General features: G+C 71.5%; 50 protein-coding genes, 3 tRNA genes and 4 pseudogenes (2 of these 57 only partly in view). 29 read left to right on the top strand and 28 right to left on the bottom strand.

The features are described 5' to 3' along the window. Positions 1-164, bottom strand: the 5' end (the start) of a protein-coding gene (locus ACGF5C_RS23620; protein WP_350682518.1) for an NUDIX domain-containing protein. 286 nt of this gene lie to the left of the window's left edge; the window shows 164 of its 450 coding nt (coding positions 1-164); its start codon is at positions 162-164; its stop codon lies beyond the left edge, outside the window. A 115-nt stretch (positions 165-279) separates the two neighbouring features. Here ACGF5C_RS23620 and ACGF5C_RS23615 point away from each other — a divergent pair, with 115 nt between their 5' ends. From ACGF5C_RS23615 to corA, 3 genes are all read left to right on the top strand, one after another. After that, entirely contained in the window at positions 280-672 is a 393-nt protein-coding gene (locus ACGF5C_RS23615; protein WP_393304839.1) for a cyclic nucleotide-binding/CBS domain-containing protein, read from the top strand. 263 nt (positions 673-935) lie between these two features. Then, the gene (locus ACGF5C_RS23610) at positions 936-2,030 is read left to right on the top strand and encodes a PLP-dependent aminotransferase family protein (protein ID WP_393304837.1); all 1,095 of its coding nucleotides are present in this window, start codon (positions 936-938) and stop codon (positions 2,028-2,030) included. Positions 2,031-2,378: 348 nt separating this feature from the next. Next, positions 2,379-3,527 (top strand): magnesium/cobalt transporter CorA, encoded by a 1,149-nt coding sequence (gene corA / locus ACGF5C_RS23605; protein ID WP_393304835.1) that lies wholly within the window; start codon positions 2,379-2,381, stop codon positions 3,525-3,527. Positions 3,528-3,599: 72 nt separating this feature from the next. Here the strand turns inward: corA and ACGF5C_RS23600 are convergent, their stop codons facing one another. Next, positions 3,600-4,412, bottom strand: a complete 813-nt coding sequence (locus ACGF5C_RS23600) for a hypothetical protein (protein WP_393304834.1) — start codon at positions 4,410-4,412, stop codon at positions 3,600-3,602. 84 nt (positions 4,413-4,496) lie between these two features. Between ACGF5C_RS23600 and ACGF5C_RS23595 the strand changes: the two genes are divergently transcribed. Further along, on the top strand, positions 4,497-5,027 hold the full coding sequence (locus ACGF5C_RS23595) for a peptidylprolyl isomerase (protein ID WP_393304832.1): 531 nt from the start codon (positions 4,497-4,499) through the stop codon (positions 5,025-5,027). A 94-nt stretch (positions 5,028-5,121) separates the two neighbouring features. Then, positions 5,122-6,036, top strand: coding sequence for a rhomboid family intramembrane serine protease (locus ACGF5C_RS23590; RefSeq protein ID WP_357450545.1), 915 nt, complete (start codon positions 5,122-5,124; stop codon positions 6,034-6,036). A gap of 96 nt (positions 6,037-6,132) precedes the next feature. Here the strand turns inward: ACGF5C_RS23590 and ACGF5C_RS23585 are convergent, their stop codons facing one another. Continuing rightward, on the bottom strand, positions 6,133-6,564 hold the full coding sequence (locus ACGF5C_RS23585; RefSeq protein ID WP_393304830.1) for a PH domain-containing protein: 432 nt from the start codon (positions 6,562-6,564) through the stop codon (positions 6,133-6,135). Positions 6,565-6,653: 89 nt separating this feature from the next. Here ACGF5C_RS23585 and ACGF5C_RS23580 point away from each other — a divergent pair, with 89 nt between their 5' ends. After that, the gene (locus ACGF5C_RS23580; protein ID WP_393304828.1) at positions 6,654-7,826 is read left to right on the top strand and encodes a thiolase family protein; all 1,173 of its coding nucleotides are present in this window, start codon (positions 6,654-6,656) and stop codon (positions 7,824-7,826) included. A gap of 25 nt (positions 7,827-7,851) precedes the next feature. Here the strand turns inward: ACGF5C_RS23580 and ACGF5C_RS23575 are convergent, their stop codons facing one another. Beyond that, positions 7,852-8,505 (bottom strand): class I SAM-dependent methyltransferase, encoded by a 654-nt coding sequence (locus ACGF5C_RS23575; protein ID WP_393304826.1) that lies wholly within the window; start codon positions 8,503-8,505, stop codon positions 7,852-7,854. A 143-nt stretch (positions 8,506-8,648) separates the two neighbouring features. Here ACGF5C_RS23575 and ACGF5C_RS23570 point away from each other — a divergent pair, with 143 nt between their 5' ends. The 7 genes from ACGF5C_RS23570 (at position 8,649) to ACGF5C_RS23540 (ending at position 16,555) form a co-directional block, all read left to right on the top strand. Continuing rightward, positions 8,649-9,650, top strand: a complete 1,002-nt coding sequence (locus ACGF5C_RS23570) for a phosphotransferase (protein ID WP_393304824.1) — start codon at positions 8,649-8,651, stop codon at positions 9,648-9,650. A 187-nt stretch (positions 9,651-9,837) separates the two neighbouring features. Beyond that, positions 9,838-11,436: a glycoside hydrolase domain-containing protein gene (locus ACGF5C_RS23565; RefSeq protein ID WP_393304823.1), complete on the top strand. Its 1,599-nt coding sequence runs from the start codon at positions 9,838-9,840 to the stop codon at positions 11,434-11,436. A 20-nt stretch (positions 11,437-11,456) separates the two neighbouring features. Then, positions 11,457-13,067, top strand: coding sequence for a glycoside hydrolase domain-containing protein (locus ACGF5C_RS23560; protein WP_393304821.1), 1,611 nt, complete (start codon positions 11,457-11,459; stop codon positions 13,065-13,067). Between the two features lie 129 nt (positions 13,068-13,196). Further along, entirely contained in the window at positions 13,197-13,709 is a 513-nt protein-coding gene (locus ACGF5C_RS23555; RefSeq protein WP_357698312.1) for a hypothetical protein, read from the top strand. A gap of 68 nt (positions 13,710-13,777) precedes the next feature. After that, positions 13,778-14,470 (top strand): response regulator, encoded by a 693-nt coding sequence (locus ACGF5C_RS23550; protein WP_393304819.1) that lies wholly within the window; start codon positions 13,778-13,780, stop codon positions 14,468-14,470. Next, complete coding sequence (locus ACGF5C_RS23545) at positions 14,463-15,902, top strand: sensor histidine kinase (protein ID WP_393304817.1); 1,440 nt, start codon at positions 14,463-14,465, stop codon at positions 15,900-15,902. The genes ACGF5C_RS23550 and ACGF5C_RS23545 overlap by 8 nt, the downstream gene beginning before the upstream one ends. Before the next feature lie 59 nt (positions 15,903-15,961). Next, positions 15,962-16,555: a hypothetical protein gene (locus ACGF5C_RS23540; RefSeq protein ID WP_393304815.1), complete on the top strand. Its 594-nt coding sequence runs from the start codon at positions 15,962-15,964 to the stop codon at positions 16,553-16,555. A gap of 183 nt (positions 16,556-16,738) precedes the next feature. Here ACGF5C_RS23540 and ACGF5C_RS23535 read toward each other — a convergent pair whose 3' ends face one another. Both ACGF5C_RS23535 and ACGF5C_RS23530 read right to left on the bottom strand, forming a co-directional pair. Then, complete coding sequence (locus ACGF5C_RS23535) at positions 16,739-18,337, bottom strand: ricin-type beta-trefoil lectin domain protein (protein WP_393304814.1); 1,599 nt, start codon at positions 18,335-18,337, stop codon at positions 16,739-16,741. Positions 18,338-18,598: 261 nt separating this feature from the next. After that, entirely contained in the window at positions 18,599-20,842 is a 2,244-nt protein-coding gene (locus ACGF5C_RS23530; RefSeq protein ID WP_393304812.1) for a hypothetical protein, read from the bottom strand. 122 nt (positions 20,843-20,964) lie between these two features. Here ACGF5C_RS23530 and ACGF5C_RS23525 point away from each other — a divergent pair, with 122 nt between their 5' ends. Continuing rightward, positions 20,965-21,672 carry a glycosyltransferase family 2 protein gene (locus tag ACGF5C_RS23525; RefSeq protein WP_393304862.1) on the top strand — a complete coding sequence of 236 codons (708 nt, stop codon included), beginning with the start codon at positions 20,965-20,967 and terminating at the stop codon, positions 21,670-21,672. A gap of 217 nt (positions 21,673-21,889) precedes the next feature. On the opposite strand, the gene ACGF5C_RS23520 is transcribed toward ACGF5C_RS23525, so the two are convergent. Together ACGF5C_RS23520 and ACGF5C_RS23515 are read right to left on the bottom strand one after the other, a co-directional pair. Then, on the bottom strand, positions 21,890-22,210 hold the full coding sequence (locus ACGF5C_RS23520) for a hypothetical protein (protein ID WP_393304811.1): 321 nt from the start codon (positions 22,208-22,210) through the stop codon (positions 21,890-21,892). Between the two features lie 560 nt (positions 22,211-22,770). Next, on the bottom strand, positions 22,771-25,866 hold the full coding sequence (locus tag ACGF5C_RS23515) for a hypothetical protein (protein ID WP_393304809.1): 3,096 nt from the start codon (positions 25,864-25,866) through the stop codon (positions 22,771-22,773). Between the two features lie 686 nt (positions 25,867-26,552). On the opposite strand from ACGF5C_RS23515, the gene ACGF5C_RS23510 reads away from it, so the two are divergent. Then, entirely contained in the window at positions 26,553-28,856 is a 2,304-nt protein-coding gene (locus ACGF5C_RS23510; RefSeq protein WP_393304807.1) for a LuxR C-terminal-related transcriptional regulator, read from the top strand. A 224-nt stretch (positions 28,857-29,080) separates the two neighbouring features. Here the strand turns inward: ACGF5C_RS23510 and ACGF5C_RS23505 are convergent, their stop codons facing one another. The 4 genes and pseudogenes from ACGF5C_RS23505 to ACGF5C_RS23490 all read right to left on the bottom strand — a co-directional run bounded on the left by ACGF5C_RS23505 (position 29,081) and on the right by ACGF5C_RS23490 (position 31,567). Beyond that, positions 29,081-29,443, bottom strand: coding sequence for a VOC family protein (locus tag ACGF5C_RS23505; protein WP_393304868.1), 363 nt, complete (start codon positions 29,441-29,443; stop codon positions 29,081-29,083). 93 nt (positions 29,444-29,536) lie between these two features. Further along, positions 29,537-29,821 (bottom strand): annotated as a pseudogene (locus tag ACGF5C_RS23500) (helix-turn-helix domain-containing protein); the annotation flags it as partial. 142 nt (positions 29,822-29,963) lie between these two features. Further along, on the bottom strand, positions 29,964-31,040 hold the full coding sequence (locus ACGF5C_RS23495) for an endonuclease/exonuclease/phosphatase family protein (protein ID WP_393304805.1): 1,077 nt from the start codon (positions 31,038-31,040) through the stop codon (positions 29,964-29,966). A gap of 146 nt (positions 31,041-31,186) precedes the next feature. Beyond that, positions 31,187-31,567, bottom strand: coding sequence for a YccF domain-containing protein (locus tag ACGF5C_RS23490; RefSeq protein ID WP_393304803.1), 381 nt, complete (start codon positions 31,565-31,567; stop codon positions 31,187-31,189). Positions 31,568-32,132: 565 nt separating this feature from the next. On the opposite strand from ACGF5C_RS23490, the gene ACGF5C_RS23485 reads away from it, so the two are divergent. Both ACGF5C_RS23485 and ACGF5C_RS23480 read left to right on the top strand, forming a co-directional pair. Then, complete coding sequence (locus ACGF5C_RS23485; protein WP_393304802.1) at positions 32,133-32,657, top strand: hypothetical protein; 525 nt, start codon at positions 32,133-32,135, stop codon at positions 32,655-32,657. Positions 32,658-33,187: 530 nt separating this feature from the next. Further along, entirely contained in the window at positions 33,188-33,949 is a 762-nt protein-coding gene (locus tag ACGF5C_RS23480; protein ID WP_393304800.1) for a tyrosine-type recombinase/integrase, read from the top strand. Between the two features lie 77 nt (positions 33,950-34,026). Here ACGF5C_RS23480 and ACGF5C_RS23475 read toward each other — a convergent pair. Continuing rightward, positions 34,027-34,118: transfer RNA gene (locus ACGF5C_RS23475), tRNA-Arg, on the bottom strand. 308 nt (positions 34,119-34,426) lie between these two features. On the opposite strand from ACGF5C_RS23475, the pseudogene ACGF5C_RS23470 reads away from it, so the two are divergent. Continuing rightward, a pseudogene (locus ACGF5C_RS23470) lies at positions 34,427-34,678 on the top strand (transposase); the annotation flags it as partial. Positions 34,679-34,730: 52 nt separating this feature from the next. Here ACGF5C_RS23470 and ACGF5C_RS23465 read toward each other — a convergent pair. Continuing rightward, positions 34,731-34,991 (bottom strand): annotated as a pseudogene (locus tag ACGF5C_RS23465) (transposase); the annotation flags it as partial. 223 nt (positions 34,992-35,214) lie between these two features. Between ACGF5C_RS23465 and ACGF5C_RS23460 the strand changes: the two are divergent. Continuing rightward, positions 35,215-35,499 (top strand): transposase, encoded by a 285-nt coding sequence (locus ACGF5C_RS23460; protein ID WP_393304799.1) that lies wholly within the window; start codon positions 35,215-35,217, stop codon positions 35,497-35,499. Positions 35,500-35,615: 116 nt separating this feature from the next. On the opposite strand, the gene ACGF5C_RS23455 is transcribed toward ACGF5C_RS23460, so the two are convergent. The 5 genes from ACGF5C_RS23455 to ACGF5C_RS23435 form a co-directional block, all read right to left on the bottom strand. Continuing rightward, entirely contained in the window at positions 35,616-36,233 is a 618-nt protein-coding gene (locus ACGF5C_RS23455) for a hypothetical protein (RefSeq protein ID WP_393304797.1), read from the bottom strand. Between the two features lie 659 nt (positions 36,234-36,892). Further along, positions 36,893-37,303: a cytidine deaminase family protein gene (locus ACGF5C_RS23450; RefSeq protein ID WP_393304796.1), complete on the bottom strand. Its 411-nt coding sequence runs from the start codon at positions 37,301-37,303 to the stop codon at positions 36,893-36,895. 166 nt (positions 37,304-37,469) lie between these two features. After that, positions 37,470-37,724, bottom strand: a complete 255-nt coding sequence (locus ACGF5C_RS23445) for a hypothetical protein (RefSeq protein WP_393304794.1) — start codon at positions 37,722-37,724, stop codon at positions 37,470-37,472. Positions 37,725-37,899: 175 nt separating this feature from the next. After that, complete coding sequence (locus ACGF5C_RS23440) at positions 37,900-38,865, bottom strand: CU044_5270 family protein (RefSeq protein WP_393304792.1); 966 nt, start codon at positions 38,863-38,865, stop codon at positions 37,900-37,902. Between the two features lie 4 nt (positions 38,866-38,869). Continuing rightward, the gene (locus ACGF5C_RS23435) at positions 38,870-39,439 is read right to left on the bottom strand and encodes an RNA polymerase sigma factor (RefSeq protein WP_393304790.1); all 570 of its coding nucleotides are present in this window, start codon (positions 39,437-39,439) and stop codon (positions 38,870-38,872) included. 431 nt (positions 39,440-39,870) lie between these two features. Here ACGF5C_RS23435 and ACGF5C_RS23430 point away from each other — a divergent pair, with 431 nt between their 5' ends. From ACGF5C_RS23430 to ACGF5C_RS23410, 5 genes and pseudogenes are all read left to right on the top strand, one after another. Continuing rightward, positions 39,871-40,113 carry a hypothetical protein gene (locus ACGF5C_RS23430; protein ID WP_393304788.1) on the top strand — a complete coding sequence of 81 codons (243 nt, stop codon included), beginning with the start codon at positions 39,871-39,873 and terminating at the stop codon, positions 40,111-40,113. A gap of 560 nt (positions 40,114-40,673) precedes the next feature. Then, complete coding sequence (gene xerC, locus ACGF5C_RS23425; RefSeq protein ID WP_393304786.1) at positions 40,674-41,816, top strand: tyrosine recombinase XerC; 1,143 nt, start codon at positions 40,674-40,676, stop codon at positions 41,814-41,816. Positions 41,817-42,039: 223 nt separating this feature from the next. Next, a pseudogene (locus ACGF5C_RS23420) lies at positions 42,040-42,135 on the top strand (helix-turn-helix domain-containing protein); the annotation flags it as partial. A 65-nt stretch (positions 42,136-42,200) separates the two neighbouring features. Next, complete coding sequence (locus ACGF5C_RS23415) at positions 42,201-43,004, top strand: IS630 family transposase (RefSeq protein WP_393304866.1); 804 nt, start codon at positions 42,201-42,203, stop codon at positions 43,002-43,004. Between the two features lie 16 nt (positions 43,005-43,020). Next, positions 43,021-43,347: an SDR family oxidoreductase gene (locus ACGF5C_RS23410; RefSeq protein ID WP_393304784.1), complete on the top strand. Its 327-nt coding sequence runs from the start codon at positions 43,021-43,023 to the stop codon at positions 43,345-43,347. A gap of 15 nt (positions 43,348-43,362) precedes the next feature. Here ACGF5C_RS23410 and ACGF5C_RS23405 read toward each other — a convergent pair whose 3' ends face one another. Continuing rightward, positions 43,363-44,007 carry a TetR/AcrR family transcriptional regulator gene (locus ACGF5C_RS23405; RefSeq protein ID WP_393304782.1) on the bottom strand — a complete coding sequence of 215 codons (645 nt, stop codon included), beginning with the start codon at positions 44,005-44,007 and terminating at the stop codon, positions 43,363-43,365. Positions 44,008-44,102: 95 nt separating this feature from the next. Between ACGF5C_RS23405 and ACGF5C_RS23400 the strand changes: the two genes are divergently transcribed. Then, positions 44,103-44,492, top strand: coding sequence for a DoxX family protein (locus ACGF5C_RS23400; RefSeq protein ID WP_393304781.1), 390 nt, complete (start codon positions 44,103-44,105; stop codon positions 44,490-44,492). Here the strand turns inward: ACGF5C_RS23400 and ACGF5C_RS23395 are convergent. From ACGF5C_RS23395 to ACGF5C_RS23375, 5 genes are all read right to left on the bottom strand, one after another. Beyond that, positions 44,462-44,980: a DinB family protein gene (locus ACGF5C_RS23395; RefSeq protein WP_393304779.1), complete on the bottom strand. Its 519-nt coding sequence runs from the start codon at positions 44,978-44,980 to the stop codon at positions 44,462-44,464. The genes ACGF5C_RS23400 and ACGF5C_RS23395 overlap by 31 nt on opposite strands. Before the next feature lie 74 nt (positions 44,981-45,054). Next, a complete protein-coding gene (locus ACGF5C_RS23390) occupies positions 45,055-45,969 on the bottom strand; it encodes a hypothetical protein (RefSeq protein WP_393304777.1) in 915 nt (304 codons plus the stop codon). 77 nt (positions 45,970-46,046) lie between these two features. Beyond that, complete coding sequence (locus tag ACGF5C_RS23385; protein WP_393304775.1) at positions 46,047-46,412, bottom strand: PadR family transcriptional regulator; 366 nt, start codon at positions 46,410-46,412, stop codon at positions 46,047-46,049. Between the two features lie 341 nt (positions 46,413-46,753). Continuing rightward, a tRNA-Arg gene (locus ACGF5C_RS23380) sits at positions 46,754-46,826 on the bottom strand. Positions 46,827-46,862: 36 nt separating this feature from the next. Further along, positions 46,863-46,953 (bottom strand) — tRNA-Ser (locus tag ACGF5C_RS23375). Positions 46,954-47,123: 170 nt separating this feature from the next. Here ACGF5C_RS23375 and ACGF5C_RS23370 point away from each other — a divergent pair. Further along, positions 47,124-48,614: a hypothetical protein gene (locus ACGF5C_RS23370; protein WP_393304773.1), complete on the top strand. Its 1,491-nt coding sequence runs from the start codon at positions 47,124-47,126 to the stop codon at positions 48,612-48,614. Between the two features lie 160 nt (positions 48,615-48,774). On the opposite strand, the gene ACGF5C_RS23365 is transcribed toward ACGF5C_RS23370, so the two are convergent. Further along, positions 48,775-49,545, bottom strand: a complete 771-nt coding sequence (locus ACGF5C_RS23365) for a CPBP family intramembrane glutamic endopeptidase (protein ID WP_393304771.1) — start codon at positions 49,543-49,545, stop codon at positions 48,775-48,777. A 143-nt stretch (positions 49,546-49,688) separates the two neighbouring features. Between ACGF5C_RS23365 and ACGF5C_RS23360 the strand changes: the two genes are divergently transcribed. Then, positions 49,689-50,807: a globin domain-containing protein gene (locus ACGF5C_RS23360; RefSeq protein ID WP_393304769.1), complete on the top strand. Its 1,119-nt coding sequence runs from the start codon at positions 49,689-49,691 to the stop codon at positions 50,805-50,807. Between the two features lie 213 nt (positions 50,808-51,020). On the opposite strand, the gene ACGF5C_RS23355 is transcribed toward ACGF5C_RS23360, so the two are convergent. After that, the gene (locus tag ACGF5C_RS23355; RefSeq protein ID WP_393304768.1) at positions 51,021-52,538 is read right to left on the bottom strand and encodes a peptide deformylase; all 1,518 of its coding nucleotides are present in this window, start codon (positions 52,536-52,538) and stop codon (positions 51,021-51,023) included. Positions 52,539-52,820: 282 nt separating this feature from the next. Between ACGF5C_RS23355 and ACGF5C_RS23350 the strand changes: the two genes are divergently transcribed. Continuing rightward, positions 52,821-53,600 carry an IucA/IucC family C-terminal-domain containing protein gene (locus ACGF5C_RS23350; RefSeq protein WP_393304864.1) on the top strand — a complete coding sequence of 260 codons (780 nt, stop codon included), beginning with the start codon at positions 52,821-52,823 and terminating at the stop codon, positions 53,598-53,600. 22 nt (positions 53,601-53,622) lie between these two features. On the opposite strand, the gene ACGF5C_RS23345 is transcribed toward ACGF5C_RS23350, so the two are convergent. Continuing rightward, positions 53,623-55,443: a hypothetical protein gene (locus tag ACGF5C_RS23345; RefSeq protein WP_393304766.1), complete on the bottom strand. Its 1,821-nt coding sequence runs from the start codon at positions 55,441-55,443 to the stop codon at positions 53,623-53,625. A gap of 211 nt (positions 55,444-55,654) precedes the next feature. Between ACGF5C_RS23345 and ACGF5C_RS23340 the strand changes: the two genes are divergently transcribed. Further along, positions 55,655-55,926, top strand: partial view of a class I SAM-dependent methyltransferase gene (locus ACGF5C_RS23340; protein WP_393304764.1) — the 5' end (the start) only. 439 nt of this gene lie beyond the right edge of the window; the window shows 272 of its 711 coding nt (coding positions 1-272); it begins with the start codon at positions 55,655-55,657; the stop codon falls past the right edge of the window.

The following is a 55,926-nucleotide window of genomic DNA, read 5'->3' as shown; positions in this document are numbered from 1 at the left end:
CGGCGCAGCGCGTCGTCCACGTCCTCGCCCGGTTCCAGGTGGCCGCCGACGATGTCCCAGCAATTGGGAAAGATGCGCCGGTCGGGAGACCGTCGCTGGACGAAGAGGCGGCCCTCGTCGTCGACGATCAGCGCGCCGGCGCAGCGTAGAGGCTCGGTGGACACGCCACGACAGTAGCGAGCGGTCGGGCGTCTCGGCGATGCCCGGTCTTGTCCCGGCAACATCCGGAGCGGACCATGTTCCCTACCGGATGCCACCGTCCCACAGGGGTGATGCGTGATGCAGGTACGGGAAGCGATGTCCAGCGAGGTCCTCGTGGTCGGCCCGGAGCACACGCTCCGTCAGGCGGCCCGGATGATGTCGGCCCGCGGCGTCGGGTCGGCGGTCGTGATCGATCCCGACTCCGAGGGGGTCGGCATCATGACCGAACGTGACGTGCTCAACGCCATCGGCGCCGGCCTGGACTGCGACGTCGAGCGGACGGGTGCCCACCTCACCTGGGACGTGGTCTACGCCGGGCCGGAGTGGACGGTGGAGGAGGCCGCCGCCGCGATGGCCCGGGGCGGCTTCCGGCACCTGGTGGTGCTCGACGGGCGCGAGGTGGCCGGGGTGATCTCCGTACGCGACATCATGCGGGTCTGGGCGGCCAGCCGGATGGTCGACGCGAGCTGAGCGGCCAAGCCGGCGCGGGTCGTCCGGGTGCGGCGCGGGAAGGTCTCGGCCTGGCGGTCCTACTTCGACTGGGGTCAGCTCATCGCGGCGGCTCGGGCTGCACGTGGACGGGCTTTCCCGCGAGGCGCAGCACGACCCGCTCGGCCTTCCGGTCTGATCTGCCGCCGACCGGTTGACGCAGGTCACCCGTCCCGGTGGCTCAGGATGCGGACATCGCCGTGCCGTCGGCGCGCACCCCACCGCCTTCCGTACGCTGAACAGCCATGACCGCCGAGCAGCTGATCTCCTTCGCCCGTGGCGCTCCCTCGCTGGACATCGTCGATGTCGAGGGGCTCAAGGCCGCCGCCGTCCGCGCGTTCGACGCCGACCCCGCCGGGGTGACGGCGTACGGCACCTCCGTCGGCTACCTTCCGCTACGGAAGTGGATCGCCGAGAAGCACGGGGTCTCGGCCGACCAGGTGCTCATCACCAACGGGTCGTTGCAGGCCGACGCGTTCCTCTTCGACCACCTGGTCCGCCCCGGCGACGCGGTGGTGGTGGAGCGCCCGACGTACGACCGGACCCTGCTCAACCTCCAGCGGATGGGCGGCGAGCTGCACGGCGTCTCCATCCAGCCGGACGGCCTCGACACCGCCGAGCTGCGCAAGCTGCTGGAGTCCGGGGTGCGCCCCCGGCTCGCGCACGTCATCCCGAACTACCAGAACCCGGCCGGCGTGACGCTGAGCCTGGAGAAGCGCCGTGAGCTGCTCGACCTCGCCGCCGAGTACGAGTTCACGATCTTCGAGGACGACCCGTACGCCGACATCCGGTTCCGGGGCGAGGCGCTGCCGTCGATGCTCTCGCTCGACACCCGCAACGTCGTGGTGCACGCCTCCAGCTTCACCAAGACGGTCTGCCCGGGGGTGCGGGTCGGCTACCTGGTCGGCCCGGCGGACCTGATCGGCGACATCGCGAAGAAGGCGACCAGCCTCTACATCTCGCCCGGCATGGTCTCCGAGGCGATCGTGCACCAGTTCTGCGTCTCCGGCGACATCGAGCGCTCGATCGAGACGGTGCGCGCCGCGCTCGGCGAGCGGGCCCGGGTGCTGGCCGAGTCGCTGCGCCGACACATCCCCGAGGCCCGGTTCGTGGAGCCGGACGGCGGCTACTTCCTCTGGGCCGAGTTGCCCGAGGACGTCGAGGTCGACAGGCTCGCCCCGGCCGCCGCCGAGCGCGGGGTCGCCGTGGTCAAGGGCAGCGACTTCGTGGTCGACGGCGGGCGGCACGCCCTGCGGCTGGCGTACTCGGCGGTGACCGCCGACCGGATCGACGAGGGCGTCCGGCGGCTGGCGGAGGCCATGGCGGCCGTACGGGGCTGATTTCTGTCGGATTTCTGACAGTGCGGCAATACGGGCCGTCCCGGGGCTCCCGCCGGGGCGGCCGGTGGCCCACAATGCTGCGAGCGTCACTCACGTAACGCAACTCACCGTCCGGCGCCGGCCCATGTCGCGCCCGACGACGAGCCCGACCGGCCCCCGCCGGGCGGCACGCGGAGCGACGCGAGCAGCACAACCCCCGCCCCCAAGGGTGCCGGGTGGGCCGTGTCGTCCCCTCACCCCCCGATGCGGCCCGGCCCGCCCGGTGCCACCACGGTCGATCGTCACCGCCCGTGACCGTCGACGGCGGCGTACCCTGCTAGCCGCGGCAGCGCGTGGGGAGGGGGCGTGATGACGGACCGGGGGCAGCGGGGGCGGACGGCCTCGCCGAACGGCGGGCGGATGCTCAGGCCCCGGGACTGGGCGGCGCCCGTGCGGGCGATGACCCGCCGGCTCAACCCCGACGGCCTCCAGGGCCCCCCGACGCCGGCCGGCCCGCAGCGCAGCGCGGTGGTCGACTGCGCCCTCTACGTCGACGGCCGGCGGCAGCCCGGCGACTGGCGGTACGCCGACGCGCTCGCCGCGGCCCGCCGCGAGGAGAACGGCTTCGTCTGGCTCGGCCTGCACGAACCGGAGCTGGCCGAGATGACCGCCATCGCCGCCACCTACGGCCTGCACGAGCTGGCCGTCGAGGACGCGGTCAAGGCGCAGCAGCGCCCCAAGCTGGAGCAGTTCGGCGAGGTCAGCTTCCTGGTGCTGCGGACCGCGCGCTACTGCGAGCACGCCGAGCTGACCGAGAACTCCGAGGTCGTCGAGACGGGCCAGGTGATGCTCTTCATCGGGCCGAACTTCCTGATCAGCGTCCGGCACGGGGACGCCTGCCGGCTGGCCCCCGTCCGGGCCGACCTGGAGACGAAGCAGGACCTGCTGCTCCACGGCCCCTGGTCGGTGGCGTACGCGGTGACCGACCGGGTGGTGGACATCTACCTGGAGGTCGCCGACCGGCTGGAGGACGACCTCGACACGCTGGAGGTCGAGGTGTTCGACCGCCAGTCGAGCGGCCGGATCCAGCGGATCTACCAGATGAAGCGGGAACTGGTGGAGTTCAAGCGGGCGGTGACGCCGCTGCAACGCCCGCTGATGACGCTCACCGCGCAGCTGAACCGGGACGTGCCCGACGAGATCCGCCGCTACTTCCGCGACGTGCAGGACCACCTCAGCCGCACCGTCGAGCAGGTCAACTCCTACGACGACCTGCTCAACTCCATCCTCCAGGCCCGGCTGGCCCAGGTCACGGTCGACCAGAACAACGACATGCGCAAGATCGCCGCGTGGGCGGCCATCGCCGCCGTCTGGACCGCCATCGCCGGCATCTACGGCATGAACTTCGACGTCATGCCGGAGCTGCGGATGACGTACGGCTATCCGGTCGTGCTGGCCCTCATGCTCGCGATCTCGCTGGCCCTCTACCGCTGGTTCCGCCGCAACGGCTGGCTCTGACCGGGGGACGCGGAAGCGCCGGCGGCGCGGGGTGATCCGCTCTGCCGGCGCTTTCCGGGGACTTCGGGGGCGTCAGCGACGCCCGTTGGTCTTGGCGCCCTTGCCCAGCGCCTCGGTCAGGTTGTCCGCCGGGCGGCCCGACACGTTCTTGGCGCCCTCGGCCACCGACGGGACCTTGTCCGTCGCGTGGACCGTCGGCTGCGTGCCGGGGGCGGTGGTGGAGGCGGTGTCGCCGCCGGCCGCCGCCGAGCTGCCGGCACCGGTCGGCCTGCCGGCCACGCCCGGGCCGCTCGACAGCGTCGAGGCGTCGGTGACAGGGGTCCGGATCTCCATGGTCTCGACCTCGTCGCGCATCGGTTCCAGCGTGCGGGTCGGGTCGTACTCGGCCCACTCCTGCTGCTCGCGGCGGCGACGCATCGCCATCGCGGCGACGCCGGCCACCGCGCCGGCCGCGAGGAGACCGGTCAACATGGACCTGCCGCGCCGTGTGTTCTTCTTCCGGGAAGCCTTCATGTTCTTCGCCTTGACCTTCCTGGTGACCGCGGCCTGCTTGGCTGCGGCGGCCTTCCTGCCGGTGACCGTCTTGCCCGCCGCCTCGGCCTGGGCCTTGCGGACGGCCAGGGCCAGCGGCGCGAGCGCGGCGACCGTGGACGCGAGACCGCTGGACGCGCGGTCGCGCACGATGACGGCGGTCGGCGCGACGGCGCCCCGGGCCGCCTGGACCCGCGGGCCGACGGTGGCGCCGGCGCCCTTCGCGGCGTACGTCGCGGCCTGCCTCAGGTGACCGAGGCCCTGGTTCAGCTCCGCCTTGGCCAGCTGCCCCTGGGTCTTACGCCGCCCGATTCCAAACACGGTCCCACCTCCTGGGAGTTGTTCCTTCGTCATCCTCCACCTTCGGATGCCTCCGCACTGCCAGATCGGGCACATGGGAGGATCCGCATGGAACTGACCAACGAGTGAGGAGTACCCGTGGCCGAGGCTGTCTACGCCACCTTGCACACCAACGCTGGCCCGATCCGGCTGGAGCTCTTCCCCAACCACGCGCCGAAGACCGTCAAGAACTTCGTCGACCTGGCCGAGGGCAACCGCGAATACACCGACCCGCGCACGGGCCAGCCGGGCAGTGGGCCGTACTACGACGGCACCATCTCGCACCGGGTGATCAGTGGCTTCATGATCCAGATGGGCGACCCGACGGGCACCGGCCGCGGTGGCCCGGGGTACAAGTTCGGCGACGAGTTCCACCCGGAGCTGCGCTTCGACCGGCCGTACCTGCTGGCCATGGCGAACGCCGGGCCGGGCACGAACGGCTCGCAGTTCTTCATCACCGTCTCGCCGACGCCGCACCTGAACAACCGGCACACCATCTTCGGTCAGGTGGCCGACGAGCAGTCCGCGAAGGTGGTCGACTCGATCGCCAACACCCCGACCGGCCCGAACGACCGGCCGCTGCAGGACGTCGTCATCGAGCGGGTCGAGATCGAGCGTTCCGCTGCCTGAGCCGTCCGCGAGGTACCTTTGCCCACATGACTGAGCGCTCCGAAGGTCGGGACCGGTTGGCGGGCCGCGCGGCCCGCGTCGGCGGGCGGGCGCGGTGAGCGAGTCGCCGCCGGTCACCCCGGTCTGCTACCGGCACCCCGGCCGGGAGACGTACGTCCGGTGCACCCGCTGTGACCGGCCGATCTGCCCGGACTGCATGCGGGAGGCGTCGGTCGGGTTCCAGTGCCCGGAGTGCGTGGCGGAGGGACGTCGTAGCGTGCGGCCGGCGCGCACCGTCTTCGGTGGCGGTGCCGCCGGCCGGCACGGGTACGTCACCAAGGCGCTGATCGCGCTGAACGTGCTGCTGATGCTGCTCTCCATCGCCTCGGACCGGGGCGGGGACGCGGCGGTCGGCGGCTCCGGCTTCGGCGGCCTGATGGGCGGCAGCACCCCGCTGACCGACTGGGGCGCGGTGCTCGGCGGCGCGATCTTCCCCGACGGCACGGTCGGCGGCATCGCCGAGGGCGAGTGGTACCGCCTGGTCACCGCGATGTTCCTGCACTACGGCGTGGTCCACCTGCTACTGAACATGTGGGCGCTGTGGGTGCTGGGCCGGTCGCTGGAGGCCAGTCTCGGGCCGCTGCGGTTCGGCGTGCTCTATCTCGTCTCCGGGCTGGGCGGGAACGTCGCCGCGTACCTGTTCAGCGAGCAGAACCAGCTCACCGCCGGCGCGTCCACGTCGATCTTCGGCCTCTTCGCCGCGCTGGTGGTCATCGAACGCAGGATGGGGCGGGACATCTCCCAGGTGCTCCCCATCCTGGTGATCAACCTGGTCTTCACGTTCACCGTGCCCGGCATCTCGATCCCCGGGCACCTGGGCGGGCTGGTGGTCGGCGGGCTGGTGGCGCTCGTGTTCGCGTACGCCCCACGGTCCCGGCGGACGCTGGTGCAGTTCGCCGGCGGCGCGGTGGTCGTGGCGGCGCTGCTCGGCCTGGCGCTGATCCGCACCGCCGTCATCCTCGGCGGCTGACCGTCCGCCCGGTCGTGCCGCGGGACCGAGCGGGCCGTGCGGCGGGCCGGCTACGGCCAGCCCGCCCCGCCGGACGCCGCGGCGGCTGACCGCCGCTCAGCGCGGGCGGGCCTCGTGCAGGGCCTCGGCCACGTCGGCGGGCTCGGCGCCGAGGTCGAGGCGGCCGAAGAGGTGCAGCGACTCCCCGGCGTCGATCTCCAGCACCTCGCTGGTCAGGCCCAGCCGGGCGCGGCGGTCCACGGTGACCCGCTCGACGGCCGACCAGGGCAGCCGGCGGCGACCCGCGAAGCCCTGGACGACGGTGACCCCCTCCGGGTCGACCGCCAGCCGGACCGGCGTCACCAGGTCGCGCGCCGCCCAGCCGGCCAGCGCGGTGGCCGCGACCACGGCCAGCCCCAACTGGACCGGGTCGCCCTCGTCGAGGAGCAGCGCGAGCGCGAGCAGCGCGACCGCGCCGGCCAGCTTGAGTGCCGGCAGGGTGGCCGGCACCCGCCACTGGTGGACGGCCGGGGACGGGTCTGGGCGCATCCGTCCAGGATGCCAGCGCACCCCGGGGGAGGACGGCGGCCCGCCCAGGACGTAGTATCGGTGGCAGCCGAAGTTACCGGGGAGTAGTCATGAGTGACGCAGTCATCGTCGGCGCGGTACGCACCCCGGTGGGGCGGCGCAAGGGCAGCCTGGCCCCCGTGCACCCGGTCGACCTCTCGGCGCACGTGCTGCGCGCCCTCGCCGAGCGCACCGGGATCGACCCTGCCCAGGTCGACGACGTGGTCTGGGGCTGCGTCTCCCAGGTCGGCGACCAGTCGTGGAACATCGCCCGCAACGGCGTGCTGGCCGCGGGCTGGCCCGAGTCGGTGCCCGGCACCACGCTCGACCGGCAGTGCGGCTCCAGCCAGCAGGCCCTGCACTTCGCCGCCGCCACCGTGCTCTCCGGCCAGGCCGACCTGGTGGTCGCCGGCGGCGTCGAGTCGATGACCCGGGTGGCCATGGGTTCCAGCGGGGCCGGCGGGATGCCCTTCAGCGAGCAGCTCCGCGACCGGTACCGGGGCGTCGAGGGCTTCGCCGAGGACGCGCCGCTGCCGTTCAACCAGGGCGTCGGGGCGGAGCTGATCGCCGCGCGCTGGCGCTTCTCCCGGGCCCAGCTCGACGAGTTCGCCCTCGCCAGCCACGAGAAGGCGGCCGCCGCGCAGGACGCCGGCGCCTTCGACGCCGAGATCACCCCGGTCGCCCTGGCCGACGGCGGCAAGTTCGCCGCCGACGAGGGCATCCGGCGGGACACCTCGCTGGAGAAGCTCGGCGAGCTGGCCACCCCGTTCCGCCCCGACGGCGTCGTCACCGCCGGCTCCGCGTCGCAGATCTCCGACGGCGCGGCGGCGCTCGCCGTCACCACCGGCGAGTGGGCCAGCCGGCACGGCCTGCGCCCGCTGGCCCGGATCCACACCGCCGTGGTCGCCGCCGACGACCCGGTCACCATGCTCACCGCGCCCATCCCGGCCACCGCGAAGGCGCTGCGCCGCGCGGGGCTGGGCATCGAGGAGATCGGGGTGTACGAGGTGAACGAGGCGTTCGCCCCGGTGCCGCTGGCCTGGCTGGCGGAGACCGAGGCGGACGCGGAACGGCTCAACCCGCGCGGCGGCGCGATCGCCCTCGGCCACCCGCTCGGCGCCTCCGGCGCCCGGATCATGACCACCATGCTCGCCCACATGCGGGACAACAACATCCGCTACGGCCTCCAGACCATGTGCGAGGGCGGCGGCATGGCCAACGCCACCATCGTCGAGCTGCTCTGAGGGCACCCCCCCCGACGGGAAGGGGCTACGCCCCGGCAGGCTTGCGCGCCAACACGAAGCCCTGCGGGGTCTTCTCCGTGCCCTCGGCCTCCTTCACGACCGTGGTCCACAGGTCGAACCCGGCCTCGCGTACCAGCGCGGCCACCTCGTCCGGTCGCTGCCGGTACCAGTCGACGCAGATCGGCCTGCCGAAAGCCTCGTCGAGGTGGAAGCGTTCGTCGCCGACCTGGAAGGCGAGCATGAGCTGCCCGCCCGGCGCGAGCACGCGGTGGAACTCGGCGAAGACCTCGGGCCGCCGCTCCCAGGGGACGTGGATGACCGAGTAGTAGGCGAGCAGCCCGCCGAGGGAGGCGTCCGGCAGCTCCAGGGCGAGCATCGAGCCCACCTCGAACCGCAGCCGCGGGTACGTCTCCCGGGCCAGCGCGACCATTCCGGGCGACAGGTCGATGCCGAACGCGTCGAGTCCCAGCCGGTGCAGCAGGATCGTGACGCGGCCGGGCCCGCAGCCGACGTCGGCGACGGGGCCGTTGCCGCCGGCCTGCACCGCCTCGGCGAAGGCGGCCAGCAGCGCGCGGTCGAGGGGCCTGCCGTCCATGTCCGTACGAAGCCACTCGGTGTAGTCGGCGGCCATGGTGTCGTAGGAGTCGCGGGTGGCGGCGAGGAACGAGGCGTCCGGCATGGCGGTGAAGGATAGCCGTCCCCGCCGACGGCGGCGACGAGCATCGCCGGGACCGGCCGGGGCGCGTCGATCGCCGCTGGCCACGGGGTGCGCCGGGGATAAGGTGTCGCCCCGGCGCCAGTGACGGGGCTACATTCCGCGGCGTGACCACTGCCTCCACGCCGTACGCCGACTGGGCCGACCCGCACTGGCGGGACACCGCGCTCGGCTGGGTCGGCGACCAGCTCGGCCGGCACGGCCGGCGGGTCGTCGGGCCGGTCGAGCCCCGGGTCCGGCCGTGGTCCCTCGTCTGGCGGGTGCCCACCGACGCCGGGGACGCCTGGTTCAAGGCGAACAACCCGGGCACCCGGCACGAGGCGGCGCTGCTGGCCGCGCTGGCCCGGCTCGCCCCGGGGCGGGTGCTCGACCCGATCGCGGTCGACGCCGACCGCGGCTGGTCGCTGCTGCCCGACGGGGGCCGCTCGCTGCGCGACACGCTGGGCGGCGACCGCGACCTGCTGGCCCGCTGGGAGCAGGTCCTGCCGGAGTACGCCGACCTCCAGCGCACGGTCGCGCCCCGGGCCGGCGAGCTGCTCGCGCTCGGGGTGCCCGACCACCGGCCGGAGGTGCTGCCGGAGCTGTTCGAGGCGCTGCTGGACGACGAGGAGTCGCTGCTGCTGGGGGCGGAGGACGGGCTCGACGTCGAGGCGTACGGGCGGTTGCGCGCCCATCGGGACACCTTCGCCGAGCACTGCCGGCGGCTGGCCGACTCGGGCGTCGCGCCCAGCATCCAGCACGACGACCTGCACGACGGCAACGTCTTCGTCGCCGACGACGGGCACCGGTTCTTCGACTGGGGGGACGCCTCGGTCGCCCACCCGTTCGGCACCCTGCTCGTCACGCTGAACTCGGTCGCGGACGCCTTCGAGCTGCCCGCCGGCGACCCAACGCTGGCGCGGCTGCGGGACGCGTACCTGGAGCCGTGGTCGGACCGGCACGACCGGGCCACGCTGCGCGAGGTGGCCCGGCTGGCCGTCCGCGTCACCCGGGTGAGCCGGTCGCTCTCCTGGCGCCGGGCGCTCATGACGCGCGACCCGGCCCGGGCGCAGTACGCCTCCGCGGTGCCCGGCTGGCTGACGGAGCTGTTCGAGCCCGACCCGGTCTGAACCCGGACGGGCGGCGCGCGGCCCCGCCCAGCAGGCGCGAGGGGCCGCCCGCGGCACCCCTGGTTTGTTCGGTGCCGGTCACGACCTCGACAGGAGCCGTCGACTGTGGTCAGAATCAGCGGGCCGGCGGCGCGAGTGACGCGTCCGGCCGCCGGCTGTCGGACTCACGGGGACAGATCGGGGAAACGTGCAATCCACACTCTCGCCGGCCGGGCTGCGCCGGGCCGCCCGCCGGACCGTGGCCCTCGCCGCCACCACCGTCGTCGGCGCCGGCCTCGCGCTGACGGCCGTCACCAGCCCGGCCCACGCCGCCGTGCCGCCGCAGCCCGGCACCTACACCGGCCTCGGCTTCGACGCCTGCACCGCGCCGACCAGCGCCCAGATGCAGGCGTGGCGCGAGCACTCACCGTACCGGGCGGTCGTCATCTACTTCGGCGGCAGCAGCCGGGGCTGCGCACAGCCCGCGCTGACCCCTGAGTGGGTCGCGGAGCAGACGGCGGAGGGCTGGCACCTCGTCCCGATGTACGTCGGCCTCCAGGCTCCCTGCCTGCCGACCAGCCGGCCGCGCATCGACCCGGCGCAGGCGGCGGCGCAGGGCCAGTCCGAGGCCGACGACGCCGTGGCGCGGGCGGTGGAACTCGGCCTGCCCCGGGAGAGCGTCCTCTTCTACGACATGGAGGACTACGACGGCGGCGACGCCGCCTGCACCACCGCGGTCCTCACCTTCATGAGCGCGTGGACCGCCCGGCTGCACGACCAGGGCTACCTCTCGGGCTTCTACAGCAGCGTGGCCCGTGGCGTCGCCGACCAGGTCGCCGCCTACGACACGCCCGGCTACGTGCGTCCGGACTACCTCGACTTCGCGCGCTGGGACAACGAGGCCACGGTCGAGGACCCGACCATCCCGGCCAGCTACTGGATGCCGAAGCGACGGATGAAGCAGCACGTGGGCCCGCACGACGAGACGTGGGGCGGGGTCACCATCAACATCGACGGCGACTACCTCGACGTCGCCCCGCTGCCGGCGACCCGGTTCGGCGACTTCACCGGCAACGGCTGGGCGGACCTCGGCTACCAGGAGCCGGCCACCGGCCGGCTGTACGTCTACGGCGGCAACGGCACCACGCTGAGCGGCCGGATCACGCTGGGCGCCGGCTGGAACGGCATGGACACGATCATCCGGGCCGGCAACTTCGACCGGGACGGCGGCGAGGACGTGATCGCCCGCGAGCCGGCCACCGGCTATCTGTGGCTCTACCCGGGCACCGGGTCGGGGATCAGCGGCCGGATCAACCTTGGCGCGGGGTGGAACAGCGTCCGGGAGATCACGCCTATCGGCGACTACAACCGCGACGGCTTCCAGGACCTGCTGGCGGTGCAGAGCTCCACCGGCGCGCTCTACCTGTATCCCGGCACGGGAGGCAGCGCGTTCACCAGCCGCGTCCTGCTCGGCTCCGGCTGGAACACGGTGGACGAGCTGAACGGCGGCGGCGACTTCAACAACGACGGCTACCCCGACGTGGTCGCGCGGGAGAAGAGCACCGGTGACCTCTACCTGTACCCGGGTCGTGCCGGCGCGCCCAACACCCGTACCAAGGTCGGTGCCGGCTGGAACACCATGCGCGACCTCGTCCAGCTCGGCGACTTCGACCGGGACGGCCGGCCGGACATGGTGGCCGTGCAGAAGTCGACCGGCTACGTCTACCGGTACCGCTGGCTCGGCACCGCCTGGGCGGCGCCCATCCGGCTCGGCACCGGGTTCGGCTCCATGACCCCGCTGCTCTGAGCGGCCAGGATCGAGGACTCGTGACGTTCCGTTCGGCTCTGCCCGCCGGGCTGCGGCGTTCCGCCCGGCGGGCCCTCGCCGCGACGGCGGCCACCGTGCTCGCCGCCGGCGCCGCCCTGACCGGCACCGCCGGGCCCGCGCGGGCCGCCGGCTACCCCGGGCCGCACCCGGGCGCGTTCACCGGCCTGGGCTTCGACACCTGCACCGCGCCGTCGAACGCGGCCATGAACGCGTGGCTCGCCTCGCCGTACCGGGCGGTGGGCATCTACATCGGGGGGAACGGCCGGGCCTGCGCCCAGCCGAACCTGACCCGGGAGTGGGTGACCACGCAGGCGGCGGCGGGCTGGCGCTTCTTCCCGCTCTACGTCGGGCCGCAGGCGCCCTGCCGCAGCACCAGCAAGCCGCGGATCGACCCGGCGCAGGCCGCCGCGCAGGGACGGGCCGCCGCCGACGACGCCGCGGCGCGCGCCCGCGACCTGGGGCTCACCCGAGAGAGCACCGTCTTCTACAACATGGAGAAGTACCCGGCGGGCGACGCGGCCTGCACGGCGGCGGTGCAGACCTTCACCCACGCCTGGACCATCCGGCTGCACGACCACGGCTACTTCTCCGGCTTCTACACCGACGTGGCCTCCGGCGGCCTCGCCGACCAGGTCTCCGCGTACGAGCGGGCCGGCCACGGCCGGCCGGACTACCTGGACTTCGCCCGGTGGGACGGCGTGCAGACGGTGGCGGACGAGGCGCTGCCCGAGTCGTACTGGATGCCGAAGCAGCGGATGAAGCAGTACCGGGGCGACCACCACGAGACCTGGGGCGGGGTGACCATCAACATCGACAGCAACCACCTCGACGTCGCCCCGCTGCCCGCCACCCGGTTCGGCGACTTCACCGGCAACGGCTGGGCCGACCTCGGCTACCGCGAGCCGGCCACCGGCCGGCTGTACGTCTACGGCGGCAACGGCGCCACGCTGAGCGGGCGGGTCTCGCTCGGCGCGGGCTGGAACGGGATGGACGCGATCGTCCGGGCGGGCAACTTCGACCGGGCCGGCGGCGAGGACCTGCTGGCCCGCGAGAAGTCGACCGGCTACCTGTGGTTCTACCCGGGCAACGGCACCGGCGTGACCACCCGGGTCAGGGTCGGCAGCGGCTGGAACGGCATGCGCGAGATCACCCCCGTCGGCGACTGGAACGGCGACGGCTTCCAGGACATCGCGGCGGTGCAGACCTCCACCGGCGTGCTCTGGCTCTATCCGGGCAAGGGCACCGGCTTCGGCAGCCGGGTCGCCCTCGGCGGCGCGGGCTGGAACGGGCTCGACGAGCTGACCGGCGGCGCCGACTTCACCGGTGACGGGCGCCTCGACGTGCTCGCCCGGGACACGACCACGGGCCGCCTGCACGTCCACCCGGGCGGCCCGGACGGCCTCCTCGGCGCCCGGCTCGACGCGGGCGCCGGCTGGGGCGGCATGCGCGACCTCGTCCAGCTCGGCGACTTCGACCGGGACGGCCGGCCCGACCTGGTCGCGGTCCAGAAGTCGACCGGCAACGTGCTGCGGTACCGCTGGAGCGGCGGCGGATGGCTCGCCCCGACCCGGCTGGGCAGCGGTTTCGGCGCGATGCAGCCGTTGCTCTGACGCGTACTTCCGGGCCCGTCCGGCGCGACGGGCCCGGAAGTCGGACAGGCGGTGCGACGCGCGGGTGTGGAAGTTCTGCAATTTGCGCGTGACCCACGTCACCCTCCGACTCCCGTCGTTGGGCAGGGCATGGACGTCTTCTCCCGAACGTTCCTCCCGGCCGCCTCCGAGGCCGGACTGGCGATGCAGACCGTCAGCCGGCACATGCCGGTCTTCCGCCGCTGCGTCGGCTCCGGCGACGCCACCATCCTGGTCACCCGGTGCAGCCGGCCGGACCGCCCGATGGCCGGTGAGTACCTTTTCCTGCTGACCCACCGGCGGCTGGTCGTCACCCAGCAGACCCGGGTCCTGCACCGGCTGCGCCTGCACCTCAACACCGAGCTGCGGGAACTCAGCAACGTCACCTGGAGCCCGGACCCGCGCCTGCACTCGGTCGAGCTGGCGGCCACCGCGATCGACGGGGTCCGCGAGCGGTTCCTCATCCACACCCGGCACCCGAAGCAGGTGTGGCAGCTCGACGCGCTGCTCAACCACGCCTTCCGGACCCGGCTGCGGGCGCCCCGGGAGCGGCTCGTCGCCACCATCGGCGAGGCGCCGGCGGTCGCGCGACCCGCCGCGTTCCGGCCGGCCGTGGTGCGCTGACCGCCTTCTTACCGAACCCGAACATCCGCTGACCCGCCCAGCGCCGCCGCGTCGGGAATCATGGGCCGGTGACCGTCGACGCCCCGACCCGCGGGCTCGTCCTCGTGGTGGAGGACGAGCCGGCCATCGCCGACCTGGTCCGGCTCTACCTGATCCGCGACGGGTTCGGCGTACACGTGGAACGGGACGGCGCCGCAGCCCTGGCCGTCGCCCGCCGGCTGCGGCCGGTGGCCTGCGTCCTCGACATCGCGCTGCCCGGCCTGGCCGGCACCGAGGTCTGCCGGCGGCTGCGCGAGGCCGGCGACTGGACGCCGGTCATCTTCCTCACCGCCCGCGACGACGAGGTGGACCGCGTCGTCGGGCTGGAACTGGGCGCCGACGACTACGTCACCAAGCCGTTCAGCCCGCGCGAACTGGTCGCCCGGGTGCGGGCGGTGCTGCGTCGCACGGCCGGAGCGCCCGGAGGAATGGGCCGGCCGCGGGTCGTCGGCGCGGTGACGCTCGACCCGGCCCGGCGCACCGTGACCGTCGCGGGGGCCCCGGTGCAGCTCACGTCGACCGAGTTCGACCTGCTCGCGCACCTGATGGCCCGGCCGGGCCGGGTCTTCACGCGGGAGGAACTGCTCGCCGGGGTGTGGGGGTACGCGGCCCACGCCGGCACCCGCACCGTCGACGTGCACGTCGCGCAGGTCCGCGCGAAGCTCGGCGCGGCCAGCGTGATCCGCACCCACCGGGGCGTCGGGTACGCCGCCGATGGCTGAGCCCACCGTCGCGCTGCCGGTGGTCGGCCCGCCGGCGCGGCCGTCCCGCCCCCGCCCCGCCCGTACGCTCACCTCCCGTGCGGTGCTGGTCACCTGCGCGGTGGCCCTGGTCTCGGTGCTGGTCACCGCGATCGTGGCGGTGCCCGTGGCGGTGCTCGGCGTCGAGCGGCGCGACCAGGAGGCGCTGGCCGCCCAGGCCCGGCTCGCCGCCGAGGTGCTGCGGCCCCGGCTGGAGACCGGGCGGACCGCCGACGAGGAGCGGATCGTCCGCCAGTTGCGCGCCCAGGGCGTCGACGCGTACCTGGTCCGGCGGGGCGTCGCGGACCGGCCCGGCCTGCCGCCTCGGGTGGTGCAGCGCGTCGCCGAGGGACGGAACGTGTCGACCCGCCGGCCCCTGGGCGGGCGGCGCACGCTGATCGAGGGCCGCGCCCTGCCGGGCGGCAACGGGGTGGTGCTGACCCGCTCACGGGCCACCGCCCCGTGGCGGCAGGTGCTGCCCAGCCTCTGGCTGCCGCTGTTGGCCGGGCTGGCCGCCGGCGTGGTGGCCGGGCTGCTGCTGGCCCGCCGGCTGGCCCGGCCGATCCGGCGCGCCGCCGACGCCGCCGCCCGGCTGCGCGCCGGGGACCGGACGGTACGCGTGCCGGTGGAGCCGCCCGACGAGGTGGCCGACCTGGCGTACGCGCTGAACGGGCTGGCCGCCGCGCTGGCCACCAGCGAGGGCCGGCAGCGGGAGTTCCTGCTCTCCGTCTCGCACGAGTTGCGCACCCCGCTGACCGCGATCCGGGGCTACGCCGAGGCGCTGGCGGACGGGGTGATCGGGGCGGCGGACGCGGCGGGCACCGGCCGTACTGTGCTCGCCGAGGCGGAGCACCTGGACCGGCTGGTCAGCGACCTGTTGGCGCTGGCCCGGCTGGAGGCCGCCGACTTCCCGCTCGAACCGGTGCCGGTGGACCTGGCCCGGCTGGTCGCCGACGCCGGCCGGACCTGGGCCGACCGGTGCGCGGCGGTGGGGGTCACGTTCCGTGCCGAGGTCCCGGAGCAGCCGGTGCCGGCGTACACCGATCCGGGGCGGATCCGGCAGGTGGTGGACGGGCTGCTGGAGAACGCGCTGCGCGTCGTGCCGCCGGGGGCGCCGGTCGTGCTCGCGGTCCGGGCGGCCGGCCCTGACCCGGCGGCGGGCGGCGTCGTGGAGGTCCGCGACGGCGGACCCGGTTTCACCGACGACGACCTGGCGGTGGCGTTCGAGCGCGGCGCCCTGCACCAGCGCTACCGGGGGGTGCGCAAGGTCGGCAGCGGGCTGGGGCTGGCGCTCGCCGCCGGCCTGGTCCGCCGGCTCGGCGGGGGGATCACGGCCGGGCACGCGCCGGAGGGCGGGGCGGCGTTCACCGTCCGGCTGCCACCGGATCCTTACCAAACTCGAACATCGGCCTGACCCGCCGCTCGCCGGACGGCGGGAGGCTGGGACTCCACGGACGGACGAGAGGGAGACTCATGGCACGTTGGGGAATCGCCGCCGGCATGCTGCTCGCGGCGGTCGCGCTGGGGCTCACCGGCTGCGGCGCGGCCGAGGTGGCGGGCCAACCGGCCCGCGAGACCGCAGTCGAGGTCGCCGCGGCGCTCGGCGCGGAGGGCCAGGCGCTCGCCGCGATGGGCTTCGACGCCGGCGACCTGGACGTCGACCCCGTGGCCGCTTCCGCCTCGCCGGTGGCCTCGCCCACCGCGACGGGGGAGAAGCCGCGGCGCGAGCGCGCGGAGGAGTGGCGCAAGCGCCGGCAGGCCCGGGTGCTGCTGCGGAAGAACACGCTGCACGGCGAGGCCGTGGTGCGGACGAAGGACGGCGGCGCGAGGACCGTCGCCGTGCAGCGGGGCGAGGTGACCGCGATCGACGGCGGGAAGATGACCGTGAGGTCCACCGACGGCTTCACCATGACCTGGACCTTCGGCGACGGGCTGCGCGTCGTCGAGCGTCGTACGACGATCGCGTCCACCGACATCGGGGTGGGCACGAGGGTCGGCGTGGCCGGCGCCAAGGACGGCGACGGCGGCGTGGCCCGCCTGATCGTCGTGCCGGTCAAGCAGAAGTAAACCGTCGGGCTGTCCCGAGGCGAGCACCCCTGAGCGGCCGTCCCCCGATGGGAGACGGCCGCTCCGTTCGCGCGGACAGTGCGCTGTACGGAGGGTGTGGCCCGCCGTCCCCGGCGGAGGGATCATGCCTGACCGCCCGGAGCCGGGGACGGCGGGCCACACCCCACCTCAGTACACCTGGCCTCAGTACACCCGGGAGCCGATGAAGTCGTCGTGCCCGTAGCCCACCGGGTTGGCGAAGGCGCGGGACTCGAACGACCACTGCTGGCGCGTGCTGGTGGAGCAGGTGGCCAGCCGCAGCCGCGGGGTGCCCAGCCACGGGTCGTCGAAGGCCAGGCAGAGGTTGGTGTTTCCGGCCGCCTTGATTTGGTTGCCGGCCAGCACGAACTTCTGGTTGGCGCCGCCGTGGCAGTCGTGGATGTCGACCGCCGTGCCGGAGTTCAGCGTGCCGCCCGAGACGTCCAGGCAGCGGTCATGGGAGAGCTCCGAGTGCAGCGACTGCCGGGCCGGGTCGTACCAGAAGCCCTGGTTGCGCCCGCCGTGGCAGCCGTACGACTGCTGCGGCGTGCCGTTGCGCGAGTCGTAACCCTTGCCGTCCACGCAGGTGCCGGTGGCGGCGTTGCGCAGCTGCCTGAACTCGAACAGCCCCGGGTAGAGCACGCCGTTTCCGGTGCTGGCCGGGTCGACGCAGGTGGCGCGCTGCTGCCCGGAGTTCCAGAACTGGGTGACGCACTGGGCGAACATGCCGTGCCCCCGGTGATTCGGGTGGAACGACTGCCGCGCCGCGTTCTCGTCCCAGACGCCGATCTCGATGTGGAGGCCGCGGACGGCGGTGTTGTCGGTGCACACCTCGTGGCCGTGGAACAGCCGGCTCGCGTCGAGGTAGCGGGTTCCGGTGTTGGTCGCCGCCGCCCGCAGCGCCGACTCGAACAGGGGCACCGCCTTGTTCCGGGCGAACGCGGCGTCGGCCAGGTAGAGCAGGCAACCACCGGCGTACCAGCCGGGGAAGTTCGGGTTGTCCTCCACGTCCGGGCTGCCGGGGCTCGGGTACGACATGAGCACCAGCTCGTAGTCCGACCGCAGGTAGCCCGCGCCGGTCATGGTCTGCCGGATGTCGGTGAGCGCGTCCTCGACCGCCTGTCGGCTGCCGTCGGTGCGCACCGTCCACTGGTCGGTGTAGGTGGGGTAGCACGGGCCCTGGAAGAAGACCCGGCGGATGGTGCAGTCGGTGGCGACGGGGCCGAACTGGATCGTGCCGTCGCCGTTCGCGCCGACCACCACCCAGATCAGCTTGATGTGCGTGTTGCGCGCCTTGATCGCCAGGTGGTCGCCCTGGTTCAGCTCGTTGTGCTGGGTGGGCCCGCCCCGGATCAGGTTCCACGGGGTCGCCCCGGAGCAGGCGATGTTGTACTTCTCGTCGGCGGGGATGCCGGTGCGGAAGACCGCCTGGTCGTACGAGCGGTCGCACCAGTTGCCGGGTTCGTGGGTGCCGGGCACGTAGTTGCCCACCCCCTCGCCCGAGATCTCGCTGTCGCCCATCGTGATAAGCGCGGTGCGGCGCTGTTCGATGGGGCGGATGGCGGGCGCGCCGTAGAGGGCGGTGGCCTCGGCGGCGCGGATCGCCTCCAGGTTGCCGGGGAGTGGCTGGATGGCCGGACGGTCGGCCGCGGTGGCGGGGGAGGCCGTTCCGGCGAGCATCGGCAGGACGAGCGCGGCGGCGGCGACGACGGTGAGCACCCTTCGTCGGGTCGCGCGTTCGCGTCTGGCAGGGGAACCATGCATCGACGCACTCCTTTCGGCTCGATCGCGGGACGTCGATCGAGTTACCAGAAGGTAACGCCGGCTTCGAGATATGTGAATGCGTCTCGTAATCGTTGCGCGCGGAGTGGAGAACCGGACGATCCGGGCGAGACGGACGGCGTCAGGGGTGCTGCGGCCGTCGCTCCGGCCGCCCTCTTCGGCGTGGCCGGGCGGCGCCGGCGGTGCGCGGCCAGGAGGCGCCGGGCGGCGTCGGCGGTGCGCGGCCAGGAGGCGCCGGGCGGGTCAGCGCCCGGGCGGCAGGGCGTAGCCGACGTAGCCCCGGAACTCGACGCGCCAGCCCGCCGGCACCAGCTCCGCGCACGCCGGCCGGCTGCCGGTGCAGACGATCGCGTCCACCGAGGCCGGGTCGGCCGGCGGGCGCCCAGGCAGCACGGACTGCAGCGCCACCAGCTCCGGCGGGCGGCCGTCGGCGTCACGCAGCAGCAGCCACCAGGGGTACTCCCAGTTGTCGTTCTGCTGCACCAGGCCGATCCGGCGGGCGTCCGTCGCGCGTACCGCGCCCGCCGCCCAGCGGAACTCCTCCGCCCACTGGGGACGCCGCAGGAACCGGGTCTCCCACTCGGAGGCGGTGAAGACCGAGCCCGCGCCGACCAGCCGGCGCGGGAAGCCGTACGACACCGCGAGCACCCCGGCCAGCGCGCAGGCGGCCAGCACGGTCACCGCGAGCCCGGCCGCCACCGACCGCCGGCCCGTGCCGCCGGCCCGCGCGGCCGACCGGCGCCGGAACAGCGCGTCGAGCCAGAGCCCCGCCAGCGGTACGGCCAGCGTCAGCGCGTAGAGCAGCAGGCGGTTGCCCCACGGCTGCCACTTGACCATGGCGGTGTGCAGCAGCACGGCCACCACCACGACCACCGCGTACGCGCGCAGCGGCCCCGCCTGCGTCGGGCCGACCCGGCCCGGCCTGGCCAGCGCGAACCCCGTCCCGATCAGCGCCAGCGCCCCGGCCAGCGGGAAGGCCACCCGGTCCTCGTCCGGGTACCAGGACGGCACCGGGAAGCGTTCCCGCCCGAAGGTGGTGGCCTGGTCCTGGGGGTCCACCCCGATCAGCTCGGCGCCGGCGACGATCGCCTCGGCGCCGGCCCGGCGCAGCGGCGCGAGCGGGGTGTCGAACGCCGTGTGCGCGATCCGCAGCGCGTTGACGAGCACCGAGGGTGGGTCGTGTCGCTCCATCGGGACGGACTCGCGCAGCCGGGGCGGGCCGAGCGGGTGCCCGAACTCGGCGGTCACCCGGGCGAGGAACGGCCCGACCACGACCGCCGCGACCAACAGGATCAGCACGGACCCGGTCACCGTCCGGGCCACCTGGTGCCCCGGCCGGAGGCCGCCGGGCGCGGCAGCCCCACCGGCGTGACCGGCATCCGGGCCGCCCACCGCGCCGGCCCTGTGGGGCGCCGCTCCGGCGCGCTCCCGCGCGGTGCCGCCCCGCGCCAGCCGGAGTTGGGCGAGCCCCCAGAGCACCAGCAGCGGCCCGAGCGCCATCAGGCCGTTGGTCTTGGTGACCGCGGTCAGCCCGGTGGCCGCCCCCAGCCCGAGCATCGTCCCGACCCCGGTGCGCCGGCGCAGCCCGTCCAGCGCGAGCGTCGCCGCGCAGGCCACCCAGGCGGCGCAGACCAGGTCGGTCTGGGTGCTGGTCGCCTGGAGCGCCACCATCGGCGTGGTGGCCAGCACGAACGCGGTGAGCAGCTGGGCCCGGCGGCTCCCGCCGAGCTGGGCGGTGATCCGGGTCGCCGCCAGCAGGACGCCGACCCCGGCGGCCCACTGCACCAGGTGGTGCAGCGCGTCGCCGCCGGTGAAGAGGCGCAGGTGCAGCAGCAGGTACTCGGCGCCGGGCGGGATGGTCACCTGCCGGTGGATGGCGGTGGGCCAGAAGTCGAGGTCGCCCTGGGCCACCCAGTGCTCCACCTTCGGCAGGTGGTAGGTCTGCGAGTCGAAGTTGTTCGGTTCGGCCAGCAGGGCGATCAGCAGCTCGACCAGGAGCAGCCCGCCGACCGTGCCGGCGAGCAGGCGCTCGCCCCGCCCCGCCGTACGCCAGGCTTCGGCCAGACCGGTCCACCAGCCGGACCGGCGGGCCCCGGCGGCGCCCGGCGCGCCGGCATCCGGTGCGGGCGGCGGGGCCGGGGCGCCGGTGGTGGGGCCGGTGGTCGCGCCGACCAGGGCGCGGCGTGGCGCCGCGACGGCCGCCGCCGCCCGTCGCGCGGCGTCCCGGCGGCGGCGCCGTCCGGCGACCGCGCCCGCGGCGGCGAGGAAGAGCAGCCAGGCGACGGCGAACGCCGGCAGGGTGAGCAGCCCCAGCGCGCCGAGCACCTCCACCGTGAGCACCGCGAAGGCGCCCGTGACCAGGGCGGCCCGGACCAGCGCGAGGCGCAGCGGCGCCACGGTCTCGGTGGCCAGCGGCCGGAGGGCGACGGTGAGCAGTCCGATCGCGGCGACGGGGGCCAGGGCGAGCGGGTAGCCGGCTGCCGACATGGCGGAAGTAAACACCATCTTCCTGAGGCCGCCACGGTCGATGCCCACGGTGCTGGGCACCGCCCCGCTGACCAGCCAGGCTAGGCTAGGGCCGACGTATTGTCGCCACCGTGGAGATTCCCGTGAAGCTCTCGATCCTCATGCCGGTCTACAACGAGGAAGAACGCATCGCGGATGCTCTCAAGCAGGCGTTGGCGGTCGACTACCCGTGCGAGATCGAGCTGGTCGTGGTTGACGACGGCAGCCGGGACGGTACCGGTGAGATCCTCGGCCGGGCCGACGACGCGCGTCTGCGGGTCATCACCCACCAGCGCAACGCCGGTAAGGGTGCGGCCATCAAGACGGCGGTCGACAACGCGGAGGGCGACTTCATGGTCATCCTCGACGCCGACCTGGAATACGACCCGCAGGACATTCCCAAGCTGCTCGATCCGGTGCTCGACGGGCGGGCCACGGTCGTCTACGGCAATCGCACCTTCGGCAGCCACAGCGCCTACAGCTTCTGGTACGTGATGGGCAACAAGGGCGTCACGATGGCTGCCAACGTGCTGTTCAACTCCTACATCGGTGACCTGGAGACCTGCTTCAAGCTGATGCCGGTCGAGCTCTACCGTTCGCTCGACGTCCGCTCGCGCGGCTTCGGTATGGAGGCGGAGGTGACCGGCAAGCTGTTGCGCCGCCGGATCCGCCCCTACGAGGTGCCGATCAGCTACCGGGCGCGGGGCCGTGAGGAGGGCAAGAAGATCACCTGGAAGGACGGCGTCGAGGCGCTGTGGATCCTCGGCCGCGAGCGCACCCGCCGCCGCCCCCTCGGCGCCCCGACCCGCTGACCCGCCGCCGAGACGGGGCTTGACCCCTGATCTTGGACGCGGGTTATGCGGCTGGGGCCAGCGTAACCGGTGCCGGTCGGGTGTTTCTCGTAGCGGCCGCAGCACTGGCCGGGCTGCTGGCCTACCTGAACCGATGGCTGCGCCATTACACGGTCCGCCGCTGAACCCGCCGCCGCTTGTCTGGGAGCACCGTGCCGGTCAGCGGCGGTGACGCCCGTCAGGCGCTGGAATCCACGGCCCGCTTGAGTGCCTGGCGCAGGAGTCCGACCGGCGGCACGCCTGACACGTCGGCCTCGTCTCGGTATAGCCGGCACGCCAACGCCGGACGGTGGTGGGGTTCGGCGAACGGGTCCCCGCCGTCGATGAGAACGCTGGGTGAGCCGAAAAAACCGAGCTGCTCGGCCTCGGCCTCGCTGGTCACCACCCGAACCGTGAACGGCACAGCTGACAGGCCCACCTCGTCGAGCGCCCGGCGCAGCGCCACAACGGCCGGCCCTTCGTTGGGACAGTCCGCAACCACCAGCAGCTGCACATCCACCCGTCCATCGTGCCTCAACGCGATTCGCCAGTGCCTCATCCGACCGCTGGAAACGCAACCCTCATCGTGGCGCGAACAGTCCGCCGAGGGCCGCCAGGCAGATCCGGTGGCGAGGATGACGGCTGGTGCCTGGTGGGCCTGCTGGCCCACACACCCCGGGCACCGACCTTCAACGCCGTCACCGCCACCGGATCCTTGAACCATGAGCGGCGAGGACGGAGGCCACACCATGGCGACCTCAGGCGTGATCTTCAAGAGGTGCGGATGTCGGGATGGCGGCGGCAAGCGGCTGGCGGTCTTCGCCGAGATCGCCAAGACCACTCGTCCTCACCGCCGCCCGCCGCACCCGCGACAAGATCCGCAAGAAGGGCCGCCGCAAGCAGAGAGTGACGGAGTCTGGCGGCGTCCGGCTCACACCAGCCCCGTCCGGCCGCATCCCCGCAGGTCCGGCCCCACAATCGTGCTCGTGGATGCCCGCAGGCCATTCCTCACGGGGTGCGAGTACCTGCTCGGGTGCCGCGGTGCCGGTCCAGCGCACGCTGGACCGGCACACGGTTCCGCTACTTTTCCTCGGAATCGTCCGAGGTGTTTGAGCCGTTGCCGTTGCTGGCCTGGTTCATCATTCCGCCGAGGGCGCTGAGGCTGCTCGCGGCCTTTCCGGCCGGGACCAGCTTGGACGCCGCTTCGACGGCGATCGTGGCCATCTTCTGCTGGTGTTCGGCGGCGGTCTTCATGGCCTCGTTGGCACGAGCGCCGGCTTCCTTGTCGTTGCTTGCTGCGGCCTCGATGCCCTTGCTGAGCATCTGACTCATCTCAGCCGCGCCGGCGATGTCCTTGAACAGGTTGGCGGTGGACAGGACCTGCATCGCCGCCTGGGTGGCGGCCGGGTCGGGCAGGGCCGCGACCGTCTGGAACTTGGCCTCACTTGCGCCGAGTTGGGCGACCTTGACGTCCACCTCCTGGTTGCGGGTGCCGGTGCTGACCGCCGCGATGTCGGTGGGCAGAATCGGGATCGGCGAGTCCTTCCAGTTCCAGAATCGGGTCAGGTCGATCTTCTCGGCGGCGTTGGCACGACCCAGGACGGCTTCGGCGAAGACGCCGTTGGTAGCGATGCCGACCTTGGCGGTGACCGACTTGCCTAGCATCGTGCTGTCCGCCGAACGCGCCTTGAGCCAGTCCTGCCGATCCTGCTCGCTGCTGAAGTTCCAGCGGAAGCCGAGATAGTTGCCGGTGGCCGCGACCGGTTTCGGGTCGAGCAGCATGCCGAGCGGGACCGCGTCACCCTTGCTGCCCGGCGGCAGGTAGGAGTAGTTGGCGAGGATACGGCTCAGAGTCAGCTCGTCAGCGTTCGCCCAGACGGCCTGGCTGTAGTAGCGACGGTTGTCGTTGAGGTGGTCCAGGACGGCCTGTGGCACCTTCCCGCCGCGCAGATGAAAGCCGAGCGCGGCGATGTAGGTCCGGCTGCCGGTGCGGACGGTGGAGCCGAGCAGCCCGCAGATCGCCGCGCCGCCGGCGTCCTCGGTCAGGTCCGGCGTGGTCGGTCCGGCGGCGGGGCCGAAGCTGACCATCCCGGTCTGCAACGTCAGGCGCAGCCCGGCAAGGCTGCCCCGGGCGGCCGTGCCGGTCCAGTAGTCGACGGAGAGCAGCTTCTCACCGGCTTTGAAGTCGTAGGATCCATGCTGTAGCACGCCCGAGCCTCCGGTGTCGCCGCAGCGGTACGTGTGGCCGGGGATGACGAGCCGAACGCTGCGGATGCCGGCGTTGTCCCACCACACGTCGATCTTGGTAGGCCACCCCGACTCCGGCGGTGGCGGGTCGTCGAACGCGGTGAGCGCCTCACGCGGCGCGGTCAGCAGCCGGTAGAGCACGCCCTTGTCGTTCATCAGCCAGAACTCACCGCCACCGGCCGAAACGATCTTGGCTGGCACCGCTGCGGTCATGGGCGCGGTCCCGATCTTGCCGGGTGTCCATGTCGACGAGCCGGGCTCGACCATCATGATCTTCTTGTCGCCGGTGACGCCCCAGATGACACCGTCCGGCGCCGCGGTCAAGCTCACGATGCCCGGAGCGGGCGCCGGACGCTCGGTCCACGTCGTGCCCGTCCGTTCGAAGGTCTTGCCGTCCTTGCAGTACCAGACTCGCTCGCTGTTGACCACGGCAAGATCGTCGACAGTGATGACGGACTTCTGCCAGACGCTCCCGACCAGCTGGTAGACCTCCGAGGTCCCCCACAGGATGGTGGTGCCGTCGCTGCCACTGGCGATTCCCAGGCCGGACGCGCCTTGCGGAGAAGTTTGCCACGTCGTTCCGTCGAACATCATGATCGCGTTGTCGGGCCGGATTCCCCAGACCGTGTCCTTGCCCGGCGCGATCCGTTTCAGGCCGCTGGCGGGCAGGCCGGTGGTGGGCAGCGGATTCCACTGCCGTGCGATGGGATCGAAGCGCACCGGGGCCCCGTCGAGCTTCCGAACACCGTAGACGCCCATGGCCGACGCCGCGAGGTCGAGCAGGTCGATCCCTTCGAACAACTGATGGGCCGGTGCCTCCGTCGCGGTGCAACCTTCCAGCTTGCGTACGGTCGACTCGAGTGGATTGGCGTCGCGGATCCGGGTGGCCCAGTCCTTCGGCGACACGCTGGCCAGCACCTCCTTGTACCGCTGCAGGTTGTTGTGCGTGAAGGAGAGTTCCTGCAACGGGATGAACAGGCACCGCTCGGCGGTCACCGGCTTCGTCGTCACCTCGTAGACCTGCACGACCTCGTAGTACTGGACCGACAGTGCGTGCATGTGGTTGTAGTTGGTCACCACCCGGGTGGTGACCTGCTCCTTCTCCGATTGCGAGGTCTCCCGGACCACCGTCATGTGCCGGCTACGAGCCGCGGTCGCCACCTGTTGGGTACGTGCGCTGATCTGCTGCGCGGCGTCCGAGGCGACCGAGCGGATGCCGGTGGACCGTACGACGTTCGTCGCGAAGCCGCTGTTGGAGGAGTTGCTCCAGGTGCCGCCGAGGTTCAGGCCGAACAGCGCCACTCCTCCGCCGCCGCCCTTGCTCGAGGACGTCGACGCCTGCTGCATCGAGGAGGTGCCGTGCTGCTGCTCCTGGGCGATCGTGTTGGCCACCTCGGAGATCGAGCGGTCCTGGTCGGTGCGGCTGGTGAGCTGGTCCTTCTCGCTGGTCGCCTCGGTGCCGGTGCCGCGGGTGCGCCGTTCCCAGTCGACGACGGCGACTCTGGTGCTCTCCCCGGGCGCCAGGGCGAGGCTGTGCAGCAGCCGGCCCAGCGTGACGCCCTTCACCGCCCAGCTCTGCTCGGTGGTGACGATCATTCCCTCGGCGGGGCGGTCGTAGAACGGCAGGTTCTCCTCGCCGAGGTCGATGGCCCCGGTCAGTTTCCGGGCCGGCTTCGCGCCCGGGATGTCGGTCAGCACCACCGACTGGTAGCGGACGACCTCTACCGGATGATCGCCGCTGGCGGGCAGGAGGTCTGCCGGTGTTGCGCCGTCGAGGGGGCCGGTCGTCGACTGTGTGGGTTTCTGGCCGTTCTGTGCTGCGGGCATGGATGAGCCTTTCCACGCGGGATCAACGAAAGTCCGAAGCGGACTGTCAGGATTGTGCGAACCGATATTTGTACAGGCCGAGAATGCGAATAGTCGATTCACCGAAGATTGATATTGAAATCGGAAGTCATGCTGAGCAGCGATTGAGCGGCCATAAACATCAAGTGGCGCTCAAGTGCTGCGGACTGCCGGGCCCGCACAGCGTGCGGACGTAGTGCACGATGCCGCGGCGGCGGCGATCAGCCTGCGTCGCAAGGGTCGGGCGGGACGCCAGATGGCGGTCGGAAGCATGGGACACCTCTCAGAAGCTGTGGACAGGAAGAGATGGGGAAAGGACCCGGGAACCACCCGTCGACCAACTGCAAGGAGCACCGACTCGAAGCGTCAGAAGCGACGGATCAACGCCATGGTGCGGGAAAGGAAGGAGATCGGGTCCGGTCGTTGGCTCGGCGGCGGATCGGCGGGTGTCGGGCGCCGCCCACAGGTATCGCATTCGAAGGGGTGATGGCGCATCACCCCACCCTGGAGGCCCGAGGGGTGAAAAGCCGGATGATGCCCGCGTGGATTGAGGGCGTATCACCCCCTCGGATAGGTGCCGCGCGAGGCAGAAAGGTGCCGATTTTGGGCTGTCAGCAAGGCGACAACGCTGGCATCGCAGCAGGCGGCGGTATCCGTTACGTCCGCGGCGGCCCGGCCCCTTGATTGACTGAGGCCACCCCCTCGCCAATACTATGCGTGACGGATCGGGCACCATCGGTGCGCGCCGGAGGCAGGGGGTGTGTCAGCCGGTGCCCGAGAGACTTCCCACCAACATGGGACCGGGCTGGCCTGCCGCGCGGCCGACCCGCCGACCCGCCGGTGTGGTGGAGGCGCTGGTCGCGCCCAAGATCCATGTTCGCGCCGTGCAGCCCGAATGGGCAGGCCGTCCCAAGCTGCTTGCCGCACTTAACGATGCCGGTGCGGTGCGGCTGGTGACGTTGATCGCCCCCGCCGGGTACGGCAAGTCCACACTGCTGGCACTGTGGCACGCTCACCCGGGCCGCCGCCGGGTGCTGGCGGTGCTCGCCGTCGACGCGCGCGACAACGACCCCGTGCTGTTGTGGTCGGGCATCCTCGCCGCGCTGACCGCAGCGGCGCCGGGACCGCAGTGGACGACCGTGGCCCGGCTACTGCGCCAGACAAACCCGGACATCGACACCGCAGTGCTGCCCGCGGTGTGCGCGGCGCTCGCCCCGCACGCCGCTACGACCGGGGTGACTGTGGCCCTCGACGACTGCCATCTGCTCACCGAACCGGCGTGTCACCGCCAGCTCGCCGCGTTCGTCGCGGCGCAACCGCCCAACTGCCAACTGCTGGTCGCCTCCCGCCGCAACCCACCACTGCGCCTGGCCCGGCTTCGAGCCAGCGGACGCCTGCTGGAGATCGGTCCCACCGAGTTGCGCTTCGACGCTGGTGATGCCGCCTGGCTGGCCACCACCGCCACCGCCGGAGTCGAACTGCGCGACGGCACCGCGCAGGCCCTGATCGACGCCAGCGAGGGCTGGCCCGTCGCGGTGCACCTGGCCGCCCGCGCGATGCGGCACCACGCCGACGCGGCAACGGTGCTCGCCCAGCTGACCGCCAGCCACGGCCACCTCGACGACTACATCACCGAGGAAATCCTCGACGGCCTCAGCCGGCAGCAGGCCGTGGCCCTGGCCCGTACCGCGGTCCTGGAGCGGCTCACCACCGCCCTGGCCCAGGCGGTGGCCGGCGACGACCTGCCCGCCCTCGACTCGCGCCACCCAAACGGGCTGCTGCTGGTTCCGCTGGACACCACCGGTGAATGGTTCCGCCACCACCACCTGATCCAGCACGCCCTACGGCAGCGGTTGCACCGCGACGAACCGCACATGCTCGCACGCCTGCACCGCCGTGCCGCCGCCTGGCTGCGCGCGCAAGGCCGCACCGAAGACGCGATCGAGCACAGCCTGACCGCCGGCGACACCGGCACCGCCATCACGTCAATCGCCTCCGCCTACATGGCGGCGATCAACACCGGGCGGCGGGTAACCGTACGCGCGTGGCTTGACCGCCTCGGCGCCGACACGGTCTCCGCCAGCGCCCCGGCGGCCATCGCGGCCGCCTGGGTCGCCGCCGTCAGCGGCGACCGCCCGGCCGTCGAACACTGGCTGGGCATCGCTGAACACCTCGGCCACCCAGGACCGCTACCGGACGGCACGGCATCGGTCACCTCCGCCGCCGCCCTGGTCCGGGCCGTCTTCGGTTTCGACGGACTCAAACCGATGACCGAAGCCGCGCACACCGCCGTCGAGCAGGAAACCGACCCCACCAGCCCTTGGTACGCCATGGCCCGCGCCGCCCTCGGCTGCGCTCACTACCTCGGCGACAAATCGCACGCAGCCCTCGAACCCCTCAGCCGCGCGACGGCCAGCCACGCCGCCACCCCCATGGTGCGTACCCTTGCCACCGGGGTGCTCGCGCTCGCGCAACACCATCTGGGCCAGCACGAAAAGGCCGCAGCCACCGCCGCCGCCGCGCAAGAGCTGGCCGAACACTGCGGCCTGCAACAGGCGCCACAGGCCAACATGGCCTACATCGCCCAAGCCGCCGTCGCCATCCATCAGGGCGAGCACGGCCGCGCGCAAACCCTGCTCGAGCTGACCCTCGCACTACGTCGACGCAACCCCGGGATGAGCCCTTGGCCCACTCTCTGCGGTCTGACCCAATTGGCCGAGCTGTACCTGAACACCGGCGATCACGTCGGCGCCGCCGCCTGCATCACCGAGGCCCGCGCTCTGATCGACGAGTTCCCCGACCCGCACAGTCCGCTGCTCGAACTCCTCGACCGACTCGACCGGTACCCCCGCCCAGCACAGCGAGCCATCCGCCAACCCACCACACTCACCGCCCAAGAACACGCCCTGTTACGGCTGCTACCCGCACCGATGACCCTGCGGCAGATTGCGGCGTATCGGCACGTCAGCCTCAACACCATCAAAACCCAGACCCGCGCCATCTACCGCAAACTCGGCGCCGCCCACCGGACCGCCGCCGTCACCACCGCCCGCCGGCACGGACTCATTCCCTGAATCCGGGTGCGCCTCGCCCATCGTGCGCTGCAGGGCGACGACAGGAATGCCCGCGGCGGTGGCCGCGTCGATCGTGTGCGTGATCTGCGGCAGCGACTCGGCGTGGGGCGGGCACTGGATCTCCAGCGGGGCCGCCGCCGAGGTAGTCCTGCTGCACGTCGATGAGGATGAGTGCGCGGCGAGGAGTGGTCATGACCTGTGCTCAACGGGTCGCCGGTCGGGCCTCAGCGCAGCTCGCCTGTGATGATCCAGAGATGGCCGGACGGATCACGGATGCGACCCGAGCGCTTGCCGTAGGGCCGGTTCTCGATAGGCACGATCACCTTGGCGCCGTGGGCGATCATGCGGTCGTCTACTCCGTCCGGGTCATCGACCTCGACCTCGAGGAGGACCGCGGATCCACCGATATCACCCGGTGAGAGCCACCCCCACGACGAGACGGCAGGCGAGACCCGGAAGGACCAACGGCCGATACGGAGATCGACGACGGTGGGTCGGCCGTCGTCGCCCGGTGGGGCCCGGAACACTTCCTCGGCGCCGAGGGCAACCTGGTAGAACGCCGACGCAGAGTCCGGATCGGAGACGATCAGACGAGGGGAGAGCTACTTCATGCCCCCATCATGGGATCGGGCATCGGCAGAGTCTTGAACGTCTGGGAACGAACCCGGCCACACCGGTCGTCAACCGCCCGCGCGCTCCTTGCCGGGTGGCCGATCATCGGCTGGCACACACCGCGGAGCCAGGCCCTCGGCGCGTAGCCACTCCACCGGGGTGCACGCGTCCATGGCCCGCCACTCGCGGGTGAAATGGGCCTGATCGGCGAAACCCGAGGCGGCGGCCACCGCCGCCAGACTGAACTTTCCGGCATTGGCGGCGGCCACGAGCCGGCCCCGGGCAGCCTCGAAGCGAACGAGCCGTTGGTACTCCTTCGGCGTCACCCCGAACTCGGCACGGACCCCGCGCCATGAGGTCCGCCGGGGTGAGGCGTTCGTTGTCGGCGATCGCCTGACGGACCTCGTTTCGAGCCGATGACCTTGGTCATCATTCTCTTACGCCTGAGGTGCGTGCTCCCGGATCCCGAGACGGAATCGGAGCTTTACGCGGGGTTCACCAGCTGATGCTGGCCGCCACCGGCAGGTGGTCGCCGCCGGTGGCCGGCAGCACCCAGGAGCTCTCCGGCTTCACGCCGCGGACCAGGATCTGGTCGATCCGCACCATCGGGAACTTCGCCGGCCAGGTGAAGCCGAAGCCGTTCCCGGCCTCGCTCTGGGCCGAGCGCAACTGCGAGGTCATGCTGGCGAACACGCGGTCGTCCATGGTGCCGTTCAGGTCGCCGAGCAGCACCATCCGCTCGTTCCGCTCGGCGGCGATGGCCTCGCCGAGCGACTGTGCGTTTCTGTCCCGATGGGCCGTCCAGAAGCCCGCCCTGGGATTCACCCGTACGGACCCCAGGTGGGCCACGTACACCGCCAGCGGCCCCTGGTCCGTGGTCACCGTGGCGCGCAGCGCCCGGTTGTAGGCCATCTTGATGTCGACCGGCTTGGTGGCCGCCAGCGGCCCGGCGTCCATCTGGATGTCGACCGGCTGAGTGTCCGACAGCGGTAACTTGCTCCACAGCCCGACCGTGCCCTGCACCGTGTGGTATGGGTACGCCTTCGCCAACTCCTTCTCGTACGTGCCCGTGGCCTGATGGGTCAGCTCCACCAGGGCCAGCACGTCCGCACCGGAGGCGGCCAGGTCGCGGGCGGTGCCGGCCGGGTCGGGGTTGTCGGCGTTGACGTTTTGCTCGGCCACGGTGAGGTCGCCGCCCGGACGGGACTTGTCGCCAAGCAGCCCGCCGAAGAGGTTCAGCCACACCACGGCCGGCAGCAGCAGCGCGACCACCGCGGAGGCGGAACGACGCCACAGCGCCCCGATCAGCAGTACGGGGATGAACAGGCCGAACCACGGCAGGAAGGTCTCCACCAGGCTGCCGAGGCCCCCGCGGTCCGTGATCTGCGCGTGCAGCAGCAGGATCAGGCCGAGCAGCAGCGCCAGCGCCGCGAGCAGCAGGCCGCGCTTCCAGGGGCTCGGCCGGGAGACGGTGCGTATCACCCGGCGGATGCGCGCGCGCCAAGTCCCGGCGCCGGTATCCCGGCGGCCGGCGTCGCCCTGCCCGGTCTCCGCCGTGTCCACCTGCGTCATCGTCGCCCTCGCTCACCGCCAGTCACTGCTGCATCCTATTGTGATCAACGGGTTGTCCGGGTGAGCTCTTCGATCCAGATCACCGAGGCGCGCAGGTGGAGGCATGCAGGGACGATGCTGTCACTGCAGATCAGGTGGCCGCAGTTCTATGGTGCATCGATGACCTCGCGCCCGAGGGGCCAGAACGCGGCGGGGATGAGCTTGAAGTTGGCGATGCCGAACGGGATGCCGATGATCGTGAGGCAGAGCGCGATGCCGGCGAGGATGTGGGACAGGGCCAGCCACCAGCCGGCGAGCACCACCCACAGGACGTTGGCCAGCCCTGAGGCGATCCCGGCGCCGGGCTTGGGCACGATGGTGCGGCCGAACGGCCACAGGGAGTAGACGGCCAGGCGTAGCGACGCGACGCCGAACGGGATCGTGATGACCAAGGCGAAGCAGATCAGCGCGGCGATGCCGTAGCCGGCGGCGAGGACGAGGCCGCCGCCGAAAACGAGCCACAGCACGTTGAGCGCAAACCGGATCATGTGTCTGAGCATGACCGCCCGGCGCAACCCCGATGGCATTGCTGACAGAGAGCGGCCGGCCGGCCCGGTGGCCAGTCCATCGACGAGTCTTCCGGCGGCGACGAGGCAGGCGGGGCGGCGAGAAGTCTTGGGCGGCAGGTCAGGCCCTTGTTTTCTTGTGCGCCCGAAGGGACTCGAACCCCTAACCTTCTGATCCGTAGGAGGGAGCATGGCCGGCGGGCGTGCCGATCACCTCGCTGCCGGCTTGGTGCCGACGTTCCTCGAATGGCGCGGCGTTGCGCTCCGCTGGGGTCAAGCTGGGGTCGCCTGACCCCCCGCTGAGGATCACGGCTTAGAAAGTGTGGACACGGGCGGAAGCCGCTCGGCAGTGACCTGGCTTGGCCTGCTTCGCCACTCTGGCCGCCACGTCCAGGAGCTGACCGCCGTTGACCGTCGGCACCCATCCGAACGGGCACGCAAGGGGCACGCGACTGTCGCTCCCTCCCAGTAGAAGCCGATCCTCGATGCCGTCAAGCCGTTCTATCGTCGTGATCGCCTGGTGACCGTCGATGCTCACGCTGAAGGGATGCGACGGACGGGGATGCTGGGACTGATCTGCGCGTTGGTGCTGGCCGGGCTGACCGGCTGCAGCCCGGCCACCGAGGGCGCGGTCGGGGTACGGCTGGACGCCGACGGCCGGCTGGTCGGGGTATTCGACTGGTGCCGGGGCAAGGGGACCGACGGGATCACCCTCTACCTCAGCGAGGACGACGGCGGGGTCACCGACAAGGTAATCCAGCTCGAGCGGGAACCCGGCCGCAGCGCCCGCACCGCAGAGGAAGTCGTGCTGCTCGACCCGGCGGCCAGCTGGCAGACGAAGCTGGCACCGCCCACGTTAGGCGACGGCCAGATTTACAACCTGAGCGCGTGGAACAGGGACGGCGGCGCAGTGGAGGACTTCCCGTTCCGGATCAGCGAGCTGCGCGGCCGGACCGGCTCCGCCATGATCCTCACCAAGCGGTGGGAGGGCGGGGAGCACGGCGGCTACGTCGCCACGTTCCATACGCCCGAGGACTTCGCCCGCTACGCCAACACGGTGTGCGACGGCTGAAGAGGCCGCACCTTACCCGGTCGGCATCGTCTGGCGCTTGTAGGCCATCCGCTTCCCGGTGAAAAGGTGGCCGCCAGTCTGCCCCCATCCCCCGGATAGGTGCCAAAAACTGCGTCGCCCGGTCGGGGTCAAGGGTGGCCGTAGGCCATCGGCGTGCCGACGCGCAGCGCCCTTGATGCCGGGCGGGTGGCGTAGAGGATCGGGCACCCGGGGGATGGGTCACGCCCTGGTCCTCGTCGTCATCAAACCGAGGGCGATGCCTACGAAAGTCCGGGGGCAAGCAGCTCCGCTGCGCGGCAGCCGATCGCCCCAACCTCGACGGGAAGCAACCCCGACTGCGATCGTCCCGCCTCAGCCCTCATGCTCTTGCGTCCCATCAGCGTGGCCGGCCGGCCACGCTGATGCCGGCCGAAGGTCGCCAGCAGGCCGGGGCCGGGCCGGCGCGGTCCGCTTGCGGGCCGCCTTGATTGCGGCCCTCGGATGTGCGGACGTTCCTCTCCCGGCTCAAGAGCGTGTGCCAGTGCTGTGCTTTGAAGAAGGACGCGAAGCGCGTGGAGCGTGGGCGCCCGGCGAGGTGCTGCGCCAAGTCCCCTCGGCCGTGCTGTGAGGTGTTCCTGTCCGATGGTTCGATCCGGTATGCACATCGGCTCCTGCGGGCGGCGCTTCAAGACGCGGTGACGGAGGAGCTGCTGGGGAGCAACCCGGCGAAGGCGCTGCGGATCTCGCACCGGTACCGGCCGAAGTTCACGCCGTGGACGGCTGACGAGGCGAGGCGGTTCTTGAAGGCGGCGCGGGATGACCGGTGGTACCGGTACTCGGTCGCCTTGGCGCTCGGGCTGCGCCGCGGTGAGGCGTTGGCGCTGCGGTGGGTCGACGTGGACCTGATCGACAACGTGCTCCGCATTCGGCAAACACTGCAACGCACCGGCGGGCAGCTGCGGTTCGGGCCGGTGAAGACGGACGGCTCGGAGCGGGCCGTGGCACTGCCGCCCGGCCTGGTCAACGTGCTGCGCGTTCATCGGACGCTGCAACGGACGGAGCGCGAGGCGGCCGGGGACCGCTGGCAAGATCATGGCTTGCTGTTCACGACAAGAATCGGCACTCCGGTCGAGCCGCGCAACATCAATCGGCATTTCGAGCAGTTGTGTGAGCGGGCGGGAGTTCGCCGTATTCGTGTCCACGACGTGCTCGGACACAGCTCCCCGACCGTCACGAAGTCCATCTACTTCGAGGCCACCCGGCGGGTACAGCAGGACGCCGTGGACCGGCTCGGCTTCCTCTTCGACGCGTAGGCGTAGGGGTCAGCCGTGGGGGTCAGAAAGGTCAAGGGCCGGTTCCCCGTGACAGGAAACCGGCCCTTGACCTGCTATGCGCCCGAAGGGGCTCGAACCCCTAACCTTCTGATCCGTAGTCAGATCCTTCGATGCATAACGCGAATCGTCCGACCGAGTCCGGCCACGCCCGACTAAATCCGGCGAAGTCCCGGCAGGTCCGCTGCTATATTCGCTAGCATCGATCAAAAAGTGGGTGCCCAAGAGGGCCAGAAATTCGGCTGGTCCGGGCGCATCCGTGTCAGTTCCTCGACGTCCGAGCGGCCACGGAGCAACCAAACCGCACCCCCTGGCCGGGCATCAGAGGCCGCCCGGTTGGTAGATGAAGTAGAGGGGGTGATGTGCGACTTGCCCGTGATGGGCGTGTTGCGTAGATAGGAGACGGCCACCGCATCGATCCTTCAAGACGACCAAGTCAGAGAAGGAAGAGAGGACGCGATGGCCGCATCTGCAAGTGCGAACCTTGTTGACCTGCCACGCGAGCGGATCAAGGCCGCGTCGCCGGACGTGTTGCAGGCGATGATCAAGACGTTCGCGCAGGCGGTGATGTCCGCCGAGGCGGACGCGCTCTGCGGCGGCGGATACGGGCAGCGCAGCGAGGAGCGGGCGACCTCCCGCAACGGTTACCGGCATCGGGAGTGGGACACCCGCGCCGGGACGGAGGCTGTTGCGATTTGTAGGCGCCGCAGTAGGCATGTGTCTTCGGCTGGAGAAACAAGCGGGGCAGGGGCCTACCGGTCCCTCACCCCGCGAGGGCATCTGTTCGGAGGTCGTGGTCCAGTTGGATCAGCTTGCGGAGGTTGAGAACCAACGCGGCGAAGTCGAGCTCTGCTTGGCGGGTAGCCAGACCTCGACGGGCGAAGCAACGCAACGTGATGCGTTCCTTGAGGTGGCCATGGACCGGTTCGACGGTGGCTGCGCGGCGTTTGTAGAGCGCTGCGCCTTCTGGGGTGGCTAATCGGTGGGCCATCCGGGTCGCGGCGTCCGTATGCCTGGCCCCCGTCCGCGACCGGCCAGGTTGCCTGCGATCGGCGACGACCCGCGGCCCGCCGGTGTCGACAGGGCTGGGGGAAGGCCGCCCGCGGCATCGTTATCGGCCGATGCCGCAGATGCGCACTGGAGCGATGCAAGCCCGGCTACGATCCCGCCGGCGTGGGCGCCGCGAGTCCTGGTGAAGCGCCCGGGTGACTTGGAGGCTCTGAAGCCTGCAAAGGGTAGGAGTCACCATGCCTGCACCGAGGAAGTACAGCGACGAGATTCGTGACCGGGCGGTCCGGCTCGTCTTTGAGGTGCGTAGATCGACTGGTCAGCGGCAGGGCGCGGTGGCCTGGGTCGCCGACCAGTTGGGGTTCAACCGGGAGACGCTGCGTAAGTGGGTGCGTCAGGCTGAGGTCGACTCTGGGCAGCGGCCGGGGACGTCGACGGCGGATGCCCAGCGGATCGCGGAGTTGGAACGGGAGACCGCGCGGCTGATGAGCAAACGACGAGACGGGTCGCGGCGACCGAATTAGCTGGTGACATCGACTCCGTAAAGGCCGGGGCCGCGCATGCATGTCAGGCTGGCGGAGATTCGCCGCCTCGGTCGGAGAGATCCGCGCGAGCGGAGGCCGGAGATGCCCGGCCATTATCATTCGGGGAGCGGCACGGGCCACGGGCCTGGGTGGCGGTCGTCGTTGACCTGCTCGACGATGACGGGCTTTGTCGCCTGCCACTCGGCGGCCGTAAGGACGCGGGTCTGCGTGGCGAGACGGTGCAGGGCCGCTCCGGCGGCGGCGTCCGGTGCGGTGCCCCCGCCGTACGCCACGAAGGCCACCCGTCCCGGCTCGGGCTCCCAACACAGCAGGGCCGCTCCCTCGCGGACGCCGGCGAGAACGGCCGGGTGCCCGCCCACCGCCGGGGCGGTCCGCGCTCTGGCGGCGTAGAGAGCGTCCTCGAAGCCGCCTCCGTCCACCAGGCCGGTGTGCACCCAGCCATCCCCGAGTGCGCCTTGCTCGGCGGCTGCGGCACTGCCGTACCCGGCCTCGTGCACCGCTGCCGCCCGGTACGGGCCGGTAGAGGTGACGACGTAGCCGGCCGGCGGGTTCAGGCGTGGCCGGCCCGCCACGACGGTGACCCGGTCGGCGAGCGCGGCCAGCCCGGCCGCCCCGAGGTCACCACGGATCCGTGCCTGGGACCCGGCCAGCGGCCAGGTGAGCTCGCCCAGCGCCTGCCGCCCCGGATCCGCCGCGACGGGGTAGGTGATCACTGCGCCCCGCTGAGCGAGGGAGCCGTCCAACCGGCGAATCACTACAGTCCAGGGGCCGTCCGCGGCGGTGCGGTCGCAGCGATCCTGGCTCAAGTCGCGGGGTGGACCGCCGCCGGGAAGCTCAAGCACCAAGCCAGCCATCGACTGAGACACGCCGCACGATGTCTCCGCGACGGGCGGCGACACTTGCGGGAGCGGCTTCGGCCGATCTCGCAACGCACCCGCGATGGCGATCCCGGCGACCAGGACGACGGTGCCCGTCACCACAACTCGCCGCCGGCGGGGCCGGGACGGCTCCTCGGGGCCGAAGCTGACGATGTCACTCATATCGCTAGCTCACCGCACGAGGCACCGAAACGCCAGAAGCAGATGGCCGCGCCGTCATGGCGTCAGCAAGGCGGCGCCGAGGCCCACCAGGGCGACGATGTGGATGCCCTGGAGCCACCGGCGGGCGACCATGAACCCGTCTAGCCGAACTCCGGCTGTGATGGCACCGCACCGCGCCAGCCCGACCGTTGCGGCCTGCAGGTAAGGGTGTCGGGCGGGTCGCTTATGTCGTACTGGCCTTGGTCGGCTCGGGAGCTGCCTGTAATTGTCTAGTCCCACCACATGCTTGACGAATCCGTCCCACGACATGTTCGACAGTTCGCCTAGAGTGCCTACGGCGTCCACGGGGTCACCAGTGGCATGAGGTCCCGGATCCACACGCTTTTCGCGCCAGCCAAGGTTGGCAATATCACCCTGATGTCTGGGTGGTAGTCGAACAGCACCTGGCGGTCACGCCCGCACGGACTGACGGGCCCGCGACCGAAGTTGCCTACCGCCACGATCGTCGTCAGCTCGCGTGCTCCAGAAGCACGGGCGTGAGCGAGTGCGACCAGTTCAGCGCAGGGGCCACCAGTGAAGTGGTGAAGGTTGATACCTCCGTACATGCGTCCATCGACTCCGCGTACCGCTGCCCCGACGGTATGGACGCCGTCCACGCCGTCGGTGTTCGCATCCACGATCTGGCGGGCGTGCTCGATCAGCTCACGATCGTCATCGGTCAGGTCACGCATCGAGGTCTGCATCCCGGTGAGGCTACCGGCGGGACCCGGACCGGACACCCCGGAACCTACCGGACTGGGCGGGACACAGGGGATGCTCGTCGGACGAGCAGCCATCGAGCAACCTGGCCGGCCGACTGGTGAGCCCCGGCAGCCTGGGGCGAGCAGCGACCGACGGACAGAACATTTCCTACCAGCGCCGGAAATTGCAGAGATCAGAAACCAGTGCCTGCATGAGATCCCAGGCGCGAGCGGGATTGACATATCCAGCAGTTGCACCCGTGTAGCGACCAGTCTCGCGGATCAGAAGCAGCGCGCCCACCCAGCCCGCAAGGATCGAGATTACCGTGAGCGGAAGGACAGCGAAGATGATTGGAACAACCACCTCTTTGGCACCGGCAAAGCGCCCCACCAGCATCAAGACGAGCAAAATCGGTAGACTCATGACGCCGATTCGAAGTCCGAGGACGGCCGCGCGCCATCTTCTACTCTGCCGGATCTTTGATCTTGCCGCTCGATAGTCCATCATTACTCATCCTAATATTCGACTCGATCACGGTACGGCGGGCTCCTGCCGTGACGGCTTCATCGTGACCACCCGCCCCGCGCTCTGTGGTGCGTTAGAGCCGTGACTGCAGCGAACTGGTATGTCCCGTGGCCAACCAGACGGTGTACTCGATGGTCGCCGGTGCCTTGACGGGTAGGTCACTGTCTTTGAGGACAATCGACTCCACGTCGAGCAGAGCGCCGGTACTGGGAGCGAAGACCAGCACGAGCCGTTCACCCGCTCCCCCGCGATGCTCCGCGCCGATGGCCACACCGACACGACCTGCCCGGTCCGTCGTGTCGCCGAGGACGGAGAGCCCTGCCTGGTCGGCGAGGATGAGGAGAAGATCTGCCTGTTGCCGTGGTGAGAGCACCTGGCGCCCCCAAAGGTCGGCGGCAGCTCTCAGCACACCGACCGCATCCTTGCCTCCGTTACCGGATGGCCGGATGACCTCAGGCATCCCGCCTTCGCGGACGAAGCCGGCGAAGAGCCCTCCGGGTCCGAAGTGCTCATCCGACACGGCCGAGCGTCCATCGTCACGCCTGAGCCGCCCGGAGCCGTCCGGAGCGATCCACTGCTCACGGATGATCTCGTTGATGCCAGAGCTGAGAATTCGACCTTCGGTGTCCCCCGCGACCCCGAGATACCAGCCACGCTGATGCATGTAGTGGTAAGGGCCACCAGCCTGCGCTGCCGGCTGCTCGCGCGCTCGTGCGGCCAGGTTCCCCAACACGTCACGGGCTGATTGTGCGACCGGGGTGTAGGTCAACATCTCCGGAGTGAAGGCGTAGGCGGCGGTACCGCCGCCCAACAGCGACGGAACGGCGATTGATGTGGCTGCCACCGCGGTGGCCAGGCCACCGACCAGCACGGCACGCCGGGAAACGGCACGGCGCCTCCCGTGCACCGGCGAGGCGGCAGGAATCGAGGTGCCGCGAAGGCCCTGAGGAAACGTCGCCAGCTCAGAATCTGCAGGCGGCCCATCTGGGAAAGGTTGCGCCTGCATCCGCGCCAACGCCGACTTCACCCTGCTGGTCATGAAATTAGCTCCTCTCGCTCGCGACGTCACTAGCTGTCGATGAGTCCGCCGGTATCGAACCTCCGGCACCTCCACCCGGTCTGCCGTCCAGTTCTTCCAGCGCCGCAGCCAGCCGCCGACGAGCACGGTGCAGCCGGACGGCAAACGCCACAGAAGAGCACCCCGCAACCTCAGCGGCCTGCCGGTGAGGCAGCCCGTCCCAGACGGTCAAGATCAGCGCCTCTCGCTCCTTGTCCCCGAGCTGAGCAAGCGCGGTCAGCACTGTCATGCGCTCGACAACCACCGCGTCCACGCCCTGATGAGGTGCCACCTGCGCACAGCGAGCCAGCTCCAACGCCAGCGCGTCTTGCCTGTCGCCCCTGCGTACCTGCTCGGCGATGAGGTTGCGCGCCGTAACGAGAAGCCATGGCAAGACTGCGGCAGGAAGGTCCTCGCGCCGCCGCCAAGCGATCAGGAACGTCTCGTCCGTCACCTCAACCGCTTGGTCGTAGCGCACGCGGCGCCGGGCGTAGGCCAGCACCCGAGGATGCATCCGGGTGTACAAGCCGGTGAACCATGCATCCTCGTCGTCCACGGCACCAATCCTCTCCAACAGGGCCTTCCAAAGCAGGAATGGCGCGGGAAGGTGCGAGGATTACAGGCACAGCACCAGTTTCTTGCCCGCGGCCAGGGCGACGCCGGCGGGGAACGCACGCCCCGCCCGCACCGCTCGTCGCGCGATGAGCCTCGCGCGGCGAGCCCGTCGTCTCACCGACCGGCTCGCACCGCGTTACCGGCAGCAGGTCAGTTGGCCGCCCGACACCGCGATACACGGGGCCTGCGGCGAAGGGCTGCTTGTTGCCGTGACGATGCCACGAACGCCGAGCCGAGGACCGCCAGCTCAAGAGACAGAAGCATGGCAACCTGGTCACGGCCCACTCGGTCGATGTTCAGTACCGCGATCAGCATCGCCACCACGACCGTTCGAACTTCCTACCGAAGCGTTCATCGAGGAGCCGGCGCAGCATGGCTCGGACGCAGCTCTACTCCTCGAAGCTGAGCCGGCGTCCGCGGCTCCTCCTGCTCGTCCGGGCGCTGCTGGACGTCTGCGTAGGAACCGCGCTCATCGTGGCCACCGGGCTGCTGCGTGGGGTGGCTCGCCGAGCCGCCGGGCTCGCCCAGGCCGGCCTGCTGACCTCGCTGACCGTCTTTGGCCTACTGGTGTTCTACCTCGATCAGTTCGCCGCCGCTGTCAGCGCGCTCAGTTAGCTGGCGGCGCTGCTCGGGGTACAGCGCTACCAGCGGGCTGTGTGGTCAGCCGACCGAGCAGCCAGCGGACGAAACCGGTCCGGCGCGGGAACCACGCAGCTGATCGGCAGGCCGGGCCCGCTGCAGGTCGACGCGCCGAACCGCCTTCCGTCCGAGCGTGGCCCCGGCAAACCAGCCCCCGTCCGAGCCTCCAAGTTCAGTGCCGGGCATATCTAGGTCGATGACTTCGTGGCGCGCCGTCATGGCGACAGCCTATGGGCTAGTCTCGCCGGCCTATTCGCCACGCAGCGAGGCCCCGGCCGCGTTGTCTCAGCGGGAGGCGGGGCGATGGGGGATGGGGATGGGCCTCAATGTCGGTCCGATGAGCAGCGTGACAACGGCTCCGACGAGGGGGCTCGCTGCCGGCACCGCGACCGTGGTCGTCATCCTCGCAGTGGCGGCGCCGACGGCGGCGGTCGGCGCCCGCCGCGGAGCACACCCCGCCGGGTCAGCCACTATCACCGCAGACGCCACGGTGACAACCCATCCTGTCTCTCAAGACGGCAGGAGAGGTGGCTGACATGGCGACATCAGGTGTGAGCTTCAAGCGGTGCGGATGCCGCCTCGATGGCCGACGGCTGGAGAAGTCCTGCCCACGGCTCGGCGAACACGGCCACGGCACCTGGTACTTCCACTGCTCGGCGGCCAACCTCCTCGGCCGCTCCGAGCGGGTACGCCGCGGCGGCTACCCATCACAGGCTGCCGCCCGCCGGGCCCGTCAGGAATGGTTGAGCATCACCGAAGCCAACCGCACGGCGCAGGGCTGGACAGCCGAGCGGTGGCTGCGGCACTGGCTCGACAACCGCACGAAGATCCGTCCCACCACCCGCTTCCACTACACCCGCGACGTCGAGAACGTCCTCATCCCCCACCTCGGGCGCCACCGGCTGGCCGACCTCGACGCCCGCCTCCTACGGGCCACGTTCACGGAGATCGCCACCACCACGAACAGCAAGGGCCGACCCCAGTCCGCGTCGGCGATGCAGCACCTACGCACCACCCTGCGCGCCGCGCTCAACCTCGCCGTCCGCGAAGGGCTGCTCGACTGCAACCCCGCCCGCCACATCGAGATCAGCGGCTACCAGCAACCCCACGCCAAAGTCTGGACCGAGGTTCGGGTCCATCAGTGGGAACAGACGGGTAACCGGCCGGCCGTGGCCGTGTGGACCGCCGACCAGCTCGCCACGTTCCTCGGCACCGTGACCGACGACTCGCTGTTCGCGTTCTGGTGGCTCACCGCCCTACGCGGGCTACGCCGCGGCGAGACGTGCGGGCTGCGCTGGACCGAGATAGACCTCGATCGAGGCGTGCTGACCATCGAGCGCAACCGCACCGCCGGCTACCAAATCGTCGAAGGCGCCCCCAAGACCCCCGCCGGCCGTCGCGCGATCGCCCTGGACAAACGCACCGTGCAGGTGCTGCGCGCGCACCACCGCCGCCAGCTCGACCAGCGCGCCCAAGCCGCCAAGGACGGCACCCCCTGGACCGACACGGGCTACGTGTTCACCCGCGCCGACGGCCAGCCGATCAACCCGAACTACGCCACCACCCGCTTCCGGAAACTTGTCCAACGCGCCGGACTGCCCCCGGTCAGGTTGCACGACCTGCGCCACGGCGCCGCGTCCCTCGCCCACGAAGCCGGCCCGCCCTACTCAAGGCGCTAGAAAGCTAGTGCCTCGTCTTTGAACGTTGATCGTGTAATCCGTCGGTTCTGAGGATTCGTCGGGCAGGCTGTCTCTCATCGTTCATGGTGGGAGGTGGTGGCCGGTGGGCAGACGCCCGGAGGTGTTCGTCCGGCAGGTGTCAATGGCCGAGGGTCAGCGGTTGCAGCGGATCACCCGGACCGCGAAGGACCCGGTGAAGCTGCGCCGGGCGATCGTGGTGCTGATGTCCGCCCAGGGGCAGCCAGCCCCGGACATCGCCCACCTGCTGAAGGTGACCGAGGACTACGTGCGCGACGTGATCCACGTGTTCAACGAGCGGGGGTTCGACGCGCTGGACCCAAAATGGAGCGGGGGCGCACCGAGACGGATCGATGAGCAGACTGGATCTGCGTCATCGCCCGGTGCGACCCCCGCTTCCTCGGCAAACCGTTCTCCTGCAGGTCACTGGCCAAGCTGCGTGACTACCTCATCGACGCCGGCTACGTCACGACGATCAGCGTCGAGACCGTCCGGCGGATCCTGCACGAACGCGGCGTGTCCTGGCAGGCCACCAAGACCTGGAAAGCCAGCATCGACCCCGACTTCACCACGAAGATGCGCCGGATCCTGGACCTCTACGACCACCCACCCGCGCACGGGCGGGTGATCTGCGTCGACGAGTTCGGACCGCTTAACCTGCAACCCCGCCCCGGCCGCGCCTGGCGACCCCAGGGACAACCGGCACGGCTGCGGGCCACCTACACCCGCGACCACGGCGTCCGGCACATGATCGCCGCCCTCGACCTGACTACCGGGCGCCTGCACTACCGCATCCGCGACCGCAAACGCTGGCGCGAGTTCCTGGCCTTCCTGAAGACCCTGCGCCGCCGTTGGCCCGACCAGCACCTCTACCTGATCCTGGACAACTTCTCCCCGCACAAACACCCCGAGGTCCGCGCCTGGTGCGCCACGCATCAGGTCGAACTGGTGTTCCTGCCGACCTACGCGTCCTGGCTGAACTGGATCGAGGCCGAGTTCGCCGCCGTGCGCTACTTCACTCTCAACGGCACCGACCACCGCAGCCACGCCGAGCAGGACACCGCCATCGGCGACTACATCCGCTGGCGCAACCGGCACGCCAAACCGAAATCCGGATTCGCCGCCAGCTCCAAGATCCGCCACCCGGATTACCCGTTCAAGGCTGCATGACGAGGCACTTGATCTGGTGACACGACGGGACGGCAGGCAGCTCCCGGTAGAACCCATCGCAGCGGGCTGTCAGGGGCGCTCGACGGACCGCGCCGCTAAAGATGTCAGGCGCTCGCGCGGGATCACAGTGAACGCCGCCGCTTCGGGGTTCGTGGACACTGATGCCAACGCCGGCTGGCTGCGCGGAAACCCTGAGGCCGAGGTGTACGCGGCCGGCCGGGCGGCGCTGGGGCGGGTCGGTCAGCCGGCGGACATCGCCGACGTGGTCGCCTTCCTCGCTTCCGACGATTCCCGCTGGATCACCGGTCAGCTGGTGGACGCCACGGGCGTGGCCGACCCCTGACCGACCGTTCGCTGGTCAGCGGCCGGGGCGGGTGGCGACCATGGCGTCGTGCAGCTCCTCGGAAGTGGGGACGGGGGGCAGTGCGGATGCGAAGCCCTCCGGATGGCAGGCGTCGAGCAGTAGCGCCACCAGGCGCCGCCACGCCCCCGGCGCCGACTGCCGGGTGGAGCGCAGCACGCCGGCGTTGGCCATCAGGAACAGCATGACGTCGGCGCCCGTCACGTCGGAGCGCAGCTGGCCCTCCTGCTGGGCGCGCCGGATCAGGGCATCCAGTGCGCCCAGCGCCCGGGACCGGGGTTCCTCCATGCCGGGCGAGTTGGGGAAACAGGCGGTGAAGCCTTCGGTCACCGCTCGGTCGGCGGCCTGCATCGCACACACCCGCTCGACGAAGTCGCGGAAGGCGGCCCCGGGGTCGGGTGCCCGAACGGCCTGCTCGGCGAGGTCGGCCAGCTCGTTCAGCCGATCGGTCAGTACCGCCTCGATCAGTGACTCCCGCTTCGGGAAGTGCCGGTAGAGGGTGGCGATGTTGACCTCGGCCCGCCGGGCCACGTCCTCGAGCGGTGCCTCCAGCCCGCGCTCGCCGAACACCGCACGGGCTGCCGCCACGACGCGTCCCCGGTTGAGTTCGGCGTCCCTCCGCAGCCCCTTACCAGATCTCATGACCCAATCCTACGAAGTGAAGGGTGCCCTGCGTTTCTGGTACGGTTGGCGTACCGCTTAACCGCAGGGTTCCCTTCGTTTCGTGGAGAGTTACGTTGAAGATCGTTCTCTGGGTCGCCCAGGGCCTCCTCGCCGTCCTGTTCGCCGGGGCGGGCGGCATGAAGGTCGTCATGGCCGAAGACTCGCTCGTCCCGTTGATGCCGTGGGTGGTCGACTTCTCTTCCGGAATGGTGAAGGTGATCGGCGTCCTGGAGGTGCTCGGCGCAGTCGGGCTGATCCTTCCCGCCCTCACCTTGATCGCGCCTGTGCTCACTCCGATCGCCGCCACCGGTCTCGCCGTTGTCATGCTCGGCGGCGGGATCGTGCACATCGGCCGGGGAGAATACCCCCACAGCCTCGGCAACCTGGTGGTGCTCGCGTTGGCGGTGTTGGTCGCCTGGGGCAGGTTCGGCCCCTACGCCCTCGCTGCCCGGAACTGGGGGTAGCCACCGGCCGGTAGGCGAGGTCCGGCCGCCGACACCCCACCTGGTGCCGGCCGGCAGGTCGGGCAGGTCGTGCCGTTGTGTTTGCGCGATGACGTGGACCAAGACGTGGTGCAACGTGACCGCTGCATCGCCCACCACGGCACGCGGCCGACCTCATTCAGCGCAAGGGCTGCAATGGTGGTGTCAGCGTGGGCGATCGCGCGACGGTACAGTCCGACGATCTCCTCGCGGGTCTCATCCGCGGTCGCCCACATGTCGGCATTGGTCTCCGCTCCGTCGCCGACGTACGGCAACTCCTGCTCGAACGGCCGACCGAACACGACGCCGAAGTAAAGGATCTCCATGGCCGCCGAGTGCTTCACCAGACCGAGCAAGTTGGTTGCGGTCCGGGTCAACGGACGCCGAATATCGTATTCGCTGAGCCCGTCGAGCTTCCACAGCAGCGCGTCACGGCCGCCCTCCAAGTAACTGTGCAGGTCTGCCTTCATCGCGGCACTCTGGCATCCGGTTGGATGTCGCGCTGCCCCGGACGATCCGCAGAGCTCATGATCGGCATGGACCGCTACTTGCCGCAGGTTGGGCAGCGGTCGTGAACGGAGATTGCCGGAATGCTAGCCGTCGCGCTGGAACGTGCGCGGATCGCGAGTGCCGCAGCCAGGGTCATCCCGCCCAGGACGAATATGGCGGCGGCGGTTCCGGTGATGACGCGGTAGTCGGCATATCCGGCGCCCACGACCGGGGCGACGTTCTCGGTCAGAGGGTCCAGAGCGAGCAGTCCGACCGGGGTGAGCAGGACAAGAAGAGCCCAGAGCCCTCGGGCGTCACCACGCAGAGACAGTACGGCCGCGGCGAGCATGGCGGTCAGCAAGAGGACCGCGCCGGTTTCCGGGAGGATTGCGGCCCCATAGCTGAACCGGTAGAACCAACTGCTTCGCCCGGACAGGGCTCCGACTGCGATGAGGGCCGCCGCCGGTGCGATTGCCAGGGGTATGAGGCGATGGTGCTGCGCCGTGTGGGATGGAATTGCCAGTGCCAGCAGGCCCAGCGTTGCCTGGGGAAGCAGAACGAACATGTACGGGCGGGGCAGGTCGGCCAGGGCGGCGACCGGCACCACGGCGACGGTGAGAAACAGTGCCAGCCCGATGGCACCGCGGACCCACAGGGCTGGGCCGAAGACATGAACGACGGCGGCCAGCAGCCAACTGGCCCAGACGACGATGCCGGTGGTAGCGAATGGCCCGAATGCTGGCGAGCCCCACGTATCCGAAGTGGTGACCACTTCGGCGGCGGCCCAGAAGCCAGCGAGAGCGGTCGCGGTGATGTAGCTGAGGAAAGCGGCGAGACGTACGCCGGGTATGAGGTCGGCAGCGCCGGCAACGCGGAGGCGCTCCCGGCCACCCCCAGCCAGCACGTCCACCACATCAAGGAATGACGGCCAGCGGCGGTCGGGTCCGGCCAGGTCGAGATACGTGCCCACGATTTCGGCACCCCGTGCCTGGCGGTAGCCGGCGGGGTAGGCCCGCAACAGTCGTCGGTATCGGCGTTCCAAGTCCCTCATGCCAGTCCTCCCACGGCGCGCGGGGCGATGGGCCGGGTGGCGCGCGTCGGGTTGCCCAGGCGGGCGGTCGCTGCCTCCACGTTGCGTCGCAGGCGTTCGGTCTCACCAGCGAGGGTGGCACGACCGGTGTCGGAGAGGCGGTAGTAGCGGCGCAGGCGGCCGTCGACGACCTCCTCCCGGTCGGTCTCAATGAGGCCCGCATCCACCAACCGGTCGAGCGCGCCGTACAAGGTGCCAGGCCGCATGGACAGCCGGCCCGCGGACAGGGCAGCCACCTCCCTGATGATCCCGTAGCCGTGCAGTGCCGGACCGGCGAGAGCGGTGAGTATCCAGAAGGTCGGTTCCCGCAGCGGCGTGTCCACTCCCGGAATATATCGACTACGAAGGCATAGAAGGGGCAAATCGTCAATCAGGGCCTAACCCAGCTGTTCTAGGTCGCCATGCCAACCACGTGCCGGTAGCGCTCCAAACGATCGCGTCCCGGTGAATGCCGCGGCCACTACATCGGTGCTCGCGTTGATCCCGTGATCATCTGCCCCGGGCTCTGATGGACCGGACCGGACGCCATGGAACCCACCGGACAGGGCAGGACGTAGGGGATGCTCGTCGGACGAGCAGCCACCGAGCAAGCCACGCGTTCACAGGGGGCAGACAAGCGAAGGGCCTGACCCGCGTGTCCGCAGGTCAGGCCCTTCCAAACTTGTGCGCCCGAAGGGACTCGAACCCCTAACCTTCTGATCCGTAGTCAGATGCTCTATCCATTGAGCTACGGGCGCTTGGTGCTTGGCCAGTCTACACAACCGGCTTTCGCGCGGAGACTCCGGGATTCGAACCCGGGAGGGGCTTTAAGACCCCAACCGCATTAGCAGTGCGGCGCCATAGACCAGACTAGGCGAAGTCTCCCTGGTGGCCCCTGCAGACCACCGCGCCCGAGGATACATGCCCGCAGCGATCGGGAGCAAAGCGACTTCCCCGTTACGACCGGCCGCCTGGCGGGCCGGAGCGCGTGGGGCCCGCCAGGTCTCGGGTATCCCGGCTGTGCGCGGGCGCGATCGGGACTAGGCTCCATCGCCATGCAGGAGCAGCCGCCGCGCGAGCCGGCCCGACGAGAGCCTGCTGAGGGGGCGCGGCGGCGCTCCCCGAAGCCGACCTTCACGCCGCCGCCCGCGCCACCGGAGCCGGCACCGCCCGCGCCCGCGCCGGCCCGGCAGGCGGAGGATGCCGAGGAGCGCCCCCGGCGGGTGAAGCCGGCCCCGGCGGTGCTCTTCCAGCCACCTGCGGACGATCCGCCGCTGCCTCGCCAGGCCGATCGTTCGGCCGGTCCGGCGTCCCGCGAGCACGCCGACCAGGCCGGGACGGTCGGGCGGAGTGACGTCCCACACACGGGCGGCACGGATCCCGTGACCACCGGAGCCACCCGTCAGGGGGCACCGACCGACGTCTCTGCCACGACGGCGGGGACGAACGGTCCGGGCGAGGAAACGCCGGCGGGGCCGGTGGCGGCACAGGCGCCGGACGCGTCGGGCGAGGGATCGCCCGCGCCGGCCGCCGCGGATCGAACGCGCCGCGCCACCCCCGCCAGCAAGAATCCCGCGAAGAAGGCCGCCGCCGGGCCCCCGGTCGAGGAAGCCGCCGCAACGCGGGCCACCACCCCCGTGCGGAAGGCCGCCGCAGGCACCGCCACCCCGGCCAACAAGACCGGGGCCAAGAAGACCGCCAAGAAGACCCCCGCGAGGAAGACGGCCGCCACGAAGACCCCGCCGGCCGAGCAGCCGCGAGAGGCCGTCGACCTGCCGCCGGCCGCGACAGCGGACACGACCGCCGCGACGAAGGTCACACCCGCTCGGAAGGCGACGACCGCGAGGAAGGCCGCACCTGCGCGCACCGCAGCCGACGCGGGGCCGGCGAGCACCCCGTCGGACCGTACGCCGGAACCGGCCCTGCGGAAGATCACCTCGCGGGTGCTCGGCCATCCCGGGTTCGCTCCGGAGCTGCTGGCCCTGGCCGCCGTCCAGGTGCTCGGCCCGCGGGCCCGTGACTGGGCGCAGGGGCTGCGCGACGCGTACCCCGATGCGGGTGCCGACGGGCTGGCCCGGCTCGCGACCCGGCGGTTCGTCCGGCAGGCCGGGGCGGGCGGGGCGACGGCCGCGCTGGCGGGGGTGTTCGCGCCGCTGGCCGAGTTGGCGGCGGTGCTGTGGACCCAGGCCAACCTGGTGCTGCACCTGGCCGCGGCGTACGGCCGGGACCCGGCCCATCCGGACCGGGCGGTGGAGCTGCTGGTGCTGACTCGCGTGCACCCGGATGCCGGGAGCGCGGCGGCGGCGCTGGCGGCGGCCCGCGCGGCGGACGGGCCCGGTGAGGCGCCGTGGTCGCGGGCGGCGGAGGCGGCGTGGCGGCTGGCCGCGCCGCTCGCCGCCCAGGCCGGTGGCTGGCTGGCGCTGCGGGCGGCGTCCCGGCTGCTGCCGGGCGCGGCGGTGCTCGCGGCAGCGGCCGGCGACGCGGCGGGGGCCGAGCGGCTCGCCGCCCGCGCGATCACCGCCTACCGGCGTACAGCGGTCGGCTGAGCCCGCGCGACCAACGCCTACCGGCGCACAGCGGCCGGCTGAGCCGACGACGGCCGGTCGGGTGCCGGCGGAAGGGCGGAAGCCGGCGGGCAGGCGGCGGGCAGGCGGCGGCGCGGACCGGCTCACAGCCAGCGGACCGGCTTACAGCCAGCGGACCGGCTCACAGCCAGTCGAACCACTCCCTCGGCAGCAGGGCGTAGCCGACGAAGGCGAACACGTCGAGCAGGGTGTGCGCGACGACCAGCGGCATGACCCGGCGGGTGCGCAGGTAGAACAGGCTGAACACGACGCCCATCACCACGTTGCCCACGAAGGCGCCGAAGCCCTGGTAGAGGTGGTACGAGCCGCGCAGCAGGGCGCTCGTCGCGATGACGGCACCGAGCCGCCACTGGAGCTGACGCAGCCGGGTGACCAGGTAGCCGACCACGATCACCTCCTCCAGCACCGAGTTCTGCACGGCGGCCAGGACCAGCACCGGCACCGTCCACCAGAGTTCGGGCAGCGCGGCCGGCACCAGCGTGGCGTTGACGCCGAGCTGGGCCGCCACCCAGAACAGCGCCAGGCCGGGCAGGCCGATCAGCGCGGCCAGGCCGGCGCCCCGGGCCAGGTCCTGGCCGGGCCGCCGGGCGTCCATGCCGAGCGTCCGCGCCGGGTCGCCGGGGTCCCGCGCCAGCAGGTGTACGGCGAGCAGCACCGGCAGCAGCGCGAACCCGATCCCGAGCAACTGGTACGTGAGGTCCAGCCACGGCCGGGGCGACACCGAGGTGTTGAGGGCGGCGGTCTGCTTCGACAGCGGCCCGTCGGCGGCCAGCTTCGCGACGATCGACACCGTCGCGTAGACGGCGGACTGGCCGAGGGACAGGCCGAGCACCAGCAGCGTCTCGGTGCCGAGCATCCGGCGGGTCGCCGGGCGGTCCAGCTCAACGGTCACCGCACCACTGTGCCCGACGACGACGGTCGGCGGCAGCGCCGAACCAACCTCACGAGCCGATCGCACATTCTGTGCGACCGGTCGACACGCTCCGTGGACATTCTATGGGTGCCCGATCCGCCGTCAGGAGAAGGAGCGCGCCCGTGGACGACTTCGCACGGCTGCTGAAGGAGAGCTGGACCCTGGTCGAGGAGCACCGGGAGCGGCTGGGCGGTCACTTCTACGCCCGGCTCTTCCTCCTCGATCCCGAGCTGCGGAAGCTCTTCCCGGTCCAGATGGCCGGGCAGGGCGACCGGATCCTGGAGGCGATCGTCACCGCCAGCCAGACGGTCGGCGACCCGGAGAGCTTCGACGAGTACCTGCGCTCGCTGGGCCGGGACCACCGGAAGTACCACGTCGAGGCGGCGCACTACGAGACCATGGGCGTCGCGCTGCTGGACGCGCTGCGCAGCACCGCCGGCGACGGCTGGAACCTGGAGTACGACCAGGCGTGGCGGGACGCGTACGCGGCGATCTCGGAGAAGATGCTCGCCGGAGCGGCGGCCGACGACAACCCGCCGTTCTGGCACGCGGAGGTGCTGACCCACGAGCGGTACGGCACGGACACGGCGGTGCTCACCTGCCGGGCGTTGCAGCACCCGCTGCGCTGGAGGGCCGGCCAGTACGTGAGCGTCGAGGTACCCCGTCACCAGCCCCGGGTGTGGCGCACCTACTCGATCGCGAACGCCCCGAACGACGACAACGTGCTGGAGTTCCACGTCCGTACGCCGACCGGCGCCGGCTGGGTCTCGGGGGCGCTGGTCCGCCGGGTTAAGCCGGGTGACCTGCTCCGGGTGGCGGCGCCGATGGGGTCGATGACGCTGGACCGCTCCTCCGAGCGGGACGTCCTCTGCGTGGCCGGCGGCGTCGGGCTCGCCCCGGTGAAGGCGCTCGTGGAGGAACTGGCCAGCTACAACCGGACCCGGTGGGTGCACGTCTTCTACGGCGCCCGCACGGAGGCGGACCTGTACGGCCTGGCCGGGCTCCGGGAGTTGGTGGCGGCGCACCCGTGGCTGTCGGTGACCCCGGCGTGCAGCGAGGACCCGGACTTCGACGGCGAGCTGGGCGACATCTCCGACGTGGCCAGCCGGTACGGGCCGTGGACGGCGCACGACTGCTACGTCTCGGGTTCCGCCCGGATGGTCCGGGCCACCCTGCGCGTCCTCGCCGAGGACGACGTCCCGCCGCAGAACACCCGCTACGACACCTTCGGCGGCCTCTAGAAGCGTTCCTCCCCCCAACCGGGGCGCGTGCCCCTGCCCCCTGGGGCACGCGCCCCGGTCCCCGACGGGCGGACCGGCACCGCCCCGCCCGACCACGTCCGCCCGGCCGTCCTTCCCACCCGGGCGGACGTGGTCGCGCACCCGGGGAGCCGACGGCACGCCACCACGGCACGAAGGCACGGCGGTGGGAGGGCCACGACGCGCGGGTGGGCGTCAGTAGCGCCAGGGGTGGCCGGTCTCTCGGTACTCCTCGACGGGCACCAGCGGCACGCCCGGCGCCATCCGGTCCACGTAGAGTCGCCCCTCCAGGTGGTCGATCTCGTGCGCGACGAGCCGGGCCATGCCGAACTCGAACGAGGTGATGATCCGGCTGCCGTCGTACTGGGCGTGCTCTACGTCGATCCGCAGTGGCCGGGGCACCAGACCACGATGATCGAAAAAGGAGAGGCAGCCCTCGTACTGCTCGTCGGTGTCCGGGGAGGTGTCGACCACCCGGGGGTTGAGCAGCACGACCGGCTCGGCCGACCGGTCGGGGGGTCGGACCACCGCTGCGGCGCGGCCGAGGTCGAGCTGCGGGGCGGCGATGCCCACGCCCTTGCTGAACGGGTGCAGCTCGTCGAGCCGGACCAGGGCCGCGCAGAGGCGGCCGACCACGTCCCGGGCCGCCTGCTCCTCGCGGGGCAGGTCGAACGGGCGCGCCGGCTGGCGGAGCAGGTCGGTGCCGCGCTGCACGATGCCGATGCCGCGCATCCGGTCGCTGGGCCGGACCCGCCCGGCCTCCTCCGGCTCGGCGTCGGGCCGGCCGCGGAACCGCCACTGCAACCGGTAGCGCGCGTTGAGCGGCGGATCGTCGGTCGCCCAGTCGAAGATCACCCGGTCGGCGTCGTCGCGGCGGGTCACCGGCGTGCGCAGCGGGCCCTCCTCCGCCGAGAGCGAGGTCTCCGCGCCCCAGACCTGCGGGTCGAGGGCAGCCGGGAGGTCCAGGCGTACGGCCATCTGCCGGGTGGGCAGCCGGACGGCCCGCTGGAACCAGGGGCCCCACTTGTCGTGCCCGACGCAGTACGCGTACTCGATGATGGCGCGGTCGCCGGGGTAGAGCGGGAAGCGCCGGTCGGCGTTCTCGAAGAGCAGCCAGATCTCCTTGAAGGCGTCCCGGTCGTGCTTGGCCCGCCAGTGCATCGCCTCCTGCTCGCCCGCGTCCTCCCGGACGGCCCGCAGCCGCAGCTCGGCGAAGGTGAGCGGATGCTCCCGGTGGTGCCGGTTGGACCGCCCCGGGTCGTTCGGGTAGCGGTCGACGGCGACCCGCACCAGGTAGCGGGTGATCGGCTCGGTGCCGGCGTTGTAGAGCTCCCGCCGGATGACGCAGCGGTACGCGTCGCCGAGGTGGGTGAGCGTGGCGAGTTCCCGCTCGACGATGAGCCCGGTGCCGGGCGGCATCCACTGCCCGGGGACGGGCGGCTCCCGGAGGGCCCGTTCGGCGCGGGCGTGGCGCAGCTCGTCGTACTCCCTGAAGCGCTGCCAGATCGCGCCGCTGGCTTCCAGCACGGCCTCGGCGCGGCGCGCGAAGTCCTCGGTGGGGCGGTGCCGCCGCCCCTCGACGTGGCTGACGTACGACGGGTCGAACCCCATCAGGGTGGCGAGCTGCTTCTTGGACAGCCCCCGCCCCGTGCGGTGCCGGGCGAGCTCGGCAGCGAAGGAGTCGGCAGCCCGATCGAGCGGTGAGGTCGTCATCAGCTTCCTCGTGGCCGGGAGTATCAGTTTCACGTTCTGTGGCCACGCGCACACGGGAAGTGCCGCCTTCTTGACACGAACCTTGACATCGACCGATGTTCTCGATACTGCGCACCGGTGTTTCCCGCCCCGACCCCCGGGTAGTACGCCGCACGCGGCGGAGTGATCCGCACCTCCCGATCCGGCGTAGGTGAGGCTTCCCTTAGCCCGCGAGCTGTGGTTAGGCTAGCCTTAGCTCAGCGACGGGCGCTTCGAACGGGGGATGAGTCGATGACAGCGGTGATGCCTGGGCGTCAGGTCGCCGCCGCGCCGCTGGCCCCGGTCACCGCCGCCCTGCGGGCCATGTTCGGCACCGACGACGTTCCCGGCCTCGCGCCCGGCCTGCTGGTCGCCGACGAGTTCGGCTGGGGCCGGGCCAGCGCCCTGGTCGACGGCACCCGCCTGCCGGAGTTCCTGCACTCGGCCACCCTGCGCTTGGGCGGCACCCCGCACGCCTGCGCCGCGCTGGCCTGGAAGTTCTACAGCTACTGGACGGCGCTGCCCGTGGTGCTCGGCTGGGCCTCCGCCCGCCGGGTGCCGCTGCTCGACCCGGCCGACGTGCTGATCCACTTCGAGGACCACCGCCCGCTGCTCACCCTTGGCCTGCGCCGCTCGACCACGGTCGCGGTGCTGCCGGGCGACCCGCTGGCGCTCTCCGGGCTGCCCGAGGTGCGGGTCGTCGCCGACGAGGCCGAACTGCTCCGGGCGCTCCGCGCCTCGCTGCTCGACGCCCACCTGGCCCCGATGATCGCCGCGATCCGGGCCGAGGTCCGGATCGGCGCGCGCACCCTGCTCGGGTCGGTGGCCTCCGGCATCGCCCACGGCATCCTCCGGGCCGCCGACGGCCTGCCCGGCTCCTCGGTCGAGACGATCGAGACCCTGCTCGGCGCGCTGGACCTCGCCGACCTGGTGGAACTGGTACCCGGGCCGACGGGCGAGCCGACCGTGCAGCGCCGCACCTGCTGCCTGGCCTTCACCCTCCCCAAGCCCAAGATCTGCCAGGGCTGCTGCGTCCGCCCGTAGCGCCCGACCCCCCGGTCCCGCCTCAATCGGTGAGCGTACGGACGTCCCAGAGCCAGATCCCCCCGGTGTACGTGGGGCGGATGCCGGTCAGCTCGGTCATCCCCCGGCGCAGCGCGTCGGCGTGCCGGTGCGGGCCGAGGACCACAGCGCCCGCCCGCCAATACCGCAGGTCCCCGACCGCGTCGACCCGCGCCTGCGGGGTGATCGGCGGCACCGCGCCGGTGAGCCGGATCTCGGCGAAGAACTCGCTGGTCGGCCGGGGCGGGGCGGAGAACAGCGCGACCCGGTCCCGCCCGGGGCGGGTGTCCGGGCCGAGAAAGTAGCCGCGGGCGATGGGCATGTCCAGCCCGGTCCGCGCCGACCAGCGCAGCGGGTCGGCGTAGTGGGTGTCGGGCAGGGGCAGCGTCACGATGCTCCGCCCGCCGGCCGCGTACGGCCGCCAGGCGCCGGAGGTGACGAAGGCGGGGACGGGGTCGAGCCGGGTGGTGGGCAGCGGGGTGGGCAGGATCGGCAGCAGCGCCATGGCGAGCACCGTGGCGGTGGCGAAGCGGATCTGCGGTCGGGCCCGCGGATGCCGGGCGGCCAGGACGCGCACGTGCTCCGCCCCGTAGGCGAGCAGCACCCCGACGATCGGGGTGATCGCCAGCGCCCACCGGGTCGGCACCACCGAGTGCAGGATCGGCAGGCCCTCCAGCGCCGCCCACGGGCCGGGCACCCCGGTCCCCCTCCCGTTGAGCTGGATCTCCCGCCCCAGGGAGAGCAGGCCGAAGAGCAGCGTGAGGGCGGCCAGCCCGCGCACCACGACGTGCCGGCGCAGCCACCAGAGCAGGGCGACGACGAGCACGACCAGCGGCCAGCCGAAGAAGGCGTTCTCCTCGGTCGGGTTCTTCGCCAGCCCCTGCGCCGTGCGCGCGTCACCGGCGAGGGACTCCCGGGAGTACGCCACGAACGAGGCGAGGTCCGTGGAGTAGCCGCGGATCAGCCACGACAGTCCGTGGTAGGCCCCGGGCCCGAAGAACTGGACGTACAGCGGGTACGCCAGCAGGACGAGCGCCACCACGGCGGCCGCGCCCAGCCCGGCGAGGAAGGGCCGGGTCCGGCGGCGCAGTTCGGGCCGGCCGAGGACGAGCGCCCCGACGACCACGCCCAGCCCGATCGCGGTCATCAGCAGCACTTCGAGGTTGATGAAGGCCTGCCAGACGATCGCGAGCGCGAGCAGCACCCCGTTGCGCAGCCAGCGCCCCGGCTCGGCGAGTCGCAGCGTGCGCCAGATGATCAGGGGCACGACGAACTGCGAGACGATGTTGGGGTGCGCGTTCGCGTGCGAGACCATCGCCGGGGCGTACGCGCAGAACGCCGCGCCGAGCCAGGCCGGCCCCCGGGAGCCGACGACCACCCGGGAGAGCAGGAGGTACCAGGCCGTCGCCGTGGCGATCATGCCCAATGTGAGGAACAGCAGAAACGACGCCCGCGTGCCGAACAGCAGCGTGACGGGCGTCATTGGGATAGACACGGATAATACGGACGTATTTGCCATCAGATTGACGCTGTCCGGCACGTTCATCCGGTCCGACGTGAACGGGTAAACGAAATCGGTCACCACCCGCGCGCCGTGCGCCATCATCCACTCGAACTGGGACTGGTCCGTACGGTTGTCCCGGATGCCGTGGGACGGGCGCAGCCACAGCCGCGCGGTCACCCAGAAGCCGAGCAGGACGAAGCTCGCCACGGCGGCGAGGTCCGTCCACCACCCCTTCCAGGGGCGTACGCCCCGGTCGGACCCGCTTTCCGGCGCTCCGCGTCCCGGCGTGCCGGCGGGGAGGCCCGATTCAGGAGTAGTCATAACGATTCGTAGAGTAGTCAGGCTATGGCACCGCCGTGACATGTTTCGGGGTACTGGCGTACCATGTGCCGGGTTCGCCGACCGCCGATCACGCGCCCACCCCCCGACCGCAATTCGGCCACCCAGGTGCCCCGATTCTTCTGCCGTCAGCGCGGATGATTCACTCTGTCGGTCCAGGCGCGGGTCGAGTCATATCGTGAGGAATCGACGCATGGCAGAAATCACTGGGGATCAGCGCGTGCAGTCCGAGGTCCTGGAAGGCCTCGCAACCGCGGTCAACCACCGTCGCTGGTTTGTCGAGCTGGCCGTGCCGCACCTCGGTGACAACCCGATCGAGATCGGCAGCGGGCTCGGCGACTACGCTCTGGAGTGGGCGGAGCGGCTGCCCCGGTTCACCGCCACCGAGGCCGACCCGGACCGGCTCGTCTCCCTGAAGGAGCGGCTGGCCGACCAGCCGAACATCGAGGTCCGCCAGATGCTGCT

Source organism: Micromonospora sp. NPDC047620 (genome assembly GCF_043205005.1).
GTDB lineage: Bacteria > Actinomycetota > Actinomycetes > Mycobacteriales > Micromonosporaceae > Micromonospora.
This window is presented reverse-complemented; position numbering and strand designations above follow the sequence as displayed.

Excerpts from the sequence above, each read along its gene's own strand:
- ACGF5C_RS23535 (WP_393304814.1), bottom strand. The coding sequence starts at position 18,337 with ATGCATGGTTCCCCTGCCAGACGCGAACGCGCGACCCGACGAAGGGTG.
- ACGF5C_RS23445 (WP_393304794.1), bottom strand. The coding sequence starts at position 37,724 with ATGAGTCTACCGATTTTGCTCGTCTTGATGCTGGTGGGGCGCTTTGCC.
- ACGF5C_RS23490 (WP_393304803.1), bottom strand. The coding sequence starts at position 31,567 with ATGATCCGGTTTGCGCTCAACGTGCTGTGGCTCGTTTTCGGCGGCGGC.
- ACGF5C_RS23555 (WP_357698312.1), top strand. The coding sequence starts at position 13,197 with ATGGACGTCTTCTCCCGAACGTTCCTCCCGGCCGCCTCCGAGGCCGGA.
- ACGF5C_RS23485 (WP_393304802.1), top strand. The coding sequence starts at position 32,133 with ATGCGACGGACGGGGATGCTGGGACTGATCTGCGCGTTGGTGCTGGCC.
- xerC (WP_393304786.1), top strand. The coding sequence starts at position 40,674 with ATGGCGACATCAGGTGTGAGCTTCAAGCGGTGCGGATGCCGCCTCGAT.
- ACGF5C_RS23440 (WP_393304792.1), bottom strand. The coding sequence starts at position 38,865 with ATGACCAGCAGGGTGAAGTCGGCGTTGGCGCGGATGCAGGCGCAACCT.
- ACGF5C_RS23580 (WP_393304828.1), top strand. The coding sequence starts at position 6,654 with ATGAGTGACGCAGTCATCGTCGGCGCGGTACGCACCCCGGTGGGGCGG.
- ACGF5C_RS23585 (WP_393304830.1), bottom strand. The coding sequence starts at position 6,564 with ATGCGCCCAGACCCGTCCCCGGCCGTCCACCAGTGGCGGGTGCCGGCC.
- ACGF5C_RS23530 (WP_393304812.1), bottom strand. The coding sequence starts at position 20,842 with ATGTCGGCAGCCGGCTACCCGCTCGCCCTGGCCCCCGTCGCCGCGATC.
- ACGF5C_RS23450 (WP_393304796.1), bottom strand. The coding sequence starts at position 37,303 with ATGCAGACCTCGATGCGTGACCTGACCGATGACGATCGTGAGCTGATC.
- ACGF5C_RS23350 (WP_393304864.1), top strand. The coding sequence starts at position 52,821 with ATGCCTGGGCGTCAGGTCGCCGCCGCGCCGCTGGCCCCGGTCACCGCC.
- ACGF5C_RS23615 (WP_393304839.1), top strand. The coding sequence starts at position 280 with ATGCAGGTACGGGAAGCGATGTCCAGCGAGGTCCTCGTGGTCGGCCCG.
- ACGF5C_RS23460 (WP_393304799.1), top strand. The coding sequence starts at position 35,215 with ATGCCTGCACCGAGGAAGTACAGCGACGAGATTCGTGACCGGGCGGTC.
- ACGF5C_RS23345 (WP_393304766.1), bottom strand. The coding sequence starts at position 55,443 with ATGACTACTCCTGAATCGGGCCTCCCCGCCGGCACGCCGGGACGCGGA.
- ACGF5C_RS23395 (WP_393304779.1), bottom strand. The coding sequence starts at position 44,980 with ATGAAGGCAGACCTGCACAGTTACTTGGAGGGCGGCCGTGACGCGCTG.
- ACGF5C_RS23540 (WP_393304815.1), top strand. The coding sequence starts at position 15,962 with ATGGCACGTTGGGGAATCGCCGCCGGCATGCTGCTCGCGGCGGTCGCG.
- ACGF5C_RS23405 (WP_393304782.1), bottom strand. The coding sequence starts at position 44,007 with ATGAGATCTGGTAAGGGGCTGCGGAGGGACGCCGAACTCAACCGGGGA.
- ACGF5C_RS23430 (WP_393304788.1), top strand. The coding sequence starts at position 39,871 with ATGGCTCGGACGCAGCTCTACTCCTCGAAGCTGAGCCGGCGTCCGCGG.
- ACGF5C_RS23575 (WP_393304826.1), bottom strand. The coding sequence starts at position 8,505 with ATGCCGGACGCCTCGTTCCTCGCCGCCACCCGCGACTCCTACGACACC.
- ACGF5C_RS23600 (WP_393304834.1), bottom strand. The coding sequence starts at position 4,412 with ATGACGAAGGAACAACTCCCAGGAGGTGGGACCGTGTTTGGAATCGGG.
- ACGF5C_RS23370 (WP_393304773.1), top strand. The coding sequence starts at position 47,124 with ATGCAGGAGCAGCCGCCGCGCGAGCCGGCCCGACGAGAGCCTGCTGAG.
- ACGF5C_RS23355 (WP_393304768.1), bottom strand. The coding sequence starts at position 52,538 with ATGACGACCTCACCGCTCGATCGGGCTGCCGACTCCTTCGCTGCCGAG.
- ACGF5C_RS23495 (WP_393304805.1), bottom strand. The coding sequence starts at position 31,040 with ATGACGCAGGTGGACACGGCGGAGACCGGGCAGGGCGACGCCGGCCGC.
- corA (WP_393304835.1), top strand. The coding sequence starts at position 2,379 with ATGACGGACCGGGGGCAGCGGGGGCGGACGGCCTCGCCGAACGGCGGG.
- ACGF5C_RS23610 (WP_393304837.1), top strand. The coding sequence starts at position 936 with ATGACCGCCGAGCAGCTGATCTCCTTCGCCCGTGGCGCTCCCTCGCTG.
- ACGF5C_RS23545 (WP_393304817.1), top strand. The coding sequence starts at position 14,463 with ATGGCTGAGCCCACCGTCGCGCTGCCGGTGGTCGGCCCGCCGGCGCGG.